Here is a 57,671-nt window from a genome sequence, read left to right as displayed (position 1 = left end):
CCATCCACTCGATCGGACTCGTCCGCCGTCATTTTCAGCTTCTTACGAGCAGGAGGCCCGTCATGCAACCAGCCGTCACGGTGGGCCTCGACGGCTCGCCCGAGAGCCTTGCTGCTGCCCGCTGGGCCGCCGACGAGGCCGAGAAGCGCAAGCTCACCCTGCGCCTGCTGCACGCGTGGCCGCTGCTGGCGCCGGAACCGGCCCGCGTCCCGTCGGAAGTCGATCAGAACTACTGGGCGAAGCGTCTCGTCCACACCGCGCGAGCAGAGCTTCAGGGGCGCCACCCGGGACTGTCCATCGTCGGGAACCTGGTTGCCGACGACGCTCAGAACGCCCTGCTCCAAGCAGCGTCGGAGTCGGAGATGACGGTGCTGGGTTCACGTGGGCTGGAGCCCCTCGAGAGCTACTTCCTGGGGGACGTCAGCATGCCCGTCGTGGCACGGGCGGAGCGGCCGGTGGTGCTGGTCCGCGCCGAACCCCGGGAACAGGGACCGCACCCGACACCCGCGAGCCGGGTGGTCGTGGCCCTGAAACTGCACGGAACCTCCGACTCCCTGCTCGACTTCGCCTTCCACACCGCTGCGGCCAGGGGCCTTCCTCTCCTGGCTGTCCACGGCAGAAGCGTGCCGCTCCATGCACGGGTGCCCTGGGGCGTGGACCACGAGGTCACCGAAGAGATGACGCGCGATGCGTACAAGCAGCTGAGCGAGGCGCTCCACCTGTGGCGGGGGAAGTACCCGCGGGTGGACGTGGCCGACAGCGTTCGTCTCGCAAGCCCCGCCAAGGCCGTCGTACAAGCCGCCGAAGGCGCCGCGCTGCTGGTCGTAGGCCGTCGCCGACATGGTCATGGCCTGGCGCCCCACCTGGGTCCCGTGGCGCAGGCCGCCATTCATCACGGGCGCTGCCCCGTCGCCGTCGTCCCTCATGACTGAGTCCGGCCGCGAGACATCGGCGCGGCCGGTCCCTCGGGCCGATGCGTCCGCGCTCCGGTCCGGTGCCGGGCACGACGGTGAGCCGCTGCCGCGCGCAGAGGTGTTCGAGACCCACACCGCGATCGTGTTCTTCGCTTGCGACCGCGCCTACAAGGTCAAGAAACCGGTCGATCTGGGGTTCTTGGACTACACATTGGTGGCGGCTCGCCGGGCTGCCTGCGAGCGCGAAGTCGCTCCCAACCGCCGCTTCGCCCCCGACGTCTACTTGGGTCTGGGCGAGTTCCGCAGTCCTGACGCGAAGGCATCCGAACCCGTCGTGGTGATGCGTCGCGTGCCGGCGGATCGCCGCCTCTCCCACCTGGTACGAGAAGGAGCCGCTGTCGACGATGTCCTCCGGACCGTCGCCCGGCACCTCGCCGGCTGGCACGCGGCCGCGCCCCGTGGCCGCGACGTGGACGAACAAGGCACGCGGGACTCGCTGTTGTCGCGTGGGGATGCCGGCCTCACACAGGTCCGCGCACTGGCCGCCGAAGGCGTCATCCCCCTTCCTCGCCATGGACCTGGAACAGCTCGGCGCCCCGGAGGCCGCGGCATATTTCCTCGGCCAGTACAGCGAGTACTCCGGAGATCCCGCGCCCCTTCCCTGTGGCACGACTACGTCGCCTACCGCGCGTTCGTCCGCGCCAAGGTCTCCCTGATCCAGGCCCGGCAGGGCCCGCCCGGCGCGGCGGCGACAGCGCGGCGGCCGGCCTCGACGGCGCTGCACCACCTGCGCACCCCTGCCGTATCGCTGACCCTCGTCGGCGGACTGCCTGGCAGTGGTAAGTCCACCGTTTCCGGAGCGCTGGCTGACCGGCTGGAGGTCACCCTGCTCAGCAGCGACCGGCTCCGCAAGGAGCTTGCCGGTATCCCCGCCCGATACAGCGCAGCGCGACGGCCGCACCATCGTCTGACGTCGCGTGCCGGTCCACAGCCTCGTGCGCGATGTTCAGTCCCCGTCCGCCGGGCAGCCCCTGCAGCGCGGCACGCGCCTCCGACCAGGTGAAGCCCGCACACACCTTCTCGTAGTCGCCCAGATTCGGCTCGACGCGAGGCGGTGTGCCTTTCCGGATCGTTTCCCCTCGCATGGCAGCCACCTTCCTGCCGGCCTTCTTCGACCATCTGTCCAGGCCGCCCCGCGCGCACTGGGCCGAACGGCCCCTGCGTGTGGCCGGCGAGCCCTATGAGGCCCCGCACAGCCGAAGGCGGAGGGGGCCTCGGCCTCGCCGACGGGCGTAGGGGAGGGTGTCGGCCTCGCCGAGGGGGCGGAGACGAAGGGCCCGCGTCCGTGGCCCGCATGGCCCTACCCGTGTGGTGCCGGACCGGAAATCCTGCGTTCGTGGATTGCATGAGGCACCGGTGATGCCCGGCCCGCCCGGCGTGGTGCCGAAGGAGAACGGCCATGAGTGCAAGCCCCGACCTGTACAACTCGTCGCCTTCCGCGTCCAGCGGGTTGGTGCTGGACAAGGACGGCATGGTCGCGCTGGTTGAGGTGTTGGCCGGGCGAGGGTTCACCGTGGTCGGCCCCACCGTGCGGGACGGTGCGATCGTGCTGGCCGAGCTGAAGTCGGCCGACGAGCTGCCGTACGGATGGGGCGTGGAACTCGAAGCCGGAAGGTATCGGCTGCGGGAGCGGGCCGACGGTGCCGCCTTCGCGAACGCGGCGGGCCCCCAGTCGTGGAAGCAGTTCCTGCACCCGGCGAAAGTGCGGCAGTGGCGTGCCGACCGGGTGGGCGAGGAGACAGTGTTCATTGCAGAGGAGACCTCGACGCCGCGGTACGCCTTCCTCGGGGTGCGCCCCTGTGACGCGCGGGCCATCGCCATCCAGGACCGGGTGCTGACCGGTGGGCCCCACCTCGACCCCGAATACCGGGGGCGGCGTGCAGGAGCGCTGCTGATCGCGGTCGAGTGCACGGAGCCCGGCGGCACCTGCTTCTGTGTCTCGATGGGCACGGGCCCCACGGCCCCTCCCGGCTGTGACCTGGTGATCACCGAGGTGGTCGATGACGACGGCCACCGCTTCTGGATCCGCGGCGGGAGCCAGGAAGGCGACGAGATCCTCGCCGAACTGCCCGTCCGCCCGGCAGACCCCGCCACCTGTGCGGCGGCCCGCGCAGGCGTTGCTGCCGCCGAGGACCGGATGGGAAGGACCATGCCCGAGGGCGACCTGCGGGAGCTGATGGCCGGCACGCTCGACGCCCCCCGCTGGGACGACGTTGCCGGGCGCTGCCTGACCTGCGGCAACTGCACCATGGTGTGTCCCACCTGTTTCTGCACCACGACCGAGGACGTCACCGACCTCACCGGTGACCACGCTGAGCGGTGGCGGTTGTGGGACTCCTGCTTCGACCTGGACTTCTCCCAGCTGCACGGTGGCCCCGTCCGTACGTCCCCGCGCAGTCGCTACCGGCAGTGGATGACCCACAAGCTCGGAACCTGGTACGACCAGTTCGGCTCCTCCGGCTGTGTGGGCTGCGGCCGCTGCATCGTGTGGTGCCCGGTGGGCATCGACATCACCGAGGAGGCGGCCGCCCTGCACGACTGGACGCGGTCCGAAGCATCGGGGGAGGCCCCGTGACCGAGCTGCCGCCGCCTCTGGACCTCCTCCCGCTCGTACAGCGTGAGCGGTTGCTGGCCGTGGGGCTCGACGTGTCGTTCCCGGCCGGCACGCGCCTGTTCGACGAGGGCGGGGAAGCCGACCGCTTCTGGCTGCTGCGCAGCGGCGAGGTCGCCCTCGACATCTGCGTTCCCGGCAGACAGCCGGAGGCCCTCATAGAAACGCTTGGTGCGGGTCAGCTGCTGGGCTGGTCGTGGATCTGCCCGCCGTACCGCTGGCACCTCGGTGCACGGACGGTGACCCCGGTGGAAGCCACGGAGTTCCCCGCCACCGACGTCCTCGCCCTCTGCGCGGCCGACCCGGAACTCGGATACGCCCTGATGCGCCGCTTCATCGAGGTGGTCGCCGGGCGCCTGCAAGCCACCCGCATCAGGCTGCTGGACCTCTACGCACCCCACGGGAGTGGCCCACCATGAGCACCGTGACGCCGCCACTGCCCTACCGGGTCGCCGAGACCCGGACGGAGACCGCCGACACCCGTTCGCTGGAACTGGTCCCTGCCGGCAGGGAACTCCCGCCCTTCGCACCCGGCCAGTACGCGATGATCTACGCGTTCGGGGTCGGTGAGGTGCCGATCTCGGTCAGTGCCCTGCACGGTCCATACGGGGGCCTCGTGCACACCGTGCGCGCGGTGGGCGCGGTCTCCACCGCCCTGCACGACCTGCGCCCGGGGGACACCGTCGGGCTGCGCGGGCCGTTCGGCACCGGCTGGGACCTCGACGCGGCAGTCGGCCAGGACGTGCTGGTGATCGCAGGCGGCATCGGCCTGGCGCCACTGCGACCGGTGGTGCACGCGGTCCTGGACCGGCCGGACGCCTACGGTCGGCTGGGGATCCTGGTGGGCACCCGTACACCTGGCGACCTGATCTACCAAGAGGACGTCGAACGCTGGCGCGGCAGGGCCGAGGTGGGGGTGACCGTCGACCGCCCCGGCCCGGGCTGGCAAGGCCCGGTGGGGGTCGTCACCACCCTGCTGGACGCGTTCGCCCTCCGGTCGGACCGGACCCACGCGCTGGTGTGCGGGCCCGAGGTGATGATGCGCCACACCGCACGCGCCCTGATGGGCCGAGGCCTCGCCGCGCAGCGCGTTCAGGTGTCGCTGGAACGCAACATGCGCTGCGCCACCGGCCACTGCGGCCATTGCCAGCTCGGTCCGCTGCTGGTGTGCAGGGACGGACCGGTCGTCGGCTACGACCGCGTGGAACGTCTGCTGGCCGTACGGGAGTTGTGAGATGGACACCGACCGAGGACTGGCCGGCGAATCAGGACGGCCCCACGCCCGAGGACCGGCGAACTCCCACCCCCTGCCCACGCTCGCCGTGTGGAAGTTCGCCTCGTGCGACGGCTGCCAGCTGACCCTGCTCGACTGCGAGGACGAACTGCTCGGCCTCACCGAGCAGGTACGGATCGAGCACTTCCTGGAGATGTCCGGGGCCGAAGGTCCCGACGGGGGGCGCGCGGAGCTGGCCGGCCGGGGTCCGTACGACCTCTCCCTGGTCGAGGGCTCGATCACCACGGCCGAGGACGCCGAGCGAATCCAGCACATCCGGCGTATCTCCCGGCGTCTTGTGACCATCGGCGCCTGCGCCACTGCGGGCGGCATCCAGGCACTGCGCAACTTCGGGGACATCGACGAGTTCCGTGCCGCGGTCTATGCCCGCCCGGACTACATCGCCACCCTGGAGACCTCGACCCCGATCTCAGCCCACGTACCGGTCGACTTCGAACTCCGGGGCTGCCCCATCGACCGCCGCCAGCTCCTCGAAGTCATCACCGCCCACCTGGTCGGACGCACACCCCGGATCCCCAGCCACAGCGTCTGCTTCGAGTGCAAAAGGCGCGGTACCACCTGCGTCACGGTGGCCCATGGCACCCCCTGCCTGGGCCCAGTCACTCACGCCGGTTGCGGTGCCATCTGCCCCGCCTACGGACGCGGCTGCTACGGCTGCTTCGGGCCGACCAGCCGGCCCAACCTGCGTTCCATGGTTGCGCAACTCGGCCGCGACGGAATGAGTGAGGCGGACATCCTGCGTGTCTTCCGCACCTTCAACGCCGCGTCGCCGGAGTATGCCCCCGTGGCCGATCTCGCGGCCGAGCAGCAGGACACCCCTGGGGCAGGAACAGAAACCAACCCGGAAAGGCCCGCATGAGCCATCGCGGAACCCGCGTCCTACGGCTGGACGCACTGGCCCGAGTGGAAGGCGAAGCCGCCCTGCACCTGCGCGTACAGGAGGAGACGGTCACCGAAGCGCGACTGCGCATCTACGAACCACCCCGGTTCTTCGAAGCCTTCCTGATCGGGCGCGCCCACACCGAGCCGCCGGACATCACAGCACGGATCTGCGGCATCTGCCCGGTCGCCTACCAGATGAGCGCCTGCCAGGCGATCGAGAACGCCTGCGGTGTCACCGTGGAGGGGCCTCTCGCGGAGCTGCGCCGCCTGCTGTACTGCGGGGAATGGATCGAGAGCCACACCCTTCACATCTACCTGCTGCACGCCCCCGACTTCCTCGGCCGGGCCGATGCCGTCGAACTCGCCCGCGACCATCGGGCAGCCGTCGAGCGCGGCCTGCGGATCAAACAGACCGGCAACGCGATCCTCGAACAGCTGGGCGGACGACCCATCCACCCGGTCAACGTCCGTGTCGGCGGCTTCTACCGCACACCGGCGCCCGAAGAACTGCGTCCGCTGGCCGAACGACTGCGGCAGGCCCGCGACGACGCGCTGGAGACCGTCCGCTGGGTGGCGGCCTTCGACTTCCCCGACGCGGGCAGCGACCATGACCTGCTCGCACTGCGCGACCCGGGCCGCTACGCCATCGACTCCGGCACACCGACGGTCATCGCTCCCCATGGCCGAACGCCGGCGCCCCGCGAGTTCCCCGTGTCCGACCTCGAACAGCACGTTCACGAAGAGCAGGTGCCGCACAGCACCGCTCTGACCGCCGCGCTCGACGGCCGCCGCTACCTGACCGGCCCACTGGCCCGCTACGCGGTCAACGGCCGGTGGCTCCACCCGGTGGCGGCCGAGGCCGCCAGGGAAGCCGGGCTGGGCGATCCCGCGGCCGGGGACATCTGCGCCAACCCCTTCCGAAGCATCGTCGTACGCGCTGTGGAGGTGGTGCAGGCCGTCGAGGAAGCCCTGCGGATCATTCAGGACTACGAACAACCGCCGCGGCCGGCTCTCGACGTCATTGCGCGGGAGGCAGTGGGCGCCGGAGCGACCGAGGCACCGCGCGGACTGCTGTACCACCGCTACGCCCTCGCCGAGAACGGCACGCTCACCGCAGCCCGCATCATTCCTCCTACAGCCCAGAACCAGGCGGCGATCGAGGAGGACGTACGCCGGGCTGTCCAGGCACGCCTGGACCGGCTCGGAACGGCAGCCGGCGACGAGGAGCTCACCCGCTTGTGTGAACGGGCCATCCGCAACCACGACCCCTGCATCTCCTGCGCCGCCCACTTCCTCGACCTGACCGTGGAACGCGGATGACCGGCCGGATCGTGGTGATCGGCGTGGGCAACCCCCTCCGCGGTGACGACGGGGTGGGTCCGGCGGTGGTCGAGGCCCTGCGAGGCCGTGTTCCCGACGACATCGCGCTGGCGGTCAGCGACGGCGAACCCGGCCGGATGCTCGAACTGTGGCGCGGCGCCGACATCGCGGTCGTGGTGGAAGCCCTCCTTCTGCATCCTGCCAGGCCGGGCGAACTGCACACCCTGACAGCAGCGGAGGTGGCCGGCCGCGCGAGAGGCACGGCAAGTACGCACGCCCTGGGTTTGGGGGAGTGTCTCGCCCTGGCGGAAGCCCTCGACCTGCTCCCGCGGAAGGTCATCGTGCACGCCGTGGAGGTGGCCGACGTCGAACTCGGCACGGGGCTGAGCGAACCGGTGCGGTCGGCCCTCCCCGAATTGATTGAGCGCACCGCCACCTCCGTACGACGGGCCGGCGAAGAAAATCACCAACGGCGGACATCTGGCGGTGCGCCCCTTCCGTGAACCGCTGCGGCGGGGATGGACGAGCCATGGGCCTATTGCCCCTGCAAAGGGCCGAAGGGCCTCTCGTGCCCTGGTGGGTGAGGGTGCGACGGTGGAGTCGGTCCAATGCGCTGCAAGCCCCATGAAAGGCGGTGGGGACGATGGGACTCCCTCTGGTTGTAGGCATCGACGGATCGGACTCGAGTCTGCTTGCCCTCGACTGGGCCGTGGACGAAGCAGTCCGCCATGGTGTCCCCCTCAGGCTCGTCTACGCCTCCCTCTGGGAGCGATACGAGGGTGCCCTGCCATCCACCAGCCTGAAGCGCCCCTCTGAGCGGGTGCTGGCGGAGCACGTCGTGGCTTCCGGAGCGGAGCGCGCCGAGCGGCGCAACCCTGATGTGAAGGTCACCACCGACATCATCCCGGAGGAGGCCGCAGCCGCCCTCGTGCGCGAGGGGGATGGTGCGTCCGCACTGGTGACGGGGTCGCGCGGGCGTGGTCAGCTCAAAGGAATGCTGCTCGGGTCGGTCGCTCTGGCCGTTGCGGGCCGGGCCCGTTGCCCTGTGATCGTGGTCCGAGGCGACGAGGCGGGCACGGCCGGTAGGCATGAGCGGATTCTTCTTGGTCCGGGGGACGCCGACACGGCCGCCGATGCCGTGCGGTTCGCCTTTCGCGAGGCAGAGGTGCGCGATTGCGTCCTGGACATGGTCCGGGCCTGGCGCAGCCCCGCCCACCTGGGCCGTCATCCTGAGGAAGCGGCCAACACTCCCGAGGAGGAGGCCTCCGCACTGCTTGACGCGCTGCTCGGAGAAGCGATCGCCGAGTATCCGCGGGTACGGGCGCACCGTACGACGCTCGAGGGGCCGGCCGGCAAGATCCTCGTGCGGCGATCGGCAGCCGCTGACCTCGTGGTCGTCGGGGCCCGGCCCAGGACGGGCCATGTCGGGCTCCAGCTCGGCCGCGTCAGCCACGCACTTCTGCACCACGCCCAGTGCCCGGTCGCGGTCGTGCCCCAGAGGCCGTGACGGGCGCGTCGCCCGGTTTCAGCCGAACAGACTTCGCACTCGGATCGTTTCGACGCGCCGCCATGTGCCGCCTGGGAGTAGCACCCAGTCGCCGGCCGTGCCGCGGGCACTCAAACGGACAGAGCCGCCCGTCGCCCGCGCGGCTGCGACCTGCGACGGCAACCGGGCGCTGCCGCCGGCGCGTTCGGCCACCCGCTTGGCTCGCCTGCGCTTGCTCATCGATCCTCTCCACCCGCCGGGTCGCCGTCCTGATACGCCCAGCATCGCTTCCGAACCGTTCAGCCCTGTGGGGCCGAACGGCACTCACGAGGACCGTCGGGCCCATACCAGGCCGCTCTGTGCCGCGAGAGGGTGGAACGCTATCGGAACCGGGTCACGTTCGCGGAGTGGTGTATCGATGGCCACTCGGTGATCTCTGTTTGAGGCTATGCGGTGAGTTCGGGGGGGCAGGACGGTGTCGTCGCCACCGAGGGCGGCTCGGTCATGATGCGCGGGGTGCCCGTGCGGCGCGTCGGCGGCCGGCTCGTCACCACCGTCTTCGACCTGATGCTCGCCCAGTACGGCGTTCGTCGCCCCGGTCTTCCGGGCAGCTGGCCAACCTCGTACGAGGACGCGTCGGAGCCCTACACCCCGGCCTGGCAGGAAACGATCACCTCCGTGCCGGCCGAGCAGGCGGCCCGCATCGCCCGCGAGTTCGCCCGCAACGCCGAGCGCACGGGCGGCCGTTCGATGATCGCCCTCGGTGCCGGCACCAACCACTGGTTCCACTCCGACACCATCTACCGCGCCTTCCTGGCACTGACGACGATGACCGGCTGTCAGGGCGTCAACGGCGGCGGCTGGGCCCACTACGTCGGCCAGGAGAAGGTCCGCCCGGTCACCGGACAGCAGCACCTTTCGTTCGCCTTCGACTGGCAGCGGCCCACCCGGCACATGGCCGGCACGTCGTACTGGTATCTCAACTCCGACCAGTGGCGCTACGAGGCGTTCGGGCCCGAAGAGTTGGCGTCCCCGCTCGGGGACGGGCGATTCCAGGGCAAGGGGTTCGCCGACTGCCTGGCGCAGGCCGTGCGGCTGGGCTGGACGCCGGGTCACCCCGGTTTCAACCGCAACCCCCTCGACCTGACGGACGAGGCGCGGGCCCAGGGCAAGCCGGTCGCCGAGCACATCGTGGACGAACTGAAGTCGGGCAGGCTGCGGTTCGCCGCCGAGGACCCCGACGACCCGGCCAACTTCCCGCGCGTGCTGACGGTGTGGCGGGCGAACCTGCTGGGCTCATCGGGCAAGGGCAACGAGTACTTCCTGCGGCACCTGTTGGGCACGGACGCGGCGGTCCGCTCCGAGGAGACCCCTCCTGAGGCGCGCCCGAAGGAGGTGGCGTGGCGGGAGGAGGCGCCCGAGGGCAAGCTCGACCTCCTGGTCTGCATGGACTTCCGGATGACCTCCACCGGCCTGCTCGCCGACGTGGTCCTTCCCGCCGCCACCTGGTACGAGAAGGACGACCTGTCGTCCACCGACATGCACCCCTTCGTGCATGCCTTCACCCCCGCCATCGGCCCGCCCTGGCAGGCCCGCACCGACTACGACACCTTCCTGACCATCGCCGACCGGTTCAGCGAGCTCGCCGCGGAGCACCTCGGCACCCGCACCGACGTCCTGGCCGTGCCGCTCACGCACGACACCCCCGACGAACTCGCCCAGCCCGGCGGGGTGGTGCGGGACTGGAAGACCGGCGCGTGCGAACCGGTCCCCGGACGGACCATGCCGAAACTCGCCGTCATCGAACGGGACTACGCCGCCATCGCACAGAAGATGCGCGCCGTGGGTCCGCTGCTCGACACCCTGGGCACCACCACCAAGGGCATCACCGTCCACCCCGACCGGGAGATCGAGGACCTGCGCCACCGCTGCGGGACCATACGGGACGGGATCGCCGCGGGTCGGCCCTCCCTGGCCACCGCCTCCGACATGTGCGAGGCCATCCTCGCCCTGTCCGGTACCACCAACGGCCGCCTGGCCACCGAGGGCTTCCGCGAGATGGAGCGGCAGACGGGCAGCGAGGGCCTGGTGGAACTGGCCTCCGAGCGCGAGGCCGAGCGGATCACGTTCGCCGACACCCGCACTCAGCCGCGCGCGGTGATGACGTCCTACGAGTGGTCGGGCTCGGAAACGGGTGGCCGCCGCTACGCGCCGTTCGTCATCAACACCGAGCACAAGAAGCCCTGGCACACCCTCACCGGCCGCCAGCACTTCTTCGTGCAGCACGACTGGATGGCCGAACTCGGCGAGCAACTCCCCGTCTACCGGCCGCCGCTGAACACGCCCCGGCACTACGGCGACGAACAACTCCACGACGGACGTGCCGAGGTGACGGTCCGATACCTCACTCCGCACTCCAAGTGGTCCGTCCACTCGAACTACCAGGACAACAAGTACATGCTCGACCTGTCCCGCGGCGGACCCACGATCTGGATGTCCACCGCCGACGCCGAGAAGATCGGCGCAAAGGACAACGAGTGGATCGAGGCGTACAACCGCAATGGCGTCGTCGCCGCCCGGGCCGTGGTCACCCACCGGATGCCGGAGGGCACCGTGTACATGTACCACGCCCAGGACCGCAACGTGAACGTGCCGAAGACCGAGGTCAGCGGCAAGCGGGGCGGCATCCACAACTCCCTGACGCGGCTGCTGCTCAAGCCCACCCATCTCGCGGGCGGCTACGCCCAGTTCACCTACGCCTTCAACTACTACGGCCCGACCGGCAACCAGCGCGACGAGGTCACCGTCATCCGCCGCCGCTCGCAGAACGTGGAGTACTGAGATGCGCGTCATGGCTCACATCGCGATGGTGATGAACCTCGACAAGTGCATCGGCTGCCACACGTGCTCGGTCACCTGCAAGCAGACGTGGACCAACCGCACCGGCGTCGAGTACGCCTGGTTCAACAACGTCGAGACCAAGCCCGGCGTCGGCTACCCGCGCCGCTACGAGGACCAGGACCACTGGAAGGGCGGCTGGATGCTCGACAAGCGCGGCCGGCTGGTCCTGCGCTCCGGCGGCCGGATCAAGCGCCTGCTGTCGATCTTCTCCAACCCCGACCTGCCGGCCATCGAGGACTACTACGAACCGGTCACCTACGACTACGACAACCTCGTCAACGCCCCCGCCCAGAATGACATCCCCGTCGCCCGCCCCCGCTCCGTCCTCACCGGCAAACCGACCGCCATCACCTGGGGCGCCAACTGGGAGGACGGCCTCGGCGGCGCCCCCGAAAACGCGGGCGGCGACCCGAACCTCACCGGGGAATGGGCGCAGAAGGTCAAGTTCGAGTTCGAGCAGACCTTCCTCTTCCACCTGCCCCGGCTGTGCGAGCACTGCCTCAACCCGGCCTGTGTGTCGGCCTGTCCGTCCGGCGCGATGTACAAGCGCGTCGAGGACGGCATCGTCCTCGTCGACCAGGACCGCTGCCGGGGCTGGCGGATGTGCGTGACGGCGTGCCCGTACAAGAAGGTGTACGTCAACCACGCCACCGGCAAAGCCGAGAAGTGCACCTTCTGCTTCCCACGCATCGAGGCCGGACAGCCCACCGTCTGCTCCGAGACCTGCGTCGGCCGCCTGCGCTACCTCGGGCTGCTCCTCTACGACGCCGACCGCGTCGGCAAGGCCGCGGCCACCCCGGACGAACAGGACCTGCTGGACGCCCAGCGCGGGGTCTTCCTCGACCCGCGCGATCCCGAAGTGCGGGCCGCCGCACGGGAGTCCGGCATTCCCGAGGACTGGCTGGACGCGGCTCGCCGCTCCCCGGTCCACGACCTGGTCATGCGGTACAAGGTCGCCCTGCCGCTGCACCCGGAGTACCGCACGCTGCCGATGGTCTGGTACGTGCCGCCGCTCTCGCCCGTCCTGGATGCCGTCGACGTGGCCGGCGGCAACCAGGACGATCCCGACCACGTCTTCGCCGCCGTCACCCGGCTGCGCATCCCGCTGGAGTACCTGGCGGAGTTGTTCACCGCCGGGGACACCGACGTCGTCGCCGGTGTGCTGATGAAGCTCACCGCGCTGCGCTCGTACATGCGCGAACGCACCCTCGGCGAGGCCGGCGACGAGGCGGTGTTGAAGGCCGTCGGGCTCACCGCCCGGGAGGCGGAGGACCTGCACCGGCTGCTCGCCGTCGCCAAGTACGCCGACCGGTATGTCGTCCCGGCCGCGCACACGGAGGATGCCGCCGCGCTGACCGCGATGGAGAACCGCTGCCCGGTCGAGACCTCCGGCGAGCCGACCGACGCCGGTGGTCGGCGCGTCATGCTCGGCATCCCCACCCTGCGCCGCCGTGCGCCCGAAGCTCCCGCCGGAGGCCGTCCGTGAGCCCTCCCCCAAACTTCGTCCGGGGGTACCCCCAGCCCGCAACGATCCCCGCCATCGCCCGCACCCGCGTCCGCGCGGCCGTACGCCGCCCGGCACGGCTCACACCCGAGGAGACGGCGGGCCGAGGGCTGATACTGCGGCTCGCGTCGCTGCTCCTGCAGTACCCCGACTCCGAACTGACCGCGGCCCGGCCGGAGTTGGCAACCGTAGTGAAGGCCTTGCCGACCACGCCCGCGGCGCAACACCTGGCCCGGTTCACCGACTGGTTCGCCACACAGGATCGCGAGGCGCTGGAGCGGCACTACGTCGAGATGTTCGACCTGCGCCGCAAGAGCAGCCTTTACCTCACCTACTACCTGCACGGCGACACCCGCCGCCGGGGCATGGCCCTGCTCACCCTCAACCACCGCTACCGTGCCGCGGGCTGGGACACCGACGGCGGCGAACTGCCCGACCACCTGCCGGTCGTCCTGGAGTTCGCCGCCCTGGCGGGACCGGGTGGCGGCGAGGCGCCTCTGCGCCAGCACCGGCGCGGGCTGGAGCTGATTCACCGTGCCCTCACCGACTCCCCCTACCGGCACGTCCTGGCCGCCCTGCTCACGCTGCTGCCACCGCCGACCGAGGCCGACCGCGCGGCGGTGGACCAGCTCGTCGCGGAGGGCCCGCCGAACGAGGAGGTCGGCCTCGACCCCTACGGGACCTACGGCGACGGGGAGTTCGCCCCGCCGGGCACCTTCGTGCCCCCGACGCCCGCCCTTCCGACCCGCGTCCCGTCAGCCCCGACCAGCCGTACGGAAGGCCCCCGATGAACGCCGCGCCCACCGCCCTGTCCGCCACCACGAGCGGCGCCGACCTGCTCCTGTGGGTCGCCTTCCCCTACATCTGCCTCGCCGTGTTCGTGGTCGGGCACGTCTGGCGCTACCGGCAGGACCAGTTCGGCTGGACCTCCCGTACCAGCCAGCTGCTCGAACACCGCTGGCTGCACTGGGGCAGCCCGCTGTTCCATCTCGGCGCCTTCATGGTGATCGCCGGGCATGTCGTGGGCCTCGCGATCCCGGACTCGTGGACCGAGGCGGCCGGCATCAGTGAGCACGCCTACCACACCACCGCTGTCTGGGCGGGCTCCGTGGCGGGCGTGGCCATGGTCACCGGGCTCGGCATGCTCTGCGCGCGACGGCTGCTGACCCGCCGGATCCGGCTCGGCACCGACCGCAGCGACAAGTTGCTGTTCCCGCTGCTGTCCGTCACCGTCCTGCTCGGCATCTCCGCCACCGCCACCCACAACGTCTTCGGCGGCGGCTACGACTACCGGGAGACCGTCTCCGTCTGGTTCCGCGGCGTCTTCACCCTCCAACCACACCCGGCGGCCATTGCCGACGCCCCGCTGCTGTTCCAGCTGCACGCCCTGAGCGCCTGCCTGCTCTTCGCCGCCTGGCCGTTCACTCGCCTCGTCCACGTGTGGAGCGCCCCCATCGGATACTTGGCCCGCCCGTATCTGGTCTACCGACGCCGAGCCACACCCGCCGCCCCGGCGCCCGCGCGCCAACGCCGGCCGGCCTCCAGCTCGCGGCGAGCCGCATGAGTCACGGGCCGGCACTCGCGCCGGACGCCACGAGCGCCCGGTGCGCCAACGCCGTGGGAGCGAGCCGTCGAACCGGATGGGCGATGGTCCTCACCGGGATCGTCGGCTGGCTGGCCTCCTTCCAACTCACCGTGGACGACTGGCGGCTCCTCCGGGATCCCGCCTACCAACCGTCCTGCAACATCAGCCCCATCGTGAGTTGCGGCAGCGTCATGTCCAGTGCGCAGGGGCACCTGTTCGGCTTCCCCAACATGCTGCTCGGCCTCGGCGCCTTCGCCGCCGTGACCGTCCTGGGCGTCGCCGTGCTCTCCGGGGCGCGCCTGCACCGTGGGCTGTGGCTCGCGCTGGAGGCCGGGGCGCTGGCGGGTGTGGTGTTCGTCGACTGGCTGATTGTCCAGTCGCTCTACGAGCTCAACAAGATCTGCCCCTACTGCGCCGTCGTCTGGGTCGTCACCATCGGCCTGTTCTGGTACGTCACCCTGCACGGCCTGGAGCGGGGCATCGTCCCCGTGCCGCGGGGTGTCCTGCAGCTCGTGCGGGACACGCACTGGATGCTGCTCGCCGCCTGGTACGGGGTGATCGCGCTGCTCGTCCTCACCCGCTTCTGGCCGTACTGGAGCAGCCTGCTGTAGGCGGCCGACGCGCGCCGAACAAGGCGCTCACCGGTCACACGAACGAGAGAAAGACGATCACGGACGATGTGCTGAAGGAATGGATGGCAGCCCTCAGATCGGACCCGGGCATCGACCTCGAAGTCGACCGGGCTCTTCTCCTTGCCCTCGCGGGCGAAGCAGCTCACGGGGTCGCCCGGCCCGCCGCGCCGTTGACGACTTTCCTGGTCGGCTACGCGGCGGGGCAGACCGGCGGCGGGCCGGACGCCGTGACCGCCGCAGCTCGGCGTGCCGGCGGACTGGCCACTCGGTGGGCCGCAGAGGCCGGCTCCGACCCCGCCTCCGGGGCCACGCGACCACATCCCCACCGATCACGGGAGCCCGCTTTCCGCCTCCTGGTACGGAGCGATCCCACCGCTGGTCCAACCGGGCCCCTCCGGCATGCCGAAGCCGCCTCCCGTGACGGGCCCACTGGGCCCCTCATTCGGGACGTTCGGCCCCCGCACCCAGGCAACCCTTCAAGTTAGGTTCACCTAAGTAAGGCTGGTGCGCGGAGAGAGCGAGGCACGAACATGGCACCGACGGACCCTCAGGCCCTCCAGAAGAACATCCGCGTTCCCGGCGAGGGACTGGACGCCGCCCGCATGCCCGGCCACTGGCTGCTGGCCCGCCTGGGCAAGCGCGTTTTGCGCCCCGGTGGCGTGGAACTCACCACTTGGATGCTCGACAACCTGGCCCTTGGCCGCGACGACCGGGTGGTGGAACTGGCCGCCGGCCTCGACGCCACCGCCCGACTCACCCTCGAACGGAGCCCGGGCTCCTACACCGCCGTCGACCGCGACCCCGCCGCCGTGGCACGGTTGGGCACCCTCACCGCCCGCGGGCCGACCGAGGTGGTCGCCGTGCGAGCCGACGCCGCGGACACCGGACTCCCGTCCGGCAGCGCCACCGTCGTGTATGGGGAGGCCATGCTGACCATGCAGCCCGAGCCGGCCAAGCGCCGCATCATGCGTGAAGCCCGGCGGCTACTCACCGACACCGACGGCCGGTACGCCCTCCACGAGCTGTGCCTGCTGCCCGAGGACCTCGACCCGGATCACACCGAGGAGATCACCAGGGACCTCGGCGAGGCCATCCACGTCGGCGCCCGCCCGCTGACTCCGTCCGGCTGGGTCGCCCTGCTCGCCGCCGAGGGCTTCACCGTCACCGCCCGTTGGAGGGCGCCCATGGCGCTGCTCGAACCGCGCCGCCTCATCGCCGACGAGGGGTTCGAGAACGCCGTGCGCATCGCAGGGCGGGCGCTGCGTGACCCGGCGGCCCGGCACCGCGTGCTGGAGATGCGCCGCGTCTTCCGCCGCCACCGGGCCCACCTGGGCGCCATCGGCCTCATCGCCGTTCCCACCACGTCGACTTCCTGAGGAGAAGGAACCCGCATGTCCGCCACCGTCATCCCCGACCTGACCACCGAACTGCCCCTGGCCGAGGACGGCACTCTCAGCCGCGTCCTGTACCGCGACGACCGGCTGCGCGTCGTCGGCTTCGCCTTCGCCGCCGGACAGGAACTGACCGAGCACACATCGGCCCTGCCGGTCGTCATCCAGGTCGTCAAGGGCCGCCTCGACCTCGTCCTCGGCGAGGAGAAGACCCAGGCCACGCCCGGCACCTGGATCCACCTGCCGGCTCGGCTGCCGCACACCGTGCGCGCCACCGAGCCCACGGTCATGCTGCTGACCATGCTGCCGGCGCCGGACCCTGCTGCCGCCGACGGGCCCGCCGCAGCTTGACCCGGCCGCGCAGTGAGTCACGTACCGCGGCGGCCAGTTCCGCTGGAACCGACCGCCGCAGGAACGCCAGTGGGGCAATGACGTCCTCGGCGAAGCCGTGGGCCAGGGAGCGCCTGACCATGTCGACGGGCGGCGGGGAGGTGACGGCCGCGGCGAGGGCCAGGCAGGAGGCGGCGTCGTCCTGGAGGTCGTCGATGAGGGGGAGGGCTTCGGCTTCCGGGCTCGGGCTCGCTGCTCGCCGCGAACGGGGGGCTCCTCTCGTACGAGACGAACACCCCGCACGGGCTGCGCGTCACCGTGCCGGTACCGCGGACGGCACCGGAGCGCTGAGCGGGACCGTGGCGGCGAGGCGAGGCGAGGCGGTGCTTTCACGGGCACGGCGGGTGGTAGGCGATACCTCCGACGTACTGTCGCCACTCCTTTTCCGTGAGGGTGTGCTCGGTGGCAGCGCAGATGCGTCGGATGGCCCGGTCGGCGTCCAGATCCCACAGCCGGGCTGTGCCGTCTTCGCTGCCCGTTGCGAGGGTACGGCCGTCGGTGCTGTAGGCGACGACGGACACAGGCTTGGAGTGCTCCTTGAGGGGGTTCCCGAGGAGTGTCGGCTGACCGCCGCCGGGAAGGTGCCACAGACGGACGTCTTCATCGTCGCCCGCAGTGGCGAGAGTGTGCCCATCGGGGCTGAAGGCGACAGCGGCGAAGGAGTTGGCACCGTTGTCGAGGAGCAGGCCTAGACCGGTACGGCGGTTGCTGAGCTTCTTGGGATGCCGTTCGCTGATGTCCCAGAACGAGCCTTCATCGTTGTTGGTGCTGGCAAGGGTGAGTCCGTCGGCGCTGAACGCCAGGTCCGTGAAGTCACCAGTGGTGCTGGTGAGGGGTTTTCCGACTCGCTTGGGGTGCGCAGGATCCGTGGTGTCCCACAGGTAGATCTCACTTTGCTCGACAGCCTCCGCGAGCATGTGCCCGTCAGGGCTGAAAGCCACCGACGGAATCCAGTTTCCCGACACGCGGAGGGGCGGACCCAGGCGTTTGGGGTGTGCGGAATCGGTGGTGTCCCATAGCCAGACTCTGCCGCTGCCGGCCGTGGCAAGGACCCGGCCACGAGGGCTGAACGCCGCGGTAGTTCCGAGTAATTCTCCGCCGAGACGTCGTGGGAACGCGGGGTCGCTGACGTCCCACAGCAGGACCCCACGGGTGTTGGCGTCGAATGTGTCGAAGTCGGCGACCGTGGCCAGAGTGGCCCCGTCAGGGCTGAAGGACACCGCGCCGATGGAGCCTCCCCGGTCCGTGAGGAAGGTAGGGGGAAGAGTCCAGACGCGGACGGTGTCCGCGGCGGCGATCAGGGTATGGCCGCCGGGACCGAAGTCCAGGGAATCAACTCCCGGCTGGCCGAGGGGCTGGCCCACAGCGACGGGGCCGTCCGCGTTGGTGACGTTCCACAGGCGGACCGTGTCGTCCAGCGCGGTGGCCAGGACGTGGCCGTCGGGGCTGAAAGCCATCGCCGCGAGGTCGGCATGGGGGATCTGGAGAGGGCTGCCGAGGCGCTTGGCGTGGTCCGGCCGGGTGATGTCCCACAGCTGGATGCTGCCGCCGAAGTCCTCACTGGCGACGGTCGAGGTGACCAGCACGTTCCCACGAGGGCTGAACAGCACGTCCGTACCGGGCAGCGGCTTGCCGAGACGCGTGGCATGGCCTGGGCGAGTGACATTCCACAGTTGGACTGTGTACCCCTCGGCCTGGTAGCTGGTCGTGGCCAGGAGGTGCCCGGTGGGGCTGAACGCCGCACCGCCATGTGCCAGTGGAGTGCCGCGGCGCCTGGGATGCGGCGGCCGACTGGTGTCCCATAGCTGGACCTGGGTATCCGCCCCGTCGGCGGTGTCAGAGGTGATGGCCAGCGTCTGCCCGTCGGAGCTGAAGGTCAACGCGTTGACGTCGCCGACGGGGACGGGCGCGCCAAGCGCGGTCAGGTTGGCGGGGTGTGTGGTGTCCCATAGGCGGAGCACGCCTTTGGTGTGCGTCCCCGTGCTGACGGCGACGGTGGCGAGAATGTGCCCGCGCCGGCTGAATGCCATCAGGCTGCCTGTGATGGGGCGGCCGATTCGCTTGGGTTGGGTAGGAACGGTGGCGTCCCACAGCCGGATCCTGTCGTCGCCCGCCGTGGTGGCGAGGGTATGCCCGTCCGGGTCCAGCGCGGCTGTCTGCTGGTATGGGCTCTTGTCGGTGATGACGGAGAACAACGGAGTCGCCGTGGCGTTCACCAGGTCTGTGTAGGCCTGCGGTGAAGGGTGCATGCGGTAGGCGGCGATGTCCAGTTGGGCTGCCACGGACACGTTCTGGCTCTTGTACGACGTGTCCCCGCCGCGTAACTCGGCGGCCTCGGCGGTGAGTTGCCGGGACACGGCGATGTCCCGTTGGTTCCGGGCCGTGGAGCGTTGCTTGAAGGCCGTGACAGCGGCCACGGAGGCGAGCAGTACCAGGACGGCCAGGGCGGCGCTGAGGGCCCGGAGCCGCCGGGTGGTGCGGATGGCGGCTCGTTGTTCCTGACGGCGTGCGTCCAGACCCGCCGCCAGGAAGTCGCTTTCCAGTGAGGTCAGGTCGCCCGGGTCGGTGAAGGTTTCCTGTGCCACTGCCAGGCGTGTGCCGCGGTAGAGCGCGCCGGGGTCGCGGCTGAGGTTGCTCCAGGACCGTGCGGCGTCGGTGAGTTGACGGTGCAGGCGCAACCGCTCCCGGGCTTCGTCGATCCATTGCCGCAGTCGGGGCCAGCCGGTGATGAGGGCTTCATGGGCGATGTCGACCGTGTTCTCGTCGAGTGCGACCAGGCGCGCCCGAGCCAGCCGGTTCAGGACGATCGCGGTGTCGGCGGGATCACCGAAGTCGAACTCCTCTCGCTGGGTGGGCCGACGGGTGTCCGGGGTTCCGGCACCGGGGGTGATCAGCCGCAGCAGAACGCGGCGGGCGAGATCGGCCTGCGTCGGGGTGAGGCTCGCGTGGACGTCCTCGGCGGTGCGGGTGATGGCGCCGTGCAGGCCGCCGGCTGCCTCATAGGCGGACTCGGTCAGGGCGCGGCCTTTGCGGCGGTGCCAGGTTTCCAGCAGGGCGTGGGACATCAGAGGCAGCGCCCCGGGTTCGTCCTCGACCTCGTCGAGGATGCGAGCGGTCAGCGCGCGCTCCACGATCAGCCCGGCGGTCTGAGCGGGTCTGACGATGGCCTCGCGCAGATCCTCCGGGCGCATGGGGCCGACCAGCAGGGTCCCGTCCTGCAGCGCAGTGATCAGGGCTCGGTGTTCGGCGCAGCGGCCGAGAAAGTCCGCGCGTACGGAGATGACCACGCGCAGATGGCTCTCGGGATCGGTAGCGGCCAGGAGGTGGTCGATGAACTGGTCACGTTCGCCGGCGTCATCGCAGAGGGTGTAGAGCTCTTCGAACTGGTCCACGACCAGCCACGTGTCACCCTCCCCCTCGGCCGGTATTAGGCGCTGAGCGTGAGTGCTCAGTGGGTGCTCGCCAGGGGTGAGGACACGAAGGGCAGCTGGTCGGGACTCCGCCGTATCGGGGTCGCGCAGGCGGGGGATGAGGCCGGCCCGCAGTAGAGAGGACTTGCCGCTGCCTGATGGGCCGAAAACGGCGGTGAACCGGCGGGACGACGTCAGCTCGAGCAAGCGGTCGGTCAGCTGGCCGCGGCCGAAGAACAAAGCGGCGTCGGCGGGCTCGAAGCGAGCCAGGCCCCGGTATGGGGGCTCAGCGTCACCATCCTCCGTGCGAGGCTCGGCCGCCGTCTCTGCGAACGCCTGGTCCCAGCGCTCCTCCCACTCGACCGCATCGCCGCCGCAGGCGTGTACGTAGGCCAGGACCACCGGCAGAGTCGGCAGCCGCTCGCCCCCAGCCGCCTGTGAGAGCGTGCTCGCCCCCTGACCGGTGCGCTGCGCCATCATCCGGTACGTCGGACTGCCGGCCTCCGCCCGGAGTTTGCGTAACTCGGCAGCAAACCGCGCCACCGGCCCGGCACTCGGATCCACCGGGCTTTCCGGACGCCCCGCCATCGAACTCCCTCCCGCCACCGGTTCCCCCGTGGAGGCGGCGTGGTGCCGGCAGACGGTACGCGCGCCCGGGGCAGGAGGGCAAACCAGAGGCGCGTTCTTTGGTCAGCTCCCCACACTGCAGCCCGTGACCTTCGGGGATTCCATTGATCGGGGTGGCAGAACCGGCTGCCCATTCAATCCCAGGACCGCTGAACTCGGTGTCAGGCACAAGCCGGGCCGGTACGGCGCACCGTCAGCGCCGAGGCTTCGGCCACTTCAACCGAGTGGAAGGAACACTCACCGAACAGCACACCGGCGGACGTACCTCGGGCTCCGTGACGGCACTTCAGACCGGATCGCCGTACACGGCCTCGCCGACCGTCGAGGCCCTGGGATCTCTCGATGGATCCTGGGGCCCTGTGCCACTGCGGCTGCTACTTGGGCGCAGACCACGGCTTCCCGCGCCGCGCCGACCTTGGCCTGAGTGGTCTATTCACTCCACAGCGTCGGCAGTTGTAAAACCGGCCGCCCAGTGTTGTCCCACATCGGCCCCGGCGGCACATTCCGGCTGCTCACACCCATAGCAAAGGAGTCCGACGGTGGACGCTCGCAAGCGCGTTAATGAGGTGCTGGAATTCGAGGAGTACGTACGTGCGCGGCACGACGCACTGCTGCGCAGCGCCCGGCGCCTGGTTGCCGACCCTCTCGATGCTCAGGATCTGTTGCAGACCGCGCTGTTACGCACCTACCGCCGGTGGGGGAGCCTCACGGACAAGCGGCTCGCGGATGCTTACCTGCGCCGCGTAATGATCAATACCCGCACCGAGTGGTGGCGGGCCAGGAAGCTGGAGGAACTCCCCATCGAACACATGCCGGACGCGAGCATCGGGGATTCCACCGAACAGCATGCCGACCGCGCGCTGCTCATGGACATCATCAAGACGCTGACGCCCCAGCAGCGCAGCGTCGTCGTACTACGGCACTGGGAGCACATGTCCACCGAAGAGACGGCCGCTGCCCTCGGCATGGCGGCTGGCACGGTCAAGAGCACGCTGCACCGGGCGCTCGCCCGGCTCCGCGAGGAGCTACAGCGCAGCTACCTATAGAGGCAGGTAGTGGCGTACGGGTTGATATCCGGCCAGACGAGTGCATCATCCCGCGCTGCTCCTCATCGAGCAGCTTCACTCGATCGGTGACAGCGCCACACCTGTTGCACCAGTGACGGTGGGTGGTACCGGCGCTGCGTTGCACAGATCTCCGATGTCGTGCATTGCGCCACATCGCTTCCTCCAGAGAAGGCCCCGCCGTGGAAGGCGAGTGGGCGCTGGAACCGACGCCTCACGACCGCTACACGGAGTGGGTCGGGCTCTGCAGCACGGACCCGAACGTCGTGGTCCGGCTCATCGAGAAGACGGGCGGCCGGGAGACGTGGCACACACATTCGATGAACTGGTGGAGACGCAAAGAGCGGCCGACTGAGATGTCGCTCAGCTGCGTGGAATTTTATACCCAGATCTCGAAAATCGAGCGAGCCATCCATTGGGAGCTACGACGGCCGCATCCATTCCCGTATCCCCAGGGGCCATTTCAATCAAATTTTGGCGCTCAAGTTCCTCTGCGTGTCGCTTCATTTCTCGGGCATCCGAAAAATTGAAGGACTTGAAGTCTTCAAAATTGCAAGATCCCCCATTGTCGACCATTTCATCCAGGAGCCTCCAGTCGACTGTTGAAATGTTGGGGTTGTTGGCATATTCGTCCGAACGGAGCGTCAACCAGGATTCCAGTAGCGCAACGTGTTCCAAATCATCCGCATCCAAGATGCCCTCGTCGTGCAGCCAAAAACTGAAATCCTCGCACTTCTGGAGGGCGTTCCTGAGATTGCATTTCAGTATCTCATAGAGATGCTGAAAACCAATGGGGCCGACCGGGGGTGTCCCGCCTATCGAGTACTCACCGATCCTAGTCTCAAGGGCTTTTATAGCGTCATCCATGGACAACGGATCCACTTCGATCGGGTGACACAAGCGGCCTTGGAGCCGAGGCGAGGCCGCCGCTGTGCGCACCACCCCTCGTGCGCCGCAGATAACCCACCTCAAGCCTGGTTCGGCGAGGATCGTGTCGCGCATTTCCTCGAGCGCCTGTCGCGCTGAAGCGGAGCTGATCAGAAGCTCTAAATTGTCCAATACGCAGACGAAGTATCCGCATCCCGGTGGATCGAAGCATGTGCACATCCAGTCTCGAACCGTCTTGGCAAGACCTGTTTCTGCAAATGCGACCGAAGTGTTTACGGATTCACTTCGGGCACCCGTCACGCCAACGCCGGCGATTGAAGCTCCAGCGGATATCGACCTGACTGTAGGTGAATTCATCCACTTGTTTACGTCTCTCACTTTAGGCGTGTCATATCCCCATTCACGCAGCCTGTCCCTGTATCGAATGAATGCTTCCGCCATCGCCCGATAAATCTTAAATTCGAGAGCCGTCACACCATCTTTCGTGGTGAGCTGAAATTCTTCCCCAATGGGCAGTAGCAGCGGGCTCCTAGCCTTATCGCTATTCCGCTTCATTCGGTAGTTGGCTATGGTTATGAGGCTCGTCTTTCCAGCACCAGCCTCACCTTCTATCGTGACGTGACTCGAAGAGGAGGCCAGCCGATTGATCAAGCGTCGTATGTGACGCTCTCGCCCCACTAGCAGCCTTTCCCCTGTCGCTGTCGGGGGGAGAGAGTCAGTGTCATAGGGGCTTTGGGTAAAGCCGAAATCCGGCCAGATCGTCATGATGCACCAACTGGTACTTCGTTGAAATTGTTACCGTGCAACTCGGATTGAACGCTCTTTTTATCAACGGTAGGAGCTACGGGCGAAGTCCTCAACTCGCACGTCACGTCCTGTTGTCACGGCCGCGCAGGGCGCGTAGCCAGCCGGCTCCCTCCGCAGATTCGGCAGATGCCCGCAAGGTACTGCGGGCTACGGTGCTGGTGGAGGCCACCTTGTGATCGGAGTACGGGACCACTCGCCCGCACCGCCTAGGACCCCCACGCCCATGCCGACGAGCTGCTGGACGGACTGATCCTCAGCCGTGGCTGGTGGACTCACGCTGCAGGACTGGAACAACTCTGGCGTCTGGCTCAAGGGCTGGCGCCGCCTGCGAACCGCATTCCGTCAGGAGCTCTCAGTTCAGGGCGTGCAGATCTCTAACTCGTCTCTTTGACCTTGGTTTGGGTGGGGTCGGAAGTGAGGAACGTCGCGACGTCGGATGGTGTGCGGAGGCGGGCGGTTGAGGTGTTGATGTGTTGGCCGTGTGCTTCTAGGAGTGGGCAGACCTCCCAGGCTTTGGCGCCTGAGCCGGGGGGGGGGGGGGCGACCAGGTGCTCGTGACCGCGACGTGTGCGGAGCACTCGCTCGCTCGATGCCATCGCCGACCGCATCCGCACGCAGATGGGTGACCGAGCATCACGCCGCCCCAACCCCCCTGCAGCATCAGGCCTTTCGAGGCCGCACGGCTACAACACCCCCCGCACGGGAGGCTGCTTGCCTTCCAGGGTCTTGGCGCCTTCAAGAACAATGGGCGTGAATGAAAGCCGGCCTGCTCGACCACAGCGTGATCATCGACCTCGGCCCAAGCTCGCCCCGGTGCGGGAGTGCGCGCTCTGCACCAGCAGGTCCAGGTGTGAAACGGCTGCTCAGCCAACGGGGCGCGTGGTCCTGGACACCATCCTCCTGATGCGACGCGGACGCGCAGACCGCCCGGGCGTAGGCTTCGCTCAGCATGTACGCGGCGGGGGGCGGAGCACATGACGGCTGAGTCAACACAGAGGTGGGGGTCGACCCTCGATTCGGTCGTGGTGTACGCGCAGGGCGCGGTCTGCCGCCGCCTGGCCCGGGGCAGCGTGTCGTCTGACGGCCGAGTGCGGGTGACGGGACTGCCCCGCTCGCTGGACCCGGGCTCGCTGCGGGCCCGTGTCCTGGGCGCCCCCGGGGTGCGCGTCACCGAGGCCCGGGTGGAAGTCGAAGCCGAGTCGCTCGGCACGGGCACGCCCGACGAGTTGCGGCGCGAGGTCGAGCGGCTGAGCGACGAGTACGCGGCGGCGCAGGGACGCCGGGACCGACAGCTGAGCCTGATCGAGGAGGTCAGGGCTCTTCACCCGGTCCCACCTGCCCGCAGGCGCGAGGACCCGCACCGCCGCACCCCGGTCGACGCGTGGCTGGAGCTCGCCGACTTCGTCGACGAGCGGCTGACCGGACTGCACAACCGCCTCGTCGAGCTGGAGGAGGCACTGCGCAACGTCGAGCACGCGCTCACCGTCGCCGCCGACAGGCTCGCCCGCGCCTCCACCGACGCACCGTCAGCACACGTGGAGACCACGGTCTGTGCGGTCCTGACCCTCGACGGCACCGGTGATGCGGAGGTGGAGCTGGAATACGGGGTGTCGGGCGCCGTCTGGGTGCCGGTCTACCGTCTCACTCACCGTCAGGGCGACGGCAGCGGCCGTCTGGTGCTGCGCGCCTCCGTCGCCCAGCGGACCGGCGAGGACTGGACCGGCGTGCGCATCGCCCTGGCCACCGCCGATCTTCGGCGCCGCACCGACCTGCCGAGGCTCCGCTCGATCCGGATCGGACGCAGTCAGCCCGCCCCCGCGCCTTCTGGCTGGCGCGAGCCTCCGGCCGGGCTCGTCGACCTGTTTTCCGGGTACGACGCTGCAGGCCCTGGCCCAGCCAGGACCACCGCACTCGCGGCTGTCGGGGCCGGCTCCGCATCCGGTCCCGTTCCGCCACCGCCGCCTCCCCCGCCGCCGGCACCGCAGGGCTACGGCGGTCCGCCGACCGAAGTCCCGCTGCCCGGCGGTGCAGGCGGCGCTCCACCGGAAGCCTTCGGCGGCGGGATGCCCGCCCTCGCGCAGCCAGTCGGGTCGCGACCGGGCGACAGGCCGCGTACCGGCGGCAGGTCCTTCGCGGGGGCCCCCGCCGCCATGGCGCCCGCGGCTCCTGGCGGGGCTGCGCCGCCACCCCCTCCGGCACCGGTAGCCGGTCCGCCGCAGCCGAGCGGCGCCGAGCTCGACTACGCGGCCCTTGTCCTGTGCGGCCCCGACGAGCAGGGCGGTCGCAGAGGCCGGCTGTTTCCCGACTCTCCCTTCGACCCGGTCGGGGCCGAGTACCGCCGCCGCGCCGAAGCGGTGGCCGCGCTGCCGTTGCCCGGACAGACCGTGCGGCCCCGCGAGTCGGCGGGTTCCTTCGACCACCGCTTCGATGCCACCGCCCGCGCCGACATTCCGTCGGACGGCACCTGGCACACCGTCACCGTCGGCGAGATCCCGGTCGGCCTGCGTACCGAGTACCTCTGCGTGCCGTCCGTGGAGCAGACCGTGTACGCCACGTTGGTGCTCTCCAACTCCACCGACCAGGCACTGCTGGCCGGCCCGGTGGAGGTCACCGTCGACGACGACTTCCTGGGGACCGCCGCACTGCCCACGCTCGCCCCCGGCGGTGTCTGCCGGGTGGGGCTCGGGCCGGCCGAGGGCATCCGGGTCACCCGCCGTACGAACCTGCACGAGTCGACCTCGGGCCTGCGCAACACCACCACCGTGCTCGACCACCGCGTCCACGTGGAGCTGGCCAACCGGCTCGCGAGGCCCGTCACCGTGGAAGTCCGCGAGCGGGTGCCGGTCACCTCCGAACCGGACGTCCGGATCGAGGAACGGGCCGACTGGACGGCACCCGAAGAAGGCACGGGGCCCGATCGACATGCGCCGGGCACCCGCGTCTGGCGACTGGACCTCCCCGCAGGCACCACCGCCGCCTTCGACGGCGGCTACGAGATCCGCATCCCGACCGGCAAGGCCCTGGTCGGCGGCAACCGCAGGAGCTGACACACGCCATGTCCACGGCCCCGAAGCCGATCGCGCTCCCCGTCACCGCCGTCACGTGCCTTGAGGATCGGGCCCACATCGAGCGCGCCGTCGTGCTCGACCTGCAGGCCGGGGTCCAGCGGCTGCGTCTCGGGCCGGTCAGTGCGCTGGCCGTCGACCGGACCCTCCATGCCGAGCTGACCGCCGATCACCCCGCGGCCGTGCTCGACGTGCGGATCGTCCGCAGCTGGACGCCGCGCGGGCCGCTGCCGTCCACCGACGACCACTCCACCCTGCACCACCGCATATACACCCTCGAAGAGGAGCGGCTGGTCCTGGGGCAGCGACGCGACCGGCTGCATGCCCACCTTGACCTGCTCGGCCGCCTCGCCGCCGATCTGCTACGAGAGATCGGCGAAGGCGCTGGTTCCGGGGAGACCGAACGGCCCCGCTGGGCCCGCGAACTGGACCGGGTGGACGACGAACGCGACACGTACGGCGAGCAACTCCGTACTGTGGAGGCCCGGCTGGCCGCCCTCGCTGCCGAACTCGGGGAAGCCCAGCGGGCCATGCACCTCTCCGAGGAGGAGCCCGCCGAGCTGGTCGGCCATATCGAGTTGACCGTGGAGGCCGCGGTCGCCGGGCCGGTCGGGCTGCGCCTGAGCCACCTCACCCCGTGTGCGCTGTGGCGGCCCGCTTACCGTGCCGTGCTCGACGGGGACTCCCTGACACTGGAGACCGACGCGGTGGTCTGGCAGCGCACCGGTGAGGACTGGTCGGACGTGCGACTGACATTGTCGACGGCCCGCTCGGCGCTGGCCACCGATCCACCACAGCTGGGCGAGGACCGGCTGACGCTCAAGGACCGCTCCGCAGCGGAGCGCCGCATGGTCGACGTGGAGCTGCGCGAGGAGGAGATCGGGACCCTCGGCCCGGCCCCGGTGCTCGGCCTGCCAGGGGTGGACGACGGCGGCGAGGCGCGGGTGTTGAGATCCCCCGCGCCGGTCTCGGTGCCCGGTGACGGCCGAGCCCACCGAGTCCTGCTCTCCGCATTCACCACGGCCTCGCCCAGTGAGTACGCCTGCTCACCGGAGTTGTCCCCCCTGGTCACCCAGGTGGTGCGGTTCGACAACCTGTCCGGCCACGCACTGCTCGCCGGACCCGTGGACCTGGTCCGAGGCAGCGGATTCACCGGCCGCGGCACGCTGGACTTCACTGCCCCCGGCGCCCCCGTTGAGCTGGCCTTCGGCAGCTGCGACGACTACAGGGTGGTCCGTCATGCCGAGGAGTCCCGCGACTCCGCCGGAATCACCCAGCGGACCGTGGTCACCCGCACGGTCCGGCTGCACCTGTCCCGGTTCTCCGCCCCGGGGGAGCACGGCGAGCGGGTGGTCGTCCTTCGGGAGCGGATCCCGGTCTCCGAGGTCTCGGCAGTGGAGATACGCCTGCACAAGGATTCATGCTCCCCGGCGCCCGACGTGGTCGACGCCGAGGGCATCGCCCGCTGGGACGTCACCCTCCCGCCCGGCAGCCGCCGCACGGTCACCCTGGTCTACGAGCTGTCGGCGAGCGCCAAAGTCACCGGGCTCTGAGCTCGGTGGGCCGCTGCACGCCTGCTGGTGCAGGCCTGATCTTGGCTCCCGCCCCCAGCCGGAAGCCGCCTCGCACACCCGAAGGACATGAGGGCCGGTCACCGCTGGGGCCGCCGGTACGCGGCCTGTCGCCCGGTCGCGACCGGCCGCCGCGAGGGCAGGCCTCCCGCCTGCCGACAGCACATACGCCTCGACCTGTTCCTCGTCGGCCGGACGCGCCCGGTCGGGCTGCCGGTTCCGCCGGCGGTCGGCTTCCGGGACCGCACGGTCATGGCCAAGCTTCATCAGGACCACACAGCGCCCCATCCGGCACGCTGGAGCGCCCGCCGCCAAGGTGGTTGGGGCGACGACTCCGAGTCGCCGACCGGGTACTTCGAGGTGGCCGGGATCCGGGACGAGACGAACCCGCTGTACGGCATCGGTGTAGATCGCTCATCCCCATCGCGCGCTGTCTCGGCGACGGCTTCACGCTCGGGGGGCGTCATGGGGTGACTGGGGCGGAGCATCCGTGGGCATTCGCCGAGCGCTCGGCGAATGCCTTGAGGGCGGCACGTTCGTAGGCAAGGTCCGCGTTGTCCCTCGGGTACTCGCGGATCTCCCCCCTCTCATACAAGGGCTGCAGGGTGAACAGGGCACGGCCGTCAAGGCACTTGGCCGCCGTCCAGCTCATCCGGCCGTCACGGTCGCGGTGGTGCGCGGGTGTGTCAGTGCTCGGTGTGTCCTCAGAGGACTCCTCCTCGTAGCGGAGCAACCGCTCTTGCGCATAGGGGCCGTAGTCCGCTTCGAGCACGTAGCGTGTCCTGAGATCGGCGTCGGCGAGCCGGCAGGTTTCGTGCGGGGCGCCCTCGCGGTCGGTCTCGGTGGCGGTCGCCACACCACGTGCGGCGGAAATGCCGGAGCAGGTTCCGTCGGCCGTGCTGAGCGGCTTGTACTCGTCCTCGTTCACCGGCAGGTCGAGGCTACGGACGGGCTTTCCGAGCTTGGCTCCGCAGTGCCGGGTCTTCGAGGCCTTGACCGCGGTGGAGGCGGCGATCCTGGCGAACTCCGGTCGGTTTGCCGGGTCGTCCAGTGTCTTGTCGAGCGTTGTCTCGACGGTGACGGACAGGCCCCTGGCGCTGCTTTCCTTGGTGCACTCAAGGACCAGGCTCGTGGTCACCTTCTCGTCCTCGTCGGCCCTGAAGGGGTCCGTCGGCCCGAAGGCGTCCGGGTCGGCTCCGAAGAGCCCTGTCCACCCTTGGCCGACCGGCACGGCGAGCGCACTCGACGAACCCGTGTAGAGGGAGTCCCAGGGCTGTCCGACCTGCGCGGTGTCGAGGATACGGATTTCGGCGGTGCCGCCGTCGTGGATGTGCACCTCGCAGCCCACCAGGCCCGCACCGCGTCTTTCGTGCTCGACCTCGACAGCCCCCGGCCCGAGGACGTCGCGCACCGTGTTCCGGTCGAGCAGGCCGTCGCAGGCTCCGTCAAGCGCCGACTCGTCGCTCCAGCGCTGGAAGTCGCCGTGCACCAGGAGATACCCAGCGACGGCAACGGCCGCTGCGACAAGGGCCCCGACCGCCCGGAGGACGATCCGCCTCAGTGCCATCCCTCCACCTCTCCAAGAATCTTGGTGTCATGGCACCGCTGCTGCCTGGGCCAGCTGTCGGGGTCGGCGAGATAGCCGTCCATCAGCTTGCGGGCGTCCTTGGAGAACTTGGTCCGCTCTGCCTCACTGAGCGTCTGCGGGCTGAGGTCGGAGGTCTCCGTGCGGACGGTGACACGGTGATACGTGCTGCCCGCGGCGCACTCCGACCGTGCCCACAGGGCAAGTTCGTGCGGCTCCGATTCGGGGATGACCTTTGTCGGCGCCCCTTCGCGGAAGCTGAAGCTGTCACCGGTGAGGTGGTACTCGTCGTTGGCGGACTTGCTGAGCGGCCCGGCCCAACTTGCCGCCGAGACATTGACGACCGCACCGTCGGATGGTGTCGGATCGGTGTCCATCGGGTCCTTGCGGTCCAGGATGGTGGCGTCGCAGACGCTCAGCAGCCGTGAGTCCTGCAGATCGCCGCTGGCGGTCCACCTGCCGGGGAAGCCCGCTCGCCTGCCGAGCCCACGGCACTTTTTTACGCCCAGGCCCGGCTCGTCGATCCCCACGACCTTCATGTTGCCCCCGTCCGCGTCCGTGGTGACATGGACCTCATATGTGTCGATGACCCGCGTAGGCATCTTCAGCGGGGAGCCACCACATTTCTGAGCCGCGGTGATCCCGTTGGCGACCTGGACGGCGGTACGGAAGTCCGCGAGATACTCGGCCGACTTCCCCTTGCCGGGAACAGGCAGATCGACATCGGCTGTGACATACATCCCGGACACCTCGCGCACCCGGCCCTCGAGCCCGCCGGGGCACTCGGCGACGACCCACGTCCGCCCGTCGTTGCCCACCCTGCCGGTGACCCCGGGCGCCTCGTACCCCTCGTCGTCACCGCCGGGCAGTATGTCCTCAGCCCGCAACGTCGTCGGCATCCGGGAGATGAGTGCGACGGCCCGCACCCGCACCGACCCATGCCCCGGCCAGGTGAGGGAGCAGTTCACCAGGGAGCGGCTGTCCTCATCGGGCTCGAGCATGGTGCCGTACTGGCTCACCGTGCCCGCAACGTCGTCGGGCACGAGGCCCCGCAGCTCCTCGTACGGCAGCAGTCCCGCACAGGCACGCTTCAACTGCGCCCGATTCGCCACCGAATGACCACTGCCGTCCGAACGGCCGACGCCGAAGAACAACACCGCCACGGTGACCGACAACACGAGCGACAGCCCTATGAACAGCGGCTTGCGCAACCATGACGGCACCCGGCCCACGGAGCCCCCTCCCCAGTACTACCAGCAGAATCAAGTCATCACCGGCGGATCAAGGCCTGGAACCTATCAGAGTCGTATCTTCCTACGAGTGGGCATCTCCAGGACCGAGAAGACGGGCGAGCGCCGTACCGCGCAGCGGGGCCGGCGGGGTGTCGGACTGCCGTCAAGAATCTTGGCCGGAGGACAAGATGTCGCTGTGTCAGGCCAGTCCCAGCTGCCCCGCGCACCTCACTGGGGAACGAGGCGACCTTCTTCGCTTCGACTAGGCCGAGTACCGAGCGTTCTGGACCTGGGCAGCCGTGGAGTTCCCCACCACGTCCGGCTCCGCGAAGCCGCGGCCACAACCCAGGTCAGCCGCCTGCCGCCACCCCGAACCACCGTCATCGGGACATGCAGTTGATGCCGCATGCCCGACTGGGTGCTGGCTCTCGCATGGTGCGAGTTCGCCCCAACCAGCGATCAGATCGGGGGATCGTCGGTCAGTGAAAGCATGGCGCACGGACGGAGGACCATGAGCGAACCTTCCAAGGTCGCCACCATGGCAAAGGGGAACGGGTCGACCTCAAGGCAGAGTGCAACGTCATCAGAATGGACTCCTTGACGCACACCCTCCGTCAACTCGGCGGCAGCGCGCGACTCGGCAGCGCGGCGGACGAACTCAGCAGCATCCGTCCCAGCCTCCGTGACCCTCCGAGCGATGTATTGAGCACACGCCAGATCTTCATCGGCCTGCCCATCGTCGCCAGTGACCACGAACGTGACCCTGTCACTCTTGCGCGTCCGCAAGAGCCGAGCCGTCGCCTCCGCCACCACGAAGCTGGCGCACAGCACCAGCGACGCCTCCTTGACTGCGAGGGCGCCGACTGTCCCTGCCGTGGTCTTCTGAACAACGGTCCGTCCGCCAAGGTCAACGGACCGCAGCAGGCCCGGCGAGTTGACCATGTCGAACCCGGGCGCGGGCGGACCGTCTTTGAGCGCCACCCAATCCGGGTGGCGAGCCTTGAGCGCCAGGGCTTCGTCCAGCGACTCAGCAAGAACGATCTTTTCCGCCCCCTGGGCAAAGGCCCAGGCAGCCACGGTGAAAGCACGCATGACGTCGACTACGACCGCCACGGACGGGGCTTCGACCAGCTCAGCGATGCCAAGGAAACAAGCGTCCACTCCGATCATGATCGCGCATGCCCGACCCTAAGCGCTCAGAGAGTGGCCCACATCACATTGGCAGTATCGGAATGCAACACATCCAGCTGCCTGCGTCGCGAAAGTGGTCCGCAGCTACACGCCTGCTCAATAGCACGGGTCACCCGCACACAGCCTCTGCGGACACAAGGCGGATGTTCATCACCGACGCCATCCGCTCCGGCCTGCCACCTCATATCGCACAGGTCATCGCCGGTCACGCCAACATCAACACCACGATGGGCTACCACGCCGGCTACCCTGCCGAGGCGATCGAGGCCCACCGTGCCTTCATCACCCGGCGCCGCGCTTTGCGGGCTGGTCGAAGTCCGCGACAACCTCCTCGCCCGGATCACCGCGGCCGAACGCGAAGGCTGGCTGGGCGAGATCGAAGGACTCGAAGTCAGTCTCGCTGGTGCACAGGACAAGCTTGCCCAACGCGACGCCGCGCAGGCCCGCGTTCGACAGATCACCGACCTCGGGATGCCCTCCTTCGCCCACGTCCCCGGACGCCCCTCTCAAGGCAGGCTCACCTGATGGCAGTTCCAGTGAAACGGGCTCTGCACTGGCTGTGACGTTGTTCAGCGGGCTCCGGCAGCGATCACAGAGAGCCGTTGCGGTCCGTGAAGAGTCCGTTCGAATCCGGACCGCGAGCCGGGGTACGCCCCGCCGTGGTACGCCGGGTGTGATGCTCCGTCATGTCCCGGTGGGGCGGGCTTAACTGTGCCCCCGGCGTCGACGTCCAGGGCATGAAGCACGACGAACTCGCCTTGCAGGACGTGCTGTTCAAGGGCTTCGAGGTACTGGTCACCACGGCGGCGCACGGCACGTGCGGGATGGTGGTGAGGCTCAGTGCCCGCCGTGACGCGGGCTCGTGCCCGGCCTGTGGCCGGGCATCGACACGTGTGCATGACCGCTACGAGCGTCGCTAGCAGGATCTTCCGCTGGCCGGGCATGCAGCACGGGTCCTGCCCTCGGCGAGGCGCTTCGCATGCGCTCATGACGCCTGTCCTCAGCGCACGTTCGCCGAGCAGCTATACAGACGGGCCGAATTCGAACTGCTTCGCAAGATGATCCTCCTTCAGTGACCGATCGTGACGGCTCCCCGCGATCACTGCCAGAGTCCGCTGAACGGGGACTTTCCAGGCTGTGGCTGGCGAACGGATCGTCAGAGCCGAGGCGCTGCACGGCGGCATCACTGCCGAAATGCGGAGGCTGACCATCGGCACGCGGGACGGAGGCACCCGTGATCTGGTGCTGCGAACCTTCGTCAACGTGGAGCACGCCGAGGACTGGCTGAACAGGGAGGCCGGCGCCCTGACCCTGCTCACGGGGACCGGCGTGTCGGCTCCTGGACTGGTCGCGGTTGATCCGACCGCCGCGCATTGCGAGTATCCGTCGCTCCTTATGACACATCTGGCAGGCCGGACGGTCCTCGACGATGAGGGATGGGAGACGCGCGTCCCTCTGCTGGCCCGTCAACTCGTGGCGATCCACGCGTTGTGCCCCGACGAGCGGCCCCGGGACTATGTGGCGTGGACGACCGCCGACACCGTCGTGACTCCGAGGGCGCCGACGCGGCGGCATGGGCCGCGGCGATCGACGTGATCCGCAAGCCCGCGCCGCCCTATGAGGGGCGGTTCCTGCACCGGGACTTACAACCGGGCAACGTGCTGTTCGACGTGCCGCCCCCAAGGGCCGGCAGGTGCTCGGATCACCGGCGTCGTCGACGGGGCAGCGACCTCCTGGGGCCCGGCGCATCTCGATGTGGCGCACTGCTCCACCAATCTCGCGCTGCTGCACGGCCCGGCGTGGGGTCTGCGGTTCGCTGAGGCGTATGAGGGCTGGCGGGGTGCTGGCCGCGGCAGCGAGCGAGCGGCTGTACTGGCGGGTGCGGGACGGGCCGGCGTTCTCAGAAGAAGTGCAGTCGGTGTCGCAACCATGGCGGGAGGCAGGGAGGACAGAGCTGACGACGCGAGCCGTGGAGGAGCGGCTGGATGCCTATGTCACCGCCCTGATGGACGCGCTGGGCTGAGCCAAGGCGGTCCGGGGCGCGGGCCGGGCGGCGAGCGCCGGGCCCGGCTGCCACGTCCGGCAGCGGAGCCGATCGCACACCCGCACCGGGCACCCCCGCGTACGGGCTGGCTCCCGGCCGACAGCCCTGCGACGCCTCCGAATCGAACGTCAATATCACTCGCCGTAACGGCTCCCCGTGATCGCTGCCAGAGCCGTTCAGCGGCCCCGGCATGTTGGCTTCGAGCGGCCCCAGTCGGTGGAGACTTCGAGGCTTGCGGACGTCCTGAAGCGGCCCCGCGGAACGGCTTGCGTTGGGATCACCTGAGACGCCTCGTCACTGCGGCGGCCAGCGGAATCCTCGGCGTGTGTGATCTGGGGGTGGCAGGATCGGCTGATGGCTGTTGATCCGTTGCTGAAGCAGGCCCGAGGCGTATGGGAAACGCTGGCTGCTGTGCCGGTGTCGTTTTCCCTGGCAGGGGGCTTGGACGTGGTCACGTCGCCCGCCTCGCAGCTGGCTCCGCCGTCGTGGGCCGGGATCGTGGTGCTGGGCGACTCGGCGATCGTCACGGCGCCGACCGACACGGCTATGCAGGTTCTGCGTCGGATCCTGGCCATGATGCCGACCAGTTCACTGACGTCTCCAGATACGGTTCGGGCCGTATTGCCTGTGAATGAGGTGCTGGGTCCGGCGGTCTTGGGATACGTGTCACGTGACGGCTTCCGCCCGGTGACGGCTGACCGGCGCATTGAACGGCTTGCCCCCGGACATCAGGACCTGATGACGTTGGTGAAGTCGGTGCCGCCCGAGGACGCCGACGAGAGCGGGATGGACGAGATCACCTCCGCTGCGTTCGTCGTGCGCAAGGGCACGGACGTGGTGGCCGCGGCGGGGTTTCAAGCCTGGCCCGCGGCAGTCGCCCATCTGTGCGTGCTCACCGCACCAGGGGAAAGAGGCCGCGGGCTGGCGCGGCAGGTCGCTTCTGCAGCGGTGGCGCAGGCACTCGCCGACGGTCTGCTCCCGCAATGGCGTGCCCGCCCGATGGCCTCCCGTAACGTCGCACGGGCGCTGGGGTTTCGCGAGCTGGGAAGCCAGCTCAGCCTCCGCTTGAACCAGGAGGAGCTTCGCCTGGAACACTGAGCAGAGCCTGTCACCCTGCGGCTGTGTTCCTCTGGGCTTTGGAGCGAGCCAGGCGACGACTCGGTGCCGGTCTCGATGATGGAGGCGTTGAAGGTGAGCCGGTCTGCAATCGCCGCGCAGAGCCGCGGATCGGTGAAGGTCCTGCTCCAGCCGGTGACCCAGGTCGTTCGTACGGTGGCGCTCCACCTGGATGCCATGGACCACGCCTGCTCCACGGTGTGTGGGTCGACGGCGGACGGGATGGGAGCGGGGGAGGGTTGTTGGTTGAGGAAGTGGGCGGCCGGCGGCCTGGGTGAAGTTTGCTGCTGATCCTTGAAAGCCCCCACCCAACACAGCGTTGAGGTTCGCCCCAGACCCTGCTTACGGCTGGAAGTACTCCGACATCAGGCGGCTGACCCATTCCGGCTGCTTGATGTTCACCGGGAGGAACTCCGCCATCGTCGGCTTCAGGTCGATGACCGGGGTGCCCGAGACCGCGTCGAGGCCCACCACCGTCAATTCGCGGCCGTGGACGGATTCGATGGCGCAGCACGTTACCCCGATGCGGTTCGGTCTGCGGGGGCCGCGGCCGGCGAATACGCCAACGGACGGGAGGTCGGAGCGGCCGCGGTAGGGGCGGGGTTCGCGGTAATCGTCGCGTTCCGGGAACTGGTCGAAGATGAAGAGGACCTCCACGTGGGAGAAGCCCTCCAGACCCTGGAGGCACGCCTCGCCGAAGCGCTCGTCGATGGTGATCGTGCTGCGGACGGCACCCCAGTTGTCCGTGTGCTGGACATCCGTCCGGTCGTTCCGGACCGTACCTATCGGCGTGATCTCGAAGCTCGGCATGGCCAGAGGCTATCTTCACCGCGCCCATACCAGCGTCGAGGCCATCGGCACGGCCGTCGACCACGCCCTGACCTGGGCCGACAGGACACCATGATCCAGGCGATGAATGAACGCCACGACAACCGCCTGAAGTTCATACGGCCAGACTTGGGAGTCTCCCCCTCTCACAGGATCCACCCAGCGTGACGCTCTACGTGCCCGTGTGAGGGTCGAGAAGGCCGGCGCCGAGCCGAGGAGGTTTCCAGACTCCACGAAAGCGAGAGCAAGCCACACGTGCCCCCTGCGTGCACGATCCATGGGCATGAGTCGGGGAACAGCGGGGAGTCACGGTGCCCGGACCAGCAAGGCGCAGCTCAATGGCTCGCCAGGTCAGGCGTCATCTGCATACGCGATCTTCCAAACTGGTGCTCCAGAATCCGAGCGCGGCGGCGCTTGACTGGGGCATCGGAACTCCCGGCCAAAGCCGCGAGGACGACCGCGTGTTCGACTGCAGGTCACCGGGGAATCCGTCGTCCCGCGTCGGTGAGGACGAGTGTCAGGCGGCCCAGCCATTCACCGTCGTCTGGGTACTCCCAGTTCTCAGCGTCCGCCAGCAGGGCGGGAAGGTCCTTTCGCGGGACGGAAGGACCGGGTTGAAGACCATGGGCCCCATCGGGGGCGATCCAGGGAACGAGGCGGCACACCTCGACCCAACCGTTGTCGACCAGCGGCAGGAGGATTGCAGCAAGATCTGAATGGCCCCCGGACGCAAGGGGCTCGTCCAGATCGCCTCGGACACCGGGAAGGATGTCGATCTCGGCCGCGTTGATCACGAAGGCGCGCACTGCGGGCGACAACTCGTCTGTAGCGGGATACCTCATTCAGAGATCATTGCAGCTGCCGCCTGGCCGGGCCGTCTGGGCCGCCCGAGGGGAACCGACGTTGACAGAGGATGACAGCTGGTCCCGGCGTCCACGAGGTCGCGTCGAATTGGCGGTGGAAAAGGCGACACGAGCGTAAGTTCCGTGCTGAACCTGCCAGTTCGCACGAACGGGACCCACGCTCGTGTCCCGTCGAATATCCCCTGCCGAGGCCATCCGTGCCGAGATCGACGCCCTGCTCACCGGTGACCGCGACCTGGTCGAGGTGCTGGAGGTCGTGGCCCGGCTCGGAGCCCGCCTGGTCATCCGGACCGCCCTGGAAGCCGAGGTCGACGCCTTCCTCGGCCGCGCCCGCCACCAGCGCACCTCCGCCACCGCCGACGGGCAGCCCGCGGCCCGTGCCGGCACCAACAACGGACACCGCCCGATCATCGTCAGGACCACCGCCGGGCCGATCACCGTGGCCCGGCCGAATCTGCGCGGGACGACCGAGACGTTCGCCTCCCGCCTGTGGCCAGCGGCTGGTCGAGGCCGTGCAGCAGCGCATCGACGCGTTCGTCGGCCGCTGGGCCGACGCCTACCCGGCGGCGATGCGCGCCATGGAAGCCGACCGGGCGTCGCTGACGGTCTACCTGCGGTTCCCCGCCGAGCACCGCAAGCGGATCCGGCACTCGAACTTCATCGAGCGCACCTTCGGCGAGACACGCCGCCGGGTGAAGGTCATCGGCCGGTTCCGCGGCGAGACCTCCTGCGTGTCCCTGGTCTGGGCGCTGCTGGACCGGGCCTCACGCGGCTGGCGCGGCTTCACCATGACGCCGGCCGGCCTGCGGACCCTGCAAGACCTCCGCCGGGCCCTGCTGGAGCCGCCAACCCCGATTCCCACGACGGCCGTTGAGATCCCCGCGGCGCTTCAGAACGCCGCGTAACGTGACCGGCACGGGACTCCCGCGTCGAGCCCTCACCCGGTCGCCTGACATCAACAAGAAGGCGGCACCGCGCCCGCTGCTTCGGCACCCGAATCCGGAGCCTTTGCCTGTCCCGTTCCTAGCTCACCGTTCCACATGCTTGCATGCTAGGAAGGGGAGTTCGCCCGTGATCTGGGAAGGGGGCGATCGTGAGGATCGGGTCCGTGAAGCGGCCTGAACGTGTCGCTGTCATCGGAGTGGGCATCCTCGGAGCCAGTGTGGGCTGGAACCTGTCCCGGCACGGCGCCAAGGTGGTCTTCATCGACGTAGGCCAGCCGGGCGAAGGCGTCACCAACTGGTCCTTCTCGTGGGTCAACGCCAGCAACAAGACCGCGCGCAAGTCCTACTTCGACCTGAACGTCGCGGGCATGGCAGCGCACCGTGAGCTTGCCAGGACCATCGGGCCAGACTCATGGTGGTATGCCAGCGGCCACCTGCGCTGGACAGACGATCCCGCAGCAGAGGTGAAGCTCCTGGAAACAGCCGAACTGCTGGCCAGCTGGGACTACCAGGTCGAGGTGTGCACGGGGGCCGAGGTGCGCCGCCGCCTCGAACCTGCTCTCACGATGCCCGGCGAGGTTCCAGTCGTGTTCTACCCCGACGAAGCCTGGGTGCACGGACGTCATCTCGTCGGCCGACTGGTCGGCCAGGCCGTTGCATCCGGCGCCGAGCACCGGTACGGCACCGCGGTCTGTGACATCGGCACCGGTGCCGACGGGAGCATCCGGACAGTTGCTCTGTCCGATGGGAGCTGTCTCGACGTCGACATCGTCGTGAACGCAGCAGGCCCCAGCGCCTCCCACGTCGCCGGGCTCATCGCACGGCACTTGCCGATGCGCCGGGAACCCGGCGCCGTCACCCGGATCGGCTGTGCTCAGGTCCCGGTTCATCGGGCCATGCACGCGCCTCACATCGAGATCCGTCCTGACGGAGACTCTTCGGTTGTCCTCCACAGCCGCGAGATCGACGCACTCATCGACACAGGCGAAGATCCAACGGAACTCGGACGGCTGCTCCACGAATCGGCGCGGCACGTCGTTCCCGAGCTCGGCAACTCCCGCATCGCACAGACACGGGTAGCCGACCGGCCCATTCCAGCCGACGGATTCCCCTCGGTGGGAGCGGTGCCGTCTGTGCCGGGCTACTACGAGGCCGTTTCCCACAGCGGCATCACGCTCGGGCCGGTAATCGGCCGGTTGCTTGCTTCGGAGATCCTCAGCGGGAAGAGAGATGAGATGCTTGCGGACTTCCGCCCGGAGCGGTTCCCCCCGTGACATCCGGGCAAGCGCCACCAGGACCGCGACCAGGCGTGTGCGTCTACGTGCGCCCGAAACAGGCTCGTAGAGCCGCGTCGCCGCGTCACGCGAGCCGGGAAGACCGGACGGTCCTCCGCCTCTGCCGCTCTACCCCGCGCACGAGTTACCCACGTCCCGCGGTTGAGCGCCACACCAATAGATGTGTTGCAAGCGGCACCAGCCGCAGAATGTCAGTGCCATTGCCTAACAACACCATGAAGCCGGAACCGCGCCCGTCCCTTTTGCGCCGGATTCCGGACGCCACCGTCCACGCAGGTCACAGGGGCAGTCACAGTGAGCCGCCGCACGTGACGGACTTGGCTCATCACTTCCAGAAGAACTGGCTTTCGGCTCATAGTCGGTCGAGGTACTGGCCGTGCGGCCCGGTGAAGGCGCCGGCTTTTGATGGCATCTCACCGTCAGAGCGGCGCCATGACCAGGTCACCGATTACCCGGAGACCGACCTGCGCAGCCAGCCACGGTGCGCGTTCGGCCTCGATCTGTTTGACATGGACGAATACGGTATGGAGCTCGGCGGGAGTCTCCAGGTCCAGGTCACTTGCATTGGCCACCAACGTGACGTACGCGCCACGGGTCCCGCCCGGGCCGAGGCCGATTTCCGGCGCCGCCGGCCATCCGTCGAAGTCCCAGCGGACCATCACCGGAGCGCTCCCCGCAGCCGACAAAAGCACCTCCACCGTGTGGACCGGCCGAGACCAGTCGCGCAGGAACACCGGCAGGTGGTCGGAGGGGAGGGCGTCGCCATCTGACGAGCCGGACCTGTCCGGTCCGTACGCCCACCATTCGGCCTCCGGCATCTGTTCGAGCAGCCTGTTCAACTCCTGCGGAGTCCGAGCGACAGCCTCAAAGTCCACCTCGACGGTGTTGGTATCGGCCAACTCCAGAAGCTGCCGCGCCACTCGCAGCGCCTCGGCCAGGTCCCCAGTCCTCAGGATCGGCTGGGCGAACGAATTCGCCATGCGCACAGTTTGCCGGTAAGGGGGCGCGTGACGTGCCTGAACGTGCGATCAGCCGGGCAGACCTCAGCAACCGCCCCGCCATGTTCGCAGCGAAGCGGCCCAAGGCACGGTGGCCGTGCCACTCTCGTGCCAGAACGGACGGGGTGGCGTGCGCGGGGGAGCTTCCATCCCGCCTGCCGTCGGTCCAGGCAGAGCCGAGCAGACGCTGCCCAGGCGTCCAGGCCGTTCGTACAGCGGCGCGTTCCACCTGGACGCCACGGACCATGCCGGCTCCACGGTGTGTGGGTCGACGGCGGACGGGATGGGAGCGGGCATCGTCGTGATTGAGCTGGAGCCCTCCGGGCTCGGAAAACCCGGTACCGCACCCCGCGGCGGCCTCCTGAGGCGCAGCGGGCATTCGCGCCACGCTGCCTCGTCCGCCGCCGGGAATCTTTCCGGGGCCGGGCGTAGCGTGAAATGGCGGATTCAAAATCTGAACCAGCGTAGTGCGCTGCGGCGACCTGTCCTGATCACGGACCTCAGTAGGCCGCCCGAACCCGGCGCGCTTACATGATCATACTGAGCGTGTCGGTAAAGGCCTGGAGGGGCCCGACGCCGATGACACTTTGCGTACGGGCCGGTTCCCTTGAGAAGGGAGGGTCCGGAGCTTGGATGCCGACGAGGATGCCGGCACCAGCATCGTCTTTGTCCAAAACACCCGCCGAGTTTGTCGGGCGCTGAGAGACGAAGGGTCACTCATGCCTCAATCCATGCGCGCGCTCGTAGCCGGAAAGGTCGGCGAGCCGACCGATGTCCTGCGGCTGGAATCCCGGCCTGTTCCCACGCCAGGGGCCGGTCAGGCGTTGATCCGTGTGAAGGCGACTCCGATCCACGCCAGTGATCTGCACGTGCTGCGCGGCCGCTACGGTTTCTCCCCCGAGTTTCCCGCTGTCGGGGGTCACATGGAATGCGTGGGCCGTATTGAGGCCCTGAGTCCGGATACCGAGGGACTTAAGGTCGGCGAGCGTGTGGTGGTCGCTGCCGTACCGGCGGTACCCGGGCACCATGTGGTCGGCACTTGGCAGGAATACCTTGTTGCCGATACACGAAGGATCCTGCCGGTCCCCGACCATCTGAGCGACTCCAGCGCCTGTCAACTCGCCGTCAACCCGTTGACCGCGCTGCTCCTCGTGACTCGTGAACTCGACGTACAGCCGGGCGAATGGTTGTTGCAGACGGCCGCGGGCTCCACCGTCGGCCGGCTCGTCATTCAGCTGGCCAGGCATCTGGGTATGCGCACGATCAATGTCGTGCGGCGACGTGGTGCCGTTGAGGAGATCAAAGCGTTTGGTGGAGACGAGGTCATCTGCACCGAGGACGAGGACCTGTTGCAGCGTGTGGCCGAGATTGCAGGACCGGCCGGCGTGCGCAAGGCCATCGACTGTGTCGCGGGACTCGTAGGTGCCCAGGTATCCCAGGCATTGGCTCCGGGGGGAGAGGTCGTGGTCTACGGCGCGCTCTCCACCCATCGGCAGACCGATCCGGCAGCGCTGACTATCCCGCTGCAGGCACGCTCGGTCATCTACGAGACCAAAGTGGTCCGTGGCTTCTGGCTGAACCGCTGGTTCGGCACTGCCTCACCTGAGGATGCGCTGCACGCGCTGTCCCAGGTCCGCAGTCTCGTCGTTGATGAAGTGCTGAGCATCCCCCAGGGCCAGCCGTTCCCGCTCGAACGCTTCACTGAAGCCATCGCGCTCGCCGAAACACCCGCACGTGACGCCAAGCCACTCTTCGTCTTCGAAGACGGCCGGGACAATGACGACAGGTAGGAAGCGGCCCTGCCGGCGTTGGCAGCGGTGCGGCTGCGGCGGGGCAAGGCCGCTCACGCCCGTGGCGCCGCCCAGCTCGGGCAGACCGCACCGCTGGGTGAGCCGTCGCATCCTTATCGGCGGGGGAGGGGTCGGCTGAGTCCTGGGCCGTCTCTGGGCCGTCCAAGGCTCCCCGGGGCCGACCAACGGCGACCGGTAGTGACAGTCGAGCCAGAACCGTCAGCAGTGAAACCGCAGTGCGGGCAGTCTCAACGAGCTCCTGGTCAAGGCGGTCAACCGCACCTCGATCCCGGATGAGTACAAGCCGTATCTGCACCAACGCCGGCGCGAGGGCTGCCACGACATTCCCCTGCTCCACCGCGAACTGCGCGAGTCCACCGCGAACTGCGCGAGCGTGGCTTCACCGGCGACATCCAGTGCGTCCGCCGCTACTTCCGCCCCTTCAAGAAGCCACACAGGCCCCGGCCCAAGCACCCGCAGGCGCCCCCGCCCGAGCTGCGGCCGGCCACGCAGCCGCGGCGTGTCGTCCGCTGGATCATGACGAACCCAGGGCATCTTGCCGAGACCGAGGCCACCGAGCTCAAGGAGATCCGCACCGCCTGCCGGCACCTCGACGCCGTCGCACGGCACGTCCGCGACTTCGCCGACATGATGCGCGACCTGCGCGGTGACGAGCTGCCCGCCTGGATGGACCGGGTGCTCGCAGACGACCTGCCGGCCCTGCACTCCCTGGTCAACGGCCTCAGGCGGGACCTGGACGCGGTCCTCGCCGCACTGACCACACTGTGGAGCTCAGGCCAGGTCGAAGACCACATGACCAGGGTCAAGCTCCTCAAGCGCATGGGCTTCGGGCGGGCCGGCTTCGATCTGCTCCGCAATCGCATCCTCCTCAGGACGTGATCGCCGCGCCTCGCCCTATGCTGCAGGCCATCTGCGGGCTGATGGAGGGATCGGACGCGGTGAGCGAATCGTTCTTGCTGGTCTGCGACGACCTGCCGCACACCGTAGTCCTGACGGACTCCGGCCCCCGGGTTATCGAGACCGTGAAGCTACTTCACAGGCGAACCGGGGTGAGTCTGTGGCACTGCAAGTCCCTCATCAGCGAACTGCCTGCGACCATCCTTGAGTACGTGCCGGAAGAAGTCGCCGCCGCCATGGTGGCCGAACTCCGCGAAGCCGGTGCCGACGCTCGTGCCGAGGCGAAGCAGTTAGGCTTCGGCCCCCTCATCGTCACAAGATCCCCGACAGAGCCTCGAACTCGCCGAAGCCGCCCAGACCCGCTGGCGCGCGGTGACCGCACCCCACCTCGTCGCCCTCGTCCGCGCCGGAGCCACCTTCGCCAACGGCCAACTCGTCGAACGCCCCGACGAACAGGCAGCAGAAGTGATCCGGGGTCGAGCCACGTGTTCACTGCGAGATGATCCTCCCATGGCGGATGTGGTTTTCTTCGATCTGGACGGCACCCTGGTCGATCATCGAAGCGCAGTCTTCGAAGCGATAGGCCAGATCGTCCAGGCCGCGCCGAACGCGACGGCTCCACCGGACGAGCTGGTGACGTTGTGGTGGACGCTGGAGGGGCGGCACATGCGGGAATACCTGGCTGGTCAGTGCTCCTTCGCCGAGCACCATCGACGCAGGCTCCGTTCCTTCCTGCCGATGCTCGGGGAGCCGGTTCCTGAAAATCCCGGCCTTCTTGACGCCTGGTTCGCCGAGCGCTACCTCGCCGTGTTCGAGGAGTCCTGGCGAAGCTATCCCGATGTCCAGCCCTGCCTGGAGACCCTGAAACGGCTTCCCCGAGGACCTCGTCTGGCCGTTCTCACCAACGGGGACCCCGAGCAGCAGCGCGCCAGGCTCGCCCGCTCCGGCCTCCTCGAATACTTCGAAGCCATCCTGACCCCGACCGAGCTCGGTGCGGCCAAGCCCGTCGCCTACACCACCGCCTGCCGACGGATGCGGACGGACCCCGCTCAGGCGATCAACGTGGGCGACATGCTGGAAAGCGACGTGAACGCAGCCGCCCTCGCCGGGCTCACCGGCATCTGGCTGGACCGCGGCATCGACTTCATCACCGGTGGACCACCACCAACGGCAGACGAGACGGTGCTCCGCATCGAACGGCTCACCGACCTCCCTGACCACCTATCACCCACGAACGCCTGACCAGCTCTTAAGAACTTGATCCACAAGTCTTGACTATTGCTGGGATTTTGCGGGGCGGGCAAGTCAGTTGTACGCGTGCTTCACGCCGTCAGCTCATCTGCCGACTCCGACCAAGCCGGCGGCCACCGGCCCCGACCATCGCTCAGGATCTGGCCACGCAGCCTCATGGATGATTGCTACCAGGAGTTAGCCGGCCGTAGGCGGTCAGGGAGCGGCTGTCCGGCGGCGTCGTGCATACGGGCAACCGTGACCGGTGGTGGTCGCGGTCTGTGCAGGGGAGCAGATCCTGTGTGAACCGTGTGGGTGGGGGCCATGGACGCGTGGGACGGCGGGACCGGTGTCGACAGCGCTGTGTTGACGCTCGCGCACGACAGACTGGAGGCGGGGTGTGCACCGGTCGGTGTGTTCGCCGAACTCGCAGCGGAGACCGGGGACTGGTACGCGTCCGTGTGGGCCGTCTGCCTGGCACTCGGGATTCCGGCGTCGGACGTGGAGCGGCGGCTGGGTCACGGCATGGCGGAGATCGCCACGGAATTCCACCCAGGCGAGGAAGAGTTGTGCGGTGAAGTCCTCGAGACTGTCGGGCTGTTCGACGTGCCCCGGCCGCTTGATGAGCGCGGCACGGAGATCGAGTATCTGCTGAGGGCCGCTGTCGGGGCACTGGGTGGTATGCCCAGCGGTCACGCGGTCACGCGGTCTCGCTTTCCCGCAGATTCGTCAGGGGTGAACTGACCGGAGCGTTCTTGTCGCTGGTGCGGACGCTCCCCGGGCGCGAGCGAGCCAGACCAGAGTACTGGGCGGCCCTGTCCGCGGCCGGTGGCCTGCTGCTGGCCGTCGGCGAGGAACGTGAAGAGGTCGAGCGCGCTCTTCAGGAGTGCAGACGACGCGCGGCCGAGGACCCGCTGGATGAGCCAGGCGTCAGCCGCCCCGTCCTCCCGCAGTGATTGATCGCGCGATGGGCCGAGGCGAGCCGACGGATAGGGCTGGGAGCGGGCGCCGCTGCCGGAGAGCAGGAGGATCGGCCGTGTTCCGCTCCGCGTGAGGTGCTCGGCCGGTCCTGCCTGGGCGGCGCCCGGCCTTGGCCGCCGAGCAGTGCAAGAGCCGCAGGGGCGGCCCCGGCGCGGCCCCGGCCGGCTAGGGCGTGTTGGAGATATGGGCGCGGGCGCGGTGCAGGTTGGTGCTGGCCACGATCCGATCGCTGCGGTGTCTCGGATCGCTCCTCAGCCGATCCGCCAGGGACGGAGTTTCTCGGGGTTTCTCACTGCCCAGATACGCTTGATCCGGTCGCCCGCGATCTCGAACGCGAACACGGTCGCGAGGTTGCCGTCCTGCTGCGCTACCAAGCCGGGCAGGCCGTTGACCGTGCACTCCAGGAACGTGGTGCGGTCGCCCGACACACGGGCGATCTCGGCGTAGGCGCGTGCGATCTGCTCACTGCCCACGATCGGGTGCAGGTGGGTGACGGCCAGCCCGCCGCCGTCGGCGGTCGCGGTGGCGTCGGGGTCGAGCAGACTGATCAGGGCGTCGATGTCCTTGGCCTCCCACGCCGATTTGAACTGCCTGACGATGCTGGCTTGCCCGGCACTCGGGCCCGCCGGGCTCTGCGCAGTGCGGATGCGCCGGCGGGCGGACGAGGCCAGTTGGCGGCACGCCGCCGGAGTGCGGCCGACAATCTCGGCGACCTCGCCGAAGGGGTAGCGGAAGACGTCGTGCAGGACGAACGCGACGCGCTCGGCCGGGGTCATCGAATCGAGGACGACCAGGAAGGCCATCGTCACTGACTCGTCGAGGGTGACCCGATCGGCTGGGTCGATCCCGCCGGCGTCGGAGCGCCCGGTGATCCACTCCGTGGGTTCGGGCAGCGGTTCCGGGATCCAGTCGCCCACGTACGTCTCCCGCCTGGCCCGCGCCGAGCCGAGCAGGTTCAGGCAGATGCGGCTGGCGACCTTCATCAGCCAGGCGCCGGGCGACTCGATGGCCTGCTGCTCCCGTGCGGACATGGCGTACCAGCGGGCGTAGGCCTCCTGCACGACGTCCTCGGCGTCGGCAAGGGAACCGAGGAGTCGATAGGAGAGGTTGATCAGCTGGCGCCGCTCACTCATGATCGCGCTGAGGCCCGGATCGCTCTGATCGTCGCCCGGTTCGGCTCTGGTGGTCATGGTCTGGCCGTCTCCCTTGCTCGCTTCGGCGCCTCTACCCGTTACGACAAGACAGCGCACCGGAATGTGAGGCCGACGCGCCGCCTCACATTCCGAAGGGCTGCGTTGTCGTACCGGTGAGGACGACAACAAGATGGAGAGGGGACTTTGATGAACGACTTCCAGGCCATCGCGGACCGCGTCGAGATCGAGGCACTGCGCGGCGAGTTCACCGACGCGGCGATGATGCGCGACCGGCCCCGCCTGGCGTCGCTGTTCACACCGGACGGCGCCCTGCGCATGCCCAACATCCCCGCCGAGCAGGTCGGTCGCGAGGAGATCCGTGCCGGGGGCGAGCGGCTGCAGAGCCAGTGGGACTTCTTCGTACAGACCACACACCCCGGCACGATCCTGCTCGACGGAGACACCGCGACCGGCCGCGCCTACATCCAAGAACTCGCGCGCGCCCTCGACGGACGCCAGGGTCTGAACTACGCCGTCTACCACGACCGTTACCAGCGCACCGCGGAGGGCTGGAAGTTCGCCGAGCGGGTGTACGAGGTCAGGTACCTCGACACCTCCCCGCTGGCGGGCACGGTGCCCCACGTGGCGCAGGGCTCCGGGACCGGCCCGGCAGACGCCACGGCCACCCCGGCTCCGGCCGCATCCTTCGCCGACCCGGCATCGGCCGAACGACTGGAGCGGGTAGCCGCCGCGCTGCGTGCAGGCGGCTTCGCCGCCGAGATCCTCGACGACGCCGCGGCCGCGCGCGCCCGCATCAAGGACCTGGTCCCCGAGGGCGCCAGCGTGTTCACCGGAGCCAGCGAGACTCTCCGACTGTCCGGCATTGACGAGGACATCAACGCCAGCGGCCAGTACGACGCCATCAGGCCGCGCGTCCTGGCCATCGACCGTGCCACCGGCGCCGACGATATCCGAAGGCTGGTCGCCAGCCCCGAATTCGTCGTCAACAGCGTCGCCGCGGTCACCGAGACCGGCTCGCTCGTTCTTGCCTCGGGCAGCGGCAGCCAACTCCCTGCCAATGCGGGCGGCGCCGCCCACGCGGTCTGGATCGTCGGCGCGCAGAAGGTGGTGCCTGACCTGAGCACAGCCCTGCGCCGCGTCGAGGAGCACGCCCTCCCGCTGGAGAACGCCCGCGCCCAGGCGGTGTACGGGATGCCCAGCGCCGTCAACCGTCTGCTCATCCTCAACGCGGAACCCCGCCCAGGGCGCGGCACCGTGCTGCTTCTCCGAGAGGCCATCGGATACTGACCCGGCCCAGGGTCCGATACGTTTCGCAGCACGTTTCCGCCCGGCGCCTCCAGGCCTGGGTCGGCGGCCGGCATCCGTAGCCTGCCAGGGGAAGCCCGAGGTACGCGCGCAGCCCTGCCTGAGTGGCCGGAAGTCCGTAAGTGGTCAGGTTCTCGCCGATGTCACCCGCCGTGTTCCACCATCCATCGCTGAGGTCGGCAAGGGCATGCAAAAGCTGCTGTTGGGGGCGGGAGAGGCTCGCGTACAGGGGGCGGGGGTCGGGCAGGGGGCTGGAGAACAGGTCCGGCAGGACCGCCTTCGCCTTGAACGCCCTTTGCGACGGGCTGATGGACGGCAGGCACGCGGCGACTGCGGCGCGCGAGGCGGGGGGAAGGCGGGAGGGCGAGCAGCATGTCGGCGGTGTGGCCGTGGAAGTCGCCCTGGTTGTAGTCGGTCGCGGGTACAGGCGCAGGGGCCGCGGCCGCGGCAGCGAGTTCGGCAACGGCCCGGTCGAGGAGCGGGCCGTCGAGTTCCGCGCCGGCGCTTCGGGCGGTATGGGCGATAGCGGTGGCGGCCGCCCAGCGCACGAGGCTGTCCTCGGCGTCCAGATGGGCGGCGAGGGCCCCCGCGAGAGCGGTCGTGCCGAGGATGCCGACAGCTACAAGCGAGGTGGCCTTGGCGACGGCATCGTGCTCCTGTGCAGCGAGGTCGAGCAGGAGAGGCACAGAGGTGTCCGCCAGTTCGGGAAACCAGGCCAACAGATAGGCAGTCCGGGTTCGGACCCGGGCGTTCTCGTCGTCGAGGAGGGTGAGCAGAGCGGGAAGCTCGGCAAGGACGGTGTCGTACGAACGCATCGAAGAGTCACGGGGGTCGATCGGATTGCCGGCCGCCACCCAGTCCCGGATGCCTTGCAAGTTCCGGCGTCGCTGCTCGTCCTGCTCGGTGGCCACAGCCTCCTCGTACAGGGCGAGGAGCTTGTCGGAGGCGTTCTCGGCGGCCTCCGCGCGCCAAGCGGCGATATCGGCCCCGTCGATGATCTCGCACTCCTCGTCCCAGTTGACCGCGAGGCCGGTCAGGAGCCGCAACGCGTGCTCGCGCGCCGGCCTCGGGCCGGCGAGAGCGATCCGGGCAAGGAACGGCACTGCGCGCGGAGATGCCTGACAGCGGGTGCCCTGGTGCGCGAGATGATTGAACAGGCCGACGAAGGCTTTCTGTTGTGCCTGCTGGTCGTCTCCGCACAGGGCGCGCAGTTGGCCGGGGACGTCGTCGGCCGTCCCGTAGGCGTGGTTCAGGTTCGCCCAGTCCACTTCGTCCAGGCCGGCCAGCAGGTTGTCGTGCGGAGTGATCACGGCCGCATGGTGTCAGAGTCCTCCGACACCGGTACCCCGCCCCAGCGGGCGGGCCGCCGGAATCGGGCACCGTCTGCGGGCACAACCAGGACCCCACCGTTTCCAGCACGTACACGTGCTCGCTGCCCCCGGCCAGCGGAACCTTGATGATCTGGGGAACGGGAGGGGCCGGGAACGCATCCGCCGATGTCGTCCTCGTGCGGTCCAGGACCGGCGGGAGCATCGGTCATGATCGACCGGACAGGTCCTGACCGATGAGCCTGTCGAGCAGCTGAAGCCCACCTCGAACTGGGCACTCACACCATGACGACCCGTTCCGGAGTCCGACCCGCTGGAGCACCCACACCGATAGCGGGACGAGGAGGCCCCGGTCCGCTTCCGATCCGGGGAGAGGGGGGCGAGCACAAGAATTTACAAACTTAGCTGTGAGTGTTAAATTTGTAGCCATGCCGAAGGTTTCGTCTGCCCAGGTCGTGCTCGACAGCGCCTACCGCTGCTTCTGTCGCAACGGTTTCCGCCGCACGACGATGTCGGACATCGTCGAGGAAGCGCAGCTGTCACGGCCGACCGTCTACAAGTACGCCGGGACCAAGGATGAAGTGTTCGCGAAGGTCATCCAGGCGAGACTGGAGCAGGCTTCGGCGGCGGCCGGGAAGGCGGCGGCCGCCGCGGGCACGCCCGAGGAGAAGGTGCTCGGCGTGCTCACGGTGAAGCTGGAGGTCGCCATCCAGCTCTGGAGCGACAGCCCGACGCACGCCTACGAACTGCTGTCCGCGGCCTCCGCCCACACCCCCGAGCTGGTCACCGCCTACATGGGCCACCTGGCAGAGCTTGTGACCTCGGCCCTGGCCGAAGTCGTCCCGGGGACCGCGCAGCAGGCGGCCGGCGTGCTGCTGACGTTCACCCGGGGCCTGGAGGACGACCTGCGCGACGTCGAAGCGGCCCGCCGGGACCTCAAGGCCGGCGTGCAGATGATCACCCGCGGGGCGCTGAACCGCCCCGACTCCTCACTCCCCGCCTGACCTACAGCAGGCCACAGCCGGAAGGCGCCCACGATGAGCACCACCCCCGTCCCTGCCGACTACCGCGACCAGCAGGCCTGGCGCGATCTGCAGCAGTTCCTGCCCGCCCGCCTCCGGCTGACCAACGACACCGCGCCCGAGGAGGAGTTCTGGGATTGGCGCGGACACCGCGTCCACCTCGACCGCTACCCGAACCCCGCGGCGCAGGCCAAGGTCGTCCTGCACCACGGCGTGGGCACCAACGGGCGCCAGATGTCCCTCATCCTGGGCGCCCCCCTGGCCGGCCGCGGCTTCGAGACCGTCGCCCTGGACAATCTCGGCTACGGCCTCACCCAGGTCAAGCCAGGCACGACCCCCTCCTACGACGACTGGGTCGACCTGGTCGTCGACTTCCTCGCTCACGAGCAATCCCGCGACGACCGCCCGATCGTGCTCTACGGGCTGAGCGCGGGCGGCATGCTCTCCTACCACGTCGCCGCGAAGGCCCCCCGCGGCACTCTGGCCGGCATCGTCGGCATGACCTTCCTCGACCAGCGCAACCGGCAGGTCCGCGACGAGACCGCCCACGACAAACTCACCTCCCGTCTGGGCGGACCCTTCATGGGCCTGCTGGCCAAGACCCCGGCCGCCTCACTCAAGTACCCCATGAGCCTGGCCAGCAAGATGTCCGCCCTCGCCAACAACCCCGGCGCCATGGAGGTCTTCCTCAAGGACCGCAGCTCCGCCGCCAACTGGGTCAGCGTTCGCTTCCTCGATCGCTATATGAACTACGCCCCCGCCGTCGAGCCCGAGGACTTCGACGCCTGCCCGATCCTGCTGACCCAGCCCGCCGATGACCGCTGGACACCCCACCACCTCAGCCTGCCCGTCCTGTCCCGCATCACCAAGGTCCCTGTCGACACCGTCATGCTCGACAACGCCGGGCACTACCCGCTCGAAGAACCGGGTCTGCAGCAGATGCAGGACGCCATCGCGGACTTCGTCGCCAAACACGCCACCTGACCGAACCAGCCCCGGTCTTCCACCCACGCCCGTGGACGGCTGAACACCCACCACTGTTCAGCCGTCCACGCGAAGGGTCCCTCGCCGCGCCTTCATTCCTCGTGAACATCCGAGCACACGTTGATCGACAACTGCTGCTGTCCGTTCCCGGTATATCTGCGGTTTCCCACTGGATCCGCCCGGTGGAGTGAACGGGTCCCGGACGAGCTGCGCAGGAAACTGCCCTACGCCGCGCACCCGGCGGGCATCTGATGATGGCCGGCCACGTGGGAGACGACGTACGTCTACGTCCGACGCACGCGTAGGGCGGTCATCCGGTGTCCTTCGAGTCCCACCTGCTCCCGGCGGATCGGATCGTCGCGCTGTTGGACCAGGCGGGACTTGCCCTCACCGCACGCCTGTTGGAGGAGTCGGCCGAAGGAGCGAAGAGGACGATCGTCACCTTCCTGGCACACAAGCCCGAATAACGGTGAGGAAGTCCTGCGGCCTCGCTCTGGCGGAAAACCACGGGGCAGACCCACAGCATGGGGAATCATGAAGCATGCGACCGGATGACTGGCACCTCACCGAAGACGTCGACGACTTTCTCATCCGAGCCGGAGACTTCCTGCGCTCGCGGCCCGGCCTGCACGTCATGCCGCTCACATGGGCCGCCAGGCTGCGAGCACGTGGGGCGGACGCGTTCGGCACCGAAGCCCCCGTCTTCGGCGTACTGGAGCGCGCGGGCGAGGTCCACGCCACCTTCTACCGCCTCCCGCCCCGCGCTCTGGGCCTCACCCCGCTCACGCCTGAGCAGGCCGACGCCCTCGCCGCCCACCTGGCCGCCCTCGGGCACTCCCTTCCCTCCGTCAGCGCGGACCACAGCACCGCCACCGCTTTTGCCGAGGCCTGGCAGCGGCACACCGGCGCGACGCCGAGACTCCGCGATACGCGGCTCCGTCTGTACCGCCTCGGCACGCTCACCCCACCGGAGCCGCTGCCGGCCGGCCGGGGCCGCATCCTGGGCGAGCAGGACCTTGAGCAAGTCATGTTCTGGTGCGGCGAGTTCGCCAAGGCCGTCGGAGAAGTCGTCTCCATCGACGCCGACTCGTGGACCGACACACGCTTCGCCGACAAGCGCTATACGCTCTGGGAGACCCCGGATGGCACTCCCGTCTCTATCGCGGGCATGAACCCGATGGTCGGCGGCCAGATCCAGGTGGACATCGTCTACACCCCGGCTCACCTACGCGGTCGCGGCTACGCGGGCGCCGTGACGGCGGAGGTGAGCCGGGCCGCGCTGGCCGCGGGCGCGAGGGATGTCGTGCTGTTCGCGGACCTGTCCAACCCCACCAGCAACGCCCTCTACCAGCGCCTTGGCTATCGCACGCTCACCGACTGGGCTGCCTACGACTTCTCATACGCTGCACCGGAAATGCCCGCCGGTCGTCGACGACCGGACGACCACGACGCCCTGCGGGATGAGTCCTGAAAAGTTCCAGGCCGTGGCCCCTCAGCCAGACAGAACTACTGGGTCGGCCCCAACTCACGCAGATCCCGGGAGGCGAGCGCGCCCAGATGGTCACCGACCAGCCGCAGCACCTTCTCGTCCTCGGCCGTCACATGCTTGAGCCGGTCGCGGACTGCGACGCCCAACGGCCCCCCCAGGCGACGAACGGCACCGCCATCTCCCGTAGCCCGCTCATCCCCCCACCCCCGTCCCCGCGCCAGCCGCAGAACCCCGCACTACACCCAGCGACCACCACCGACAAAGGGTCACCCATTCGACAGAAAAACTCCCGTTCCCTTCCCAGGGCGCTGGGCGTGCCACAGCCCGGACACACACTCAAATGCGCCACAACACGCCCATGCGCAGCCAATCGCCAGCACTCCACAACCCCTGTGGCCCGGCAACGGCCTGGTGTCTCTGTAGCGGGTCGGGAGGCACCCGGCTGTACCCCGGATGGTTTCGCGCATCGACAGCACCAGGCCCTCCTCGTGCCGATGTGGCCGCCGCTCGCGGCCTCTGCAGCCCGCTGGAGCTCCTGCGCAATCACCGCCCTCTGGGTGCGGAGTTGGCGGACGCCTACGAGCTCGTAACACGATCACGAGTTGTGCTTCTTGAGGCGTCTCCAGCAGATGACGCTGCAGGCGAGGGAGACGAAGGCCTCGTGGAGTTCGGCGCGGTGTTCCCAGCGAACGGCGAGTCGCTTGAACTGATGGAGGATGGCGAGGGCCTGCTCGACGACGTCGCGGAGCTTGCCCAAGCCCGCGCTCCGCTGGGTCGTCTACGCTCGACGCGACGGGGCCGAGTACCTCGCGGCTCGGGCCGAGGACCTGGAGTGACCACCCGGGGGTGGCGGCTGCCGGTGAGGGGCACGATTCGTGCAGCAGTTGAGTTAATCGATAGGGTGCCAGGTCACGACCGCACTCCGTTCGATCCACGGACCGGTCAGGGCTCTGCCGCAGTTGTGGCACCTCCACCGCTGCCGTGCTGGTCTCTGCCTGCCCGGGCCCTGGGATACGGGGGCGATCTTCACGGCGGGGCAGTCGGGTCCCGGCCGACGGGTCAGGAGGAACGAGTGGCACAGATCATCTCTGAGGTCTCAAGGACGTTCAACGAGTTTCTGCTCTTGCCGAACCGGACTCGGACCGATTGCTCAGCTGCGACGGTTGACCTGCGCACGCCCCTGGCGCGGCACATCGCGGGCGAGGCCTCAGCGATCGAGTTGCAGTCCCCGTTCACGTCCGCGATCATGCAGGCTGTCAGCACACCCGATCTCGCGATCGCGCTCGCGCGCAACGGCGGTCTCAGCTTCCTGCACCACAACCAGCCGATCCAGGACCAGGCCGCAGCGGTCCGCCAGGTGAAGAACTTCAAGGCCGGATTCGTCACCAGCGACACGAACGTCCGCCCCGACGACAGCCTGAGCCTCCTGGTCGACGTCATGCGCCGCACCGGTCACAGCACCGCCGCGGTCACCCACGACGGGACCGCCACCGGCCGCCTGCTCGGCCTGGTGACCTCCCGGGACTTCCACCCCCAATGCCATGACCTGGACGGACCGGTCAGTGGCCGGATGACCGCCATCGCTGACCTGGCGCATGCCGGGCCCGACATCACACTTTCCGAGGCGAACGCGCGGCTGTGGGACGAACGGTTGGACTGCCTCCCGGTGCTGGCTACTGAGGGTCACTTGCAGCATCTGGTGTTCCGTTCCGACTACGCGGACAACAAGCGCTACCCGCACCAGGGCGTGGACGCTGCCAAGCGCCTGCGCGTGGGCGCGGGTATCAACACCCACGACTATCAGGAGCGCGTCCCCGCCTTGCTGGAGGCGGGCGTGGACGCGTTGTGCTTCGACTCGTCCGACGGCTACAGCGACTGGCAGGCGCAGGCCCTGACTTGGGTGAAGAAGCACTATCCGGAGATCCCGGTCGGCGGCGGCAACGTGGTCGACGGCGAAGCGTTCACCTTCCTCGCCGAGTCGGGAGCGGACTTCGTCAAGGTCGGGGTGGGCGGCGGCTCCATCTGCATCACTCGCGACCAGAAGGGCATCGGCCGCGGCCAGGCCAGCGCTGTGCTGGACGTCGTGGCAGCCCGGGACGCCTTCCGCGAACGCACTGGCGAGTACGTGCCGATCTGCTCCGATGGCGGGCTGGTGCACGACTACCACGTGGCCCTGGCGTTGGCGATGGGAGCCGACTTCGTCATGATGGGGCGTTACTTCGCACGCTTCGACCAGGCAGCCGGCGCGAAGCTGCCCACCCGCGACGGCTTCGTGAAGGAGTACTGGGGTGAAGGCTCGAACCGGGCCCGCAACTGGCAGCGCTACGGCCAGGGCGGCCAGGAGCTGATCTTCGAGGAAGGCGTGGACGGCTACGTCCCCTACGCAGGCGACCTCAACGAAGGGCTCGCCCTGACCATCGCCAAGCTCAAGACCACGATGGTCTCCTGCGGTTCCACCACTCTGCAAGAGTTCCAATCCACAGCCCGGCTGACACTCGTTTCAGACCAGAGCTTCCAGGAGAGCCACGCCAACATCACCCTGCGAGACACCCCGGCGACGGTCTCCTGACAAGCTGCCGGGTTCCGACGAGAGGACTACTGGTCGGAGGGGCCGCTGCACCACCTGGACTGCACCGCACGGAGGTCTTTGTGTCCCACCGTAATGCCCGGCTGACCGTTCACGGCAGGCGGCTGCTGGTCGAACGTGTCATTGGTGGCCGCCCGGTCGCGCATGTCGCGGCCGAGATGGGCATCTCGCGCGCCACGGCCCACAAGTGGATCCGGCGCCGGCGATCCGAGGGCGAGCCGGGACTGGACGAAGGGCGCATCCGAAGTCAGTTGCCCCACCGCGCGGCCCACGGTCCTCGCCCGGCGGCTCGGCCGGGTGAGGCGAGGACCCCAAAAGCCCCTTCCCACCTGTTCGCCTCGCCCGGTACGGTCTCGATCATGTTCCCACTGCGGGGAGCCCAAGAGCTCCGCGCGCGGCCACCCCGGCAGTTCCCACACTGAGAGTAGGTTTCGTCAATGGCATGTCGTATCAGTGAGCTCGTGCTCGGTTGCCGCGACCCCGAGGTGCTGGCGCGGTTCTGGTGCGAGGTCCTGGACTTCGTAGTGCTCGATCGCGAAGACGACGGCACCCTTGAGATCGGGCCGCGCGAAGGGTTCGGCGGCCCGCAGCCGACGATTATCCTCAGCCGTAGGGACGAGCCGGAGCAGGGGAAGTCCCGGCTGCACATCGACGTCAACGCCACCGACCGCGATCAGGACGCCGAGCTCGAACGCCTCCTGAAGCTCGGGGCGCGCCCGGCCGACATCGGCCAGACCGGCGAGGAGCAGTGGCACGTTCTCGCCGACCCCGAGGGCAATGAGTTCTGCCTGCTCAAGGCCCGCCTCAACCCGCTCTGACGGCTCTGTCCTCAGTGCGACCCTAGTGCTCGATCCGGTGATCCGCTGTGCAGTGACGACCTGGTTCGGTTCTCGGGGACCGAAGGCCGCCGAGAACCGCCGTGGGGGTGACCTGAGCGCTCGAGGCCGGTGGTTCAAGGCCCGGGTCAACTCCTGTTCGCCGCCCGCGCCGCCTCCAACTCCTCTGTCCGCTCGTCGAGTTCGCCTTGCTTGGCGACGACCTCCTGCTCGAGGAGGGCGATGCGACGCTGGAGTTGGTCGATGTCGACGGGTGCGCCAAGGCCTGATTCGGCCCAGAGCGCATCGCCGAGCCGGGAGGACAGGCGGCTCTCCAGCTGCCGGACCCGTGCTGCGAGGCGCTGTTGCGTTCCAACGCGTTCGTGAGGTCGGTCTGCAGCGAAGCCCGGCTGACCGCCGCGATCCGCCCCTCTCCGGCCGGGGTGGTTGGCGGCGGCGTGGACGCGTTCGAGCAGGTCGCGGTGGCGATAGAGGAAGGTGCGGTCAATCCGAGCGGCTCTGGCGAGACCGGAGATGGTGATGTCCCCGCCGCTCTTGGCGGCGGCGTCGATGGCCTTGAGGACGCGTTCTCAGCAGCGGGCCGAGTCGGCTGGCTTGCCCTCGATCATGGGGTTGGTCATCCTGCGGGCCTTTCGGGGCGGAGAGAGAAGATCGCCCAGCTCGATGCCCGCCAGGAGCGCAGGTCATCGAAGGTGTTCCTCGAAGTCCCCTCGTTCGACCAAAGCGGAGCTCGAACGGGCCGTGAGCCATGATGACGAGTCGACGCCCGGAGCCTGACTGCTCCCCGTTTGGATGCGATCATGCGCTCGGTCAGACAGCCCCTGCCCAGGCTTTGCGGGCGAGCAGTTGAACCTCCTGGAACTGCCGTCGGTCGGTGGGCTGAGGCTCGCGAACCATCCGGGCTACTTCGGCCAACTCGGACTTGCGCAGTATCGCGGCGAGGTGATCCGGCGACCACCGATAGGCCGGCGCGACTGCGTGATCGAAGACCTGCGTCGGGTGAGATGGATCACCGGTGGCCGAAAAGCCGATCAGGAGGTGGCCGCCAGGTGCCAGCACCCGGTGGAACTCCGCCAAGATGACGGGGAGTTCTTGCGGCGGAGTGTGGATGATGGACCAACGTGAGAGTACGCCGCCCAGCACGCCGTCAGCGATGTTCAGCGCGGCCATCGAGCCCACGTCGAACCGCAGACCCGGATAGGCCTGTCGAGCCAACTTGATCATCGCAGGAGAGGCATCAACGCCAAACGCCGACAGCCCCAACTCATCCAGATAAGCGGTGATATGGCCAGGTCCACACCCCAGGTCCGCGACCTGACCGCCGCCACTCGCGCTGACAACCTCGGCGAAGGCACTCAAGATCGCCCGGTCCAGGGGCCTGTCACGCAGCTCGCCGCGGAACAGCTGCGCATACACAGGGGCAGCAGCGTCGTAGACCTCACGGGTGGCACCGAGGGCATCGTGTTCGACCATGCTCGCGACACTAGACGAGTCATTCCGAATGCTGACGGTGTGTCCGGCAACGCAGACAGGGCGTCCAAGATCGTTG

General features: G+C 68.8%; 50 protein-coding genes and 6 pseudogenes. 41 read left to right on the top strand and 15 right to left on the bottom strand.

Translation table 11 applies throughout. The annotated features are described in order from the left end of the window. Window positions 1-62 precede the first annotated feature (62 nt). The 17 genes and pseudogenes from IEY95_RS40250 to IEY95_RS40175 all read left to right on the top strand — a co-directional run bounded on the left by IEY95_RS40250 (window position 63) and on the right by IEY95_RS40175 (window position 16,931). Window positions 63-932: a universal stress protein gene (locus tag IEY95_RS40250; protein WP_189191201.1), complete on the top strand. Its 870-nt coding sequence runs from the start codon at window positions 63-65 to the stop codon at window positions 930-932. Window positions 933-1,032: 100 nt separating this feature from the next. Beyond that, window positions 1,033-1,863: pseudogene (locus IEY95_RS40245) on the top strand (bifunctional aminoglycoside phosphotransferase/ATP-binding protein); the annotation flags it as partial. A gap of 510 nt (window positions 1,864-2,373) precedes the next feature. Beyond that, window positions 2,374-3,549 (top strand): 4Fe-4S dicluster domain-containing protein, encoded by a 1,176-nt coding sequence (locus IEY95_RS40240; protein WP_189191200.1) that lies wholly within the window; start codon window positions 2,374-2,376, stop codon window positions 3,547-3,549. Continuing rightward, a complete protein-coding gene (locus IEY95_RS40235; RefSeq protein ID WP_229703678.1) occupies window positions 3,546-4,004 on the top strand; it encodes a Crp/Fnr family transcriptional regulator in 459 nt (152 codons plus the stop codon). Before IEY95_RS40240 ends, IEY95_RS40235 begins: the two co-directional genes overlap by 4 nt. Further along, a complete protein-coding gene (locus tag IEY95_RS40230; protein ID WP_189191199.1) occupies window positions 4,001-4,819 on the top strand; it encodes an FAD/NAD(P)-binding protein in 819 nt (272 codons plus the stop codon). Before IEY95_RS40235 ends, IEY95_RS40230 begins: the two co-directional genes overlap by 4 nt. A 1-nt stretch (window position 4,820) precedes the next feature. After that, window positions 4,821-5,738, top strand: a complete 918-nt coding sequence (locus IEY95_RS40225; RefSeq protein ID WP_189191198.1) for an NADH-quinone oxidoreductase subunit B family protein — start codon at window positions 4,821-4,823, stop codon at window positions 5,736-5,738. After that, the gene (locus IEY95_RS40220) at window positions 5,735-7,081 is read left to right on the top strand and encodes a Ni/Fe hydrogenase subunit alpha (protein WP_189191197.1); all 1,347 of its coding nucleotides are present in this window, start codon (window positions 5,735-5,737) and stop codon (window positions 7,079-7,081) included. Before IEY95_RS40225 ends, IEY95_RS40220 begins: the two co-directional genes overlap by 4 nt. After that, window positions 7,078-7,584: a hydrogenase maturation protease gene (locus IEY95_RS40215; RefSeq protein WP_189191196.1), complete on the top strand. Its 507-nt coding sequence runs from the start codon at window positions 7,078-7,080 to the stop codon at window positions 7,582-7,584. Before IEY95_RS40220 ends, IEY95_RS40215 begins: the two co-directional genes overlap by 4 nt. Window positions 7,585-7,724: 140 nt before the next feature. After that, on the top strand, window positions 7,725-8,588 hold the full coding sequence (locus tag IEY95_RS40210) for a universal stress protein (RefSeq protein WP_189191195.1): 864 nt from the start codon (window positions 7,725-7,727) through the stop codon (window positions 8,586-8,588). A gap of 432 nt (window positions 8,589-9,020) precedes the next feature. Beyond that, a complete protein-coding gene (locus IEY95_RS40205; RefSeq protein WP_373294643.1) occupies window positions 9,021-11,408 on the top strand; it encodes a molybdopterin-dependent oxidoreductase in 2,388 nt (795 codons plus the stop codon). Between the two features lies 1 nt (window position 11,409). Further along, entirely contained in the window at window positions 11,410-12,954 is a 1,545-nt protein-coding gene (gene narH / locus IEY95_RS40200; protein ID WP_189191194.1) for a nitrate reductase subunit beta, read from the top strand. Next, window positions 12,951-13,763, top strand: a complete 813-nt coding sequence (gene narJ, locus IEY95_RS40195) for a nitrate reductase molybdenum cofactor assembly chaperone (protein WP_229703677.1) — start codon at window positions 12,951-12,953, stop codon at window positions 13,761-13,763. Before narH ends, narJ begins: the two co-directional genes overlap by 4 nt. Beyond that, window positions 13,760-14,536, top strand: a complete 777-nt coding sequence (gene narI, locus IEY95_RS40190; RefSeq protein ID WP_189191193.1) for a respiratory nitrate reductase subunit gamma — start codon at window positions 13,760-13,762, stop codon at window positions 14,534-14,536. Before narJ ends, narI begins: the two co-directional genes overlap by 4 nt. Next, window positions 14,533-15,168 carry a vitamin K epoxide reductase family protein gene (locus IEY95_RS40185; RefSeq protein ID WP_229703676.1) on the top strand — a complete coding sequence of 212 codons (636 nt, stop codon included), beginning with the start codon at window positions 14,533-14,535 and terminating at the stop codon, window positions 15,166-15,168. Before narI ends, IEY95_RS40185 begins: the two co-directional genes overlap by 4 nt. 68 nt (window positions 15,169-15,236) lie before the next feature. After that, window positions 15,237-15,674 (top strand): annotated as a pseudogene (locus tag IEY95_RS49675) (DUF6457 domain-containing protein); the annotation flags it as partial. 45 nt (window positions 15,675-15,719) lie between these two features. Next, the gene (locus IEY95_RS40180; protein ID WP_189191192.1) at window positions 15,720-16,565 is read left to right on the top strand and encodes a class I SAM-dependent methyltransferase; all 846 of its coding nucleotides are present in this window, start codon (window positions 15,720-15,722) and stop codon (window positions 16,563-16,565) included. A 15-nt stretch (window positions 16,566-16,580) separates the two neighbouring features. Beyond that, window positions 16,581-16,931: a cupin domain-containing protein gene (locus IEY95_RS40175; RefSeq protein WP_189191191.1), complete on the top strand. Its 351-nt coding sequence runs from the start codon at window positions 16,581-16,583 to the stop codon at window positions 16,929-16,931. A 368-nt stretch (window positions 16,932-17,299) separates the two neighbouring features. Here IEY95_RS40175 and IEY95_RS40170 read toward each other — a convergent pair whose 3' ends face one another. Further along, a complete protein-coding gene (locus tag IEY95_RS40170) occupies window positions 17,300-20,968 on the bottom strand; it encodes an nSTAND1 domain-containing NTPase (protein ID WP_189191190.1) in 3,669 nt (1,222 codons plus the stop codon). 578 nt (window positions 20,969-21,546) lie between these two features. Here IEY95_RS40170 and IEY95_RS40165 point away from each other — a divergent pair. Further along, window positions 21,547-22,053, top strand: a complete 507-nt coding sequence (locus IEY95_RS40165; RefSeq protein ID WP_189191189.1) for a SigE family RNA polymerase sigma factor — start codon at window positions 21,547-21,549, stop codon at window positions 22,051-22,053. Window positions 22,054-22,434: 381 nt separating this feature from the next. Here IEY95_RS40165 and IEY95_RS40160 read toward each other — a convergent pair whose 3' ends face one another. Further along, window positions 22,435-23,610 carry a hypothetical protein gene (locus IEY95_RS40160; protein ID WP_189191188.1) on the bottom strand — a complete coding sequence of 392 codons (1,176 nt, stop codon included), beginning with the start codon at window positions 23,608-23,610 and terminating at the stop codon, window positions 22,435-22,437. A gap of 1,130 nt (window positions 23,611-24,740) precedes the next feature. On the opposite strand from IEY95_RS40160, the gene IEY95_RS40155 reads away from it, so the two are divergent. The 3 genes from IEY95_RS40155 to IEY95_RS40145 all read left to right on the top strand — a co-directional run bounded on the left by IEY95_RS40155 (window position 24,741) and on the right by IEY95_RS40145 (window position 28,876). Continuing rightward, complete coding sequence (locus IEY95_RS40155) at window positions 24,741-26,813, top strand: DUF4139 domain-containing protein (RefSeq protein WP_189191187.1); 2,073 nt, start codon at window positions 24,741-24,743, stop codon at window positions 26,811-26,813. A gap of 8 nt (window positions 26,814-26,821) precedes the next feature. Further along, complete coding sequence (locus IEY95_RS40150; protein WP_189191186.1) at window positions 26,822-28,384, top strand: mucoidy inhibitor MuiA family protein; 1,563 nt, start codon at window positions 26,822-26,824, stop codon at window positions 28,382-28,384. 87 nt (window positions 28,385-28,471) lie between these two features. Then, window positions 28,472-28,876 (top strand): hypothetical protein, encoded by a 405-nt coding sequence (locus IEY95_RS40145; protein WP_189191185.1) that lies wholly within the window; start codon window positions 28,472-28,474, stop codon window positions 28,874-28,876. Here IEY95_RS40145 and IEY95_RS40140 read toward each other — a convergent pair. The 4 genes from IEY95_RS40140 to IEY95_RS40125 form a co-directional block, all read right to left on the bottom strand. Continuing rightward, complete coding sequence (locus IEY95_RS40140) at window positions 28,866-29,969, bottom strand: hypothetical protein (RefSeq protein WP_189191184.1); 1,104 nt, start codon at window positions 29,967-29,969, stop codon at window positions 28,866-28,868. The two genes, IEY95_RS40145 and IEY95_RS40140, sit on opposite strands and share 11 nt — an antisense overlap. Beyond that, window positions 29,960-31,198: a hypothetical protein gene (locus IEY95_RS40135; RefSeq protein WP_229703675.1), complete on the bottom strand. Its 1,239-nt coding sequence runs from the start codon at window positions 31,196-31,198 to the stop codon at window positions 29,960-29,962. Before IEY95_RS40135 ends, IEY95_RS40140 begins: the two co-directional genes overlap by 10 nt. Window positions 31,199-31,678: 480 nt before the next feature. Then, a complete protein-coding gene (locus IEY95_RS40130; RefSeq protein WP_308429396.1) occupies window positions 31,679-32,380 on the bottom strand; it encodes a 2-phosphosulfolactate phosphatase in 702 nt (233 codons plus the stop codon). A 312-nt stretch (window positions 32,381-32,692) separates the two neighbouring features. Next, complete coding sequence (locus IEY95_RS40125; RefSeq protein ID WP_189191181.1) at window positions 32,693-32,899, bottom strand: hypothetical protein; 207 nt, start codon at window positions 32,897-32,899, stop codon at window positions 32,693-32,695. Between the two features lie 248 nt (window positions 32,900-33,147). On the opposite strand from IEY95_RS40125, the gene IEY95_RS40120 reads away from it, so the two are divergent. The 3 genes and pseudogenes from IEY95_RS40120 to IEY95_RS40110 all read left to right on the top strand — a co-directional run bounded on the left by IEY95_RS40120 (window position 33,148) and on the right by IEY95_RS40110 (window position 35,552). After that, entirely contained in the window at window positions 33,148-33,330 is a 183-nt protein-coding gene (locus IEY95_RS40120; RefSeq protein ID WP_189191180.1) for a hypothetical protein, read from the top strand. 217 nt (window positions 33,331-33,547) lie between these two features. Beyond that, a pseudogene (locus IEY95_RS40115) lies at window positions 33,548-34,433 on the top strand (phosphotransferase family protein). 375 nt (window positions 34,434-34,808) lie between these two features. After that, entirely contained in the window at window positions 34,809-35,552 is a 744-nt protein-coding gene (locus IEY95_RS40110) for a GNAT family N-acetyltransferase (protein WP_189191179.1), read from the top strand. A gap of 10 nt (window positions 35,553-35,562) precedes the next feature. On the opposite strand, the pseudogene IEY95_RS49670 reads toward IEY95_RS40110, so the two are convergent. From IEY95_RS49670 to IEY95_RS40100, 3 genes and pseudogenes are all read right to left on the bottom strand, one after another. Beyond that, window positions 35,563-35,704, bottom strand: a pseudogene (locus IEY95_RS49670) (ATP-binding protein); the annotation flags it as partial. A 208-nt stretch (window positions 35,705-35,912) separates the two neighbouring features. Beyond that, window positions 35,913-36,380: an SAM-dependent methyltransferase gene (locus IEY95_RS40105; protein ID WP_189191178.1), complete on the bottom strand. Its 468-nt coding sequence runs from the start codon at window positions 36,378-36,380 to the stop codon at window positions 35,913-35,915. A gap of 494 nt (window positions 36,381-36,874) precedes the next feature. Then, window positions 36,875-37,204: a hypothetical protein gene (locus IEY95_RS40100; protein ID WP_189191177.1), complete on the bottom strand. Its 330-nt coding sequence runs from the start codon at window positions 37,202-37,204 to the stop codon at window positions 36,875-36,877. Between the two features lie 569 nt (window positions 37,205-37,773). Here IEY95_RS40100 and IEY95_RS40095 point away from each other — a divergent pair. Continuing rightward, window positions 37,774-38,166, top strand: coding sequence for a transposase (locus IEY95_RS40095; protein ID WP_189191176.1), 393 nt, complete (start codon window positions 37,774-37,776; stop codon window positions 38,164-38,166). Between the two features lie 188 nt (window positions 38,167-38,354). Beyond that, window positions 38,355-39,479, top strand: a complete 1,125-nt coding sequence (locus IEY95_RS40090; RefSeq protein WP_268240544.1) for an NAD(P)/FAD-dependent oxidoreductase — start codon at window positions 38,355-38,357, stop codon at window positions 39,477-39,479. Between the two features lie 440 nt (window positions 39,480-39,919). Here IEY95_RS40090 and IEY95_RS40085 read toward each other — a convergent pair whose 3' ends face one another. Next, window positions 39,920-40,480: a hypothetical protein gene (locus IEY95_RS40085; RefSeq protein WP_189191175.1), complete on the bottom strand. Its 561-nt coding sequence runs from the start codon at window positions 40,478-40,480 to the stop codon at window positions 39,920-39,922. Between the two features lie 647 nt (window positions 40,481-41,127). Between IEY95_RS40085 and IEY95_RS40080 the strand changes: the two genes are divergently transcribed. The 6 genes and pseudogenes from IEY95_RS40080 (at window position 41,128) to IEY95_RS40055 (ending at window position 45,392) form a co-directional block, all read left to right on the top strand. After that, the gene (locus IEY95_RS40080) at window positions 41,128-42,288 is read left to right on the top strand and encodes a zinc-dependent alcohol dehydrogenase family protein (protein WP_229703673.1); all 1,161 of its coding nucleotides are present in this window, start codon (window positions 41,128-41,130) and stop codon (window positions 42,286-42,288) included. 333 nt (window positions 42,289-42,621) lie between these two features. After that, complete coding sequence (locus tag IEY95_RS40075) at window positions 42,622-43,188, top strand: transposase (RefSeq protein WP_308429395.1); 567 nt, start codon at window positions 42,622-42,624, stop codon at window positions 43,186-43,188. 17 nt (window positions 43,189-43,205) lie between these two features. After that, window positions 43,206-43,463, top strand: a pseudogene (locus IEY95_RS40070) (ribosomal protein L7/L12); the annotation flags it as partial. Between the two features lie 253 nt (window positions 43,464-43,716). After that, on the top strand, window positions 43,717-44,448 hold the full coding sequence (locus IEY95_RS40065) for an HAD family hydrolase (protein WP_189191173.1): 732 nt from the start codon (window positions 43,717-43,719) through the stop codon (window positions 44,446-44,448). A 312-nt stretch (window positions 44,449-44,760) separates the two neighbouring features. Next, on the top strand, window positions 44,761-45,180 hold the full coding sequence (locus IEY95_RS40060; protein ID WP_189191172.1) for a hypothetical protein: 420 nt from the start codon (window positions 44,761-44,763) through the stop codon (window positions 45,178-45,180). A gap of 11 nt (window positions 45,181-45,191) precedes the next feature. Continuing rightward, window positions 45,192-45,392, top strand: a complete 201-nt coding sequence (locus IEY95_RS40055; protein ID WP_189191171.1) for a hypothetical protein — start codon at window positions 45,192-45,194, stop codon at window positions 45,390-45,392. Window positions 45,393-45,668: 276 nt separating this feature from the next. Here IEY95_RS40055 and sigJ read toward each other — a convergent pair whose 3' ends face one another. Continuing rightward, a complete protein-coding gene (sigJ, locus tag IEY95_RS40050) occupies window positions 45,669-46,607 on the bottom strand; it encodes an RNA polymerase sigma factor SigJ (RefSeq protein WP_189191170.1) in 939 nt (312 codons plus the stop codon). Between the two features lie 150 nt (window positions 46,608-46,757). Between sigJ and IEY95_RS40045 the strand changes: the two genes are divergently transcribed. Then, window positions 46,758-47,858, top strand: coding sequence for a nuclear transport factor 2 family protein (locus IEY95_RS40045; RefSeq protein ID WP_189191169.1), 1,101 nt, complete (start codon window positions 46,758-46,760; stop codon window positions 47,856-47,858). A 161-nt stretch (window positions 47,859-48,019) separates the two neighbouring features. Here the strand turns inward: IEY95_RS40045 and IEY95_RS40040 are convergent, their stop codons facing one another. Then, entirely contained in the window at window positions 48,020-49,186 is a 1,167-nt protein-coding gene (locus IEY95_RS40040; RefSeq protein ID WP_189191168.1) for a HEAT repeat domain-containing protein, read from the bottom strand. 446 nt (window positions 49,187-49,632) lie between these two features. On the opposite strand from IEY95_RS40040, the gene IEY95_RS40035 reads away from it, so the two are divergent. The 4 genes from IEY95_RS40035 to IEY95_RS40020 all read left to right on the top strand — a co-directional run bounded on the left by IEY95_RS40035 (window position 49,633) and on the right by IEY95_RS40020 (window position 52,681). Further along, the gene (locus tag IEY95_RS40035; RefSeq protein ID WP_189191167.1) at window positions 49,633-50,208 is read left to right on the top strand and encodes a TetR/AcrR family transcriptional regulator; all 576 of its coding nucleotides are present in this window, start codon (window positions 49,633-49,635) and stop codon (window positions 50,206-50,208) included. A 33-nt stretch (window positions 50,209-50,241) separates the two neighbouring features. Further along, entirely contained in the window at window positions 50,242-51,210 is a 969-nt protein-coding gene (locus tag IEY95_RS40030; protein ID WP_189191166.1) for an alpha/beta hydrolase, read from the top strand. A 317-nt stretch (window positions 51,211-51,527) separates the two neighbouring features. Beyond that, window positions 51,528-51,677, top strand: coding sequence for a hypothetical protein (locus IEY95_RS50475; RefSeq protein ID WP_189191165.1), 150 nt, complete (start codon window positions 51,528-51,530; stop codon window positions 51,675-51,677). Between the two features lie 74 nt (window positions 51,678-51,751). Beyond that, window positions 51,752-52,681 (top strand): GNAT family N-acetyltransferase, encoded by a 930-nt coding sequence (locus IEY95_RS40020; RefSeq protein ID WP_189191164.1) that lies wholly within the window; start codon window positions 51,752-51,754, stop codon window positions 52,679-52,681. Window positions 52,682-52,716: 35 nt separating this feature from the next. On the opposite strand, the gene IEY95_RS50280 is transcribed toward IEY95_RS40020, so the two are convergent. Both IEY95_RS50280 and IEY95_RS40015 read right to left on the bottom strand, forming a co-directional pair. Continuing rightward, window positions 52,717-52,845, bottom strand: coding sequence for a hypothetical protein (locus tag IEY95_RS50280; protein ID WP_268240547.1), 129 nt, complete (start codon window positions 52,843-52,845; stop codon window positions 52,717-52,719). Window positions 52,846-53,294: 449 nt separating this feature from the next. Next, window positions 53,295-53,456: a hypothetical protein gene (locus IEY95_RS40015; protein WP_189191163.1), complete on the bottom strand. Its 162-nt coding sequence runs from the start codon at window positions 53,454-53,456 to the stop codon at window positions 53,295-53,297. 315 nt (window positions 53,457-53,771) lie between these two features. Between IEY95_RS40015 and IEY95_RS40010 the strand changes: the two genes are divergently transcribed. The 4 genes and pseudogenes from IEY95_RS40010 (at window position 53,772) to IEY95_RS39995 (ending at window position 56,874) form a co-directional block, all read left to right on the top strand. After that, window positions 53,772-55,268 carry an IMP dehydrogenase gene (locus IEY95_RS40010; RefSeq protein ID WP_189191286.1) on the top strand — a complete coding sequence of 499 codons (1,497 nt, stop codon included), beginning with the start codon at window positions 53,772-53,774 and terminating at the stop codon, window positions 55,266-55,268. A gap of 80 nt (window positions 55,269-55,348) precedes the next feature. After that, a pseudogene (locus tag IEY95_RS40005) lies at window positions 55,349-55,549 on the top strand (leucine zipper domain-containing protein); the annotation flags it as partial. Between the two features lie 174 nt (window positions 55,550-55,723). Further along, a complete protein-coding gene (locus IEY95_RS40000; protein WP_189191162.1) occupies window positions 55,724-56,104 on the top strand; it encodes a VOC family protein in 381 nt (126 codons plus the stop codon). A gap of 455 nt (window positions 56,105-56,559) precedes the next feature. Further along, window positions 56,560-56,874, top strand: coding sequence for a hypothetical protein (locus IEY95_RS39995; protein ID WP_189191161.1), 315 nt, complete (start codon window positions 56,560-56,562; stop codon window positions 56,872-56,874). Window positions 56,875-56,932: 58 nt separating this feature from the next. On the opposite strand, the gene IEY95_RS39990 is transcribed toward IEY95_RS39995, so the two are convergent. Continuing rightward, window positions 56,933-57,595 (bottom strand): class I SAM-dependent methyltransferase, encoded by a 663-nt coding sequence (locus IEY95_RS39990; protein ID WP_189191160.1) that lies wholly within the window; start codon window positions 57,593-57,595, stop codon window positions 56,933-56,935. Between the last annotated feature and the right edge of the window lie 76 nt (window positions 57,596-57,671).

This window comes from Streptomyces albiflavescens, assembly GCF_014645835.1.
In the GTDB taxonomy this organism is placed as follows: Bacteria; Actinomycetota; Actinomycetes; order Streptomycetales; family Streptomycetaceae; genus Streptomyces; species Streptomyces albiflavescens.
The sequence above is the reverse complement of the archived record's forward strand: the minus strand, read 5'-3'. Positions and strand labels throughout refer to the sequence as shown.

Bases quoted from the DNA above. Each gene is read 5' to 3' on its own strand.
- IEY95_RS40250 (WP_189191201.1), top strand. From the start codon at position 63: ATGCAACCAGCCGTCACGGTGGGCCTCGACGGCTCGCCCGAGAGCCTT.
- IEY95_RS40240 (WP_189191200.1), top strand. From the start codon at position 2,374: ATGAGTGCAAGCCCCGACCTGTACAACTCGTCGCCTTCCGCGTCCAGC.
- IEY95_RS40230 (WP_189191199.1), top strand. From the start codon at position 4,001: ATGAGCACCGTGACGCCGCCACTGCCCTACCGGGTCGCCGAGACCCGG.
- IEY95_RS40225 (WP_189191198.1), top strand. From the start codon at position 4,821: ATGGACACCGACCGAGGACTGGCCGGCGAATCAGGACGGCCCCACGCC.
- IEY95_RS40220 (WP_189191197.1), top strand. From the start codon at position 5,735: ATGAGCCATCGCGGAACCCGCGTCCTACGGCTGGACGCACTGGCCCGA.
- IEY95_RS40215 (WP_189191196.1), top strand. From the start codon at position 7,078: ATGACCGGCCGGATCGTGGTGATCGGCGTGGGCAACCCCCTCCGCGGT.
- IEY95_RS40210 (WP_189191195.1), top strand. From the start codon at position 7,725: ATGGGACTCCCTCTGGTTGTAGGCATCGACGGATCGGACTCGAGTCTG.
- narH (WP_189191194.1), top strand. From the start codon at position 11,410: ATGCGCGTCATGGCTCACATCGCGATGGTGATGAACCTCGACAAGTGC.
- narI (WP_189191193.1), top strand. From the start codon at position 13,760: ATGAACGCCGCGCCCACCGCCCTGTCCGCCACCACGAGCGGCGCCGAC.
- IEY95_RS40185 (WP_229703676.1), top strand. From the start codon at position 14,533: ATGAGTCACGGGCCGGCACTCGCGCCGGACGCCACGAGCGCCCGGTGC.
- IEY95_RS40180 (WP_189191192.1), top strand. From the start codon at position 15,720: ATGGCACCGACGGACCCTCAGGCCCTCCAGAAGAACATCCGCGTTCCC.
- IEY95_RS40175 (WP_189191191.1), top strand. From the start codon at position 16,581: ATGTCCGCCACCGTCATCCCCGACCTGACCACCGAACTGCCCCTGGCC.
- IEY95_RS40170 (WP_189191190.1), bottom strand. From the start codon at position 20,968: ATGGCGGGGCGTCCGGAAAGCCCGGTGGATCCGAGTGCCGGGCCGGTG.
- IEY95_RS40155 (WP_189191187.1), top strand. From the start codon at position 24,741: ATGACGGCTGAGTCAACACAGAGGTGGGGGTCGACCCTCGATTCGGTC.
- IEY95_RS40150 (WP_189191186.1), top strand. From the start codon at position 26,822: ATGTCCACGGCCCCGAAGCCGATCGCGCTCCCCGTCACCGCCGTCACG.
- IEY95_RS40145 (WP_189191185.1), top strand. From the start codon at position 28,472: ATGAGGGCCGGTCACCGCTGGGGCCGCCGGTACGCGGCCTGTCGCCCG.
- IEY95_RS40140 (WP_189191184.1), bottom strand. From the start codon at position 29,969: ATGGCACTGAGGCGGATCGTCCTCCGGGCGGTCGGGGCCCTTGTCGCA.
- IEY95_RS40120 (WP_189191180.1), top strand. From the start codon at position 33,148: ATGAAGCACGACGAACTCGCCTTGCAGGACGTGCTGTTCAAGGGCTTC.
- IEY95_RS40110 (WP_189191179.1), top strand. From the start codon at position 34,809: ATGGCTGTTGATCCGTTGCTGAAGCAGGCCCGAGGCGTATGGGAAACG.
- IEY95_RS40105 (WP_189191178.1), bottom strand. From the start codon at position 36,380: ATGCCGAGCTTCGAGATCACGCCGATAGGTACGGTCCGGAACGACCGG.
- IEY95_RS40085 (WP_189191175.1), bottom strand. From the start codon at position 40,480: ATGGCGAATTCGTTCGCCCAGCCGATCCTGAGGACTGGGGACCTGGCC.
- IEY95_RS40065 (WP_189191173.1), top strand. From the start codon at position 43,717: ATGGCGGATGTGGTTTTCTTCGATCTGGACGGCACCCTGGTCGATCAT.
- IEY95_RS40060 (WP_189191172.1), top strand. From the start codon at position 44,761: ATGGACGCGTGGGACGGCGGGACCGGTGTCGACAGCGCTGTGTTGACG.
- sigJ (WP_189191170.1), bottom strand. From the start codon at position 46,607: ATGACCACCAGAGCCGAACCGGGCGACGATCAGAGCGATCCGGGCCTC.
- IEY95_RS40045 (WP_189191169.1), top strand. From the start codon at position 46,758: ATGAACGACTTCCAGGCCATCGCGGACCGCGTCGAGATCGAGGCACTG.
- IEY95_RS40035 (WP_189191167.1), top strand. From the start codon at position 49,633: ATGCCGAAGGTTTCGTCTGCCCAGGTCGTGCTCGACAGCGCCTACCGC.
- IEY95_RS40030 (WP_189191166.1), top strand. From the start codon at position 50,242: ATGAGCACCACCCCCGTCCCTGCCGACTACCGCGACCAGCAGGCCTGG.
- IEY95_RS40020 (WP_189191164.1), top strand. From the start codon at position 51,752: ATGCGACCGGATGACTGGCACCTCACCGAAGACGTCGACGACTTTCTC.
- IEY95_RS40000 (WP_189191162.1), top strand. From the start codon at position 55,724: ATGGCATGTCGTATCAGTGAGCTCGTGCTCGGTTGCCGCGACCCCGAG.
- IEY95_RS39990 (WP_189191160.1), bottom strand. From the start codon at position 57,595: ATGGTCGAACACGATGCCCTCGGTGCCACCCGTGAGGTCTACGACGCT.